The organism is Pseudomonas brassicacearum subsp. neoaurantiaca (genome assembly GCF_013608025.1).
In the GTDB taxonomy this organism is placed as follows: domain Bacteria; phylum Pseudomonadota; class Gammaproteobacteria; order Pseudomonadales; family Pseudomonadaceae; genus Aquipseudomonas.
This window is the reverse complement of sequence record NZ_VDLV01000006.1, coordinates 89907-147577: the sequence shown is the minus strand read 5'-3', so window position 1 is coordinate 147577 and position 57671 is coordinate 89907. Positions and strand designations below refer to the sequence as shown.

Here is a 57671-nt window from a genome sequence, read left to right as displayed (position 1 = left end):
TGCACCAGGACCAGGCCGAGCAGGGTATAGGCGAGCACCTTGTGCAGCCACTGGAAGACCACGAACCAATCGTCATTCTTGCCTAGAAGCTCTGGAAGGTTCACGCCAAAAAAGAACACCCCATCGCTCATCGTGTAGGTGCTCGACATCGAATAGCCCATCAACGGCACGATCACCAGCAGGGCATACAGGGTGCGGTGCGCCAGCCTTGATGAAACTCTCTCATACCGCGCCAATGTCTCCGGCGGTTGCGGCAGCCTGGGCGTGCTTATGCGCAGGGCGATCTGGATCAGGACCACCAGGAACACCAACACCCCAAAGGATTTGTGCCACGGGTAGTACAGCTCATATTTGCTCGCTACTTCGTCATTCAGCCCGGTCATGTGCCAGCCGGCCCAGAGGAGGCCTGCGACGAGCAAGGCGCGCACCCAGTGCAAAATACGCAGGGACGTCGGATACCGATCAATTATTGTTTGATTTGCCGGATTCATCGCGGTCTCTCCAAGGATCATCAACGCATCGAAATGCACCTCGAACGGCCCCTGCCAGCTCGCATTGCAGGGCCGTTCGGTCAGTGCGGGTTTTGTTCTCAGCCGGGCAGCAACACGGTGATGACCTTCTCTTCGGTGTAGGCCTGTGCGCCGCTGAACCCACCTTCACGCCCGATGCCGCTGGACTTGACGCCGCCCCAAGGCAGGTTGGCGTCCAGCGGGCTCCAGCAATTGACGCCGACGGCACCGGCCTTCACCGCGGCGGCCACGCGATGGGCTCGCACCAGGTCGGCCGTCCAGACCGTGGCCGCGAGGCCGTAAGTGGAGTCGTTGGCCAGCGCGATCGCCTCTTCTTCGCTGTCGAACGTGATCACCGTGCCGACGGGACCGAAGATCTCGTCCCGGGCGATTGCCATGTCGTTGCGGGCATTGGCGAAAATCGTCGGCTGGACGAACCAGCCCTGGCCAGGGTTCGATACGCCGCCCGCCAAGAGCGAGGCGCCTTGTTCGATGCCCAGTTGGATGTAGCGGTTGACGCGGTCGAATTGCGCCTTCTTGGCCACCGGCCCCATCTGCACGCCAGGCTGGCGCGGGTCACCGACCTTGACGGCGCGCGCGGCGTCGGCGAGCGCGGCGGCGAAACGTTCGGCGATGCCGCGTTGGACCAGGATGCGCGAGCCGGCCGCGCAGATTTGTCCCTGGTTGGCGAACAGGCCGAGGGAGCAGCCGAAGAGCGCGTCGTCGAAGGAGGCATCGTCGAAGACAATCTGGGGACTCTTGCCGCCCAGCTCCAATGCCACGCGCTTGAACAACACGCCGGCGGTGCGCTGGATCTCGCGTCCGGCCTCGGGGCTGCCGGTGAAGCTGATCTTGGCCACGTGCGGGTGTTCGCACAGGGCGCGGCCCACCTCGTTGCCGTAGCCTGTGACCACGTTGATCACGCCATCGGGAAAGCCCGCTTCCTGTGCCAGCGCCGCCAGGTGCAGGGCCGATTGCGGTGTCTCTTCCGACGGCTTGACGACCACCGTGCAGCCCGCCGCCAGCAACGCGGCGAGCTTCCAGACGGTGATCATCAGTGGCGAGTTCCAGGGAACGATGGCGCCGACCACGCCCACCGGTTCCCGCACCGTGTAGGACAGGGTCTTGGTGCCGAAGTAGCCGCCGCTCGGAATGGTGCGCCCTTCGAGCTGATTCGCCCAGCCGGCGGCGGCGCGCAGGTTGGCGATCGCGTTGGGGATGTCCAGCCGGCGTGGCTCGACCGGTGAGCGGCCAATGGCGTTGGCGTCCAGGTCGGCCAGCAATTCGGTGTCGCGCTCGACCAGGTCAGCCAGTTTCGACAGCAGCCGACCGCGCTGGGCTCCGTCGAGTTGGCTCCAGGCGCCATGCTCGAGTTGCTGGCGGGCCGCGCTCACGGCGCGGTCCACATCCTCGGCGGTGCCGCGGGCGGTGCTGCCGTAAGTCTGTTCTGTCACCGGATCGACGAGCGCAATACGACGGCCGTCCGAAGCTTCGAAGGACGCGCCTTCGATGAAGTGATTGAAGTGCTGGGTCATTTTTGCGATCCGTAATGAGGTGGGATGAACGGTCAAGCCTTCAGGGAGGCCAGGGCGTCACCAAAAATGTCCAGGGCCTTGAAGAACAGCGAGCGGGGGATCGTCAGCGAGGGCATGACCCGCATCACGTTGCTATAGCGGCCGCAGGGAATCATCAGCACGCCGTGATTCAGCAAGTAGCCCATGATCTGGCCGATCTTCGCCGGCGCCAGTGGCGCCTTGGTGATTGGGTCCTCCACCAGCTCGATTCCGATCATCAAGCCGCGACCGCGCACTTCGCCGATGAAGGGGCTGTCGAAGCCACGGATGCGTTCCTGGGCTTCGAGCCCGAGCACGTGGGCGCGGTTGAGCAGGTCGAGCTCAGGGTCCTGGAGAATGCTGATGTTGGTCAGCGCCACGGCGGCGGACAGCGAGTTGGCGGCAAAGGTGTTGGGCACCGATCCATCGGGAATCGCGGCCGCCAGGTCCGAACGCATGATCAGGCCGGCCATGGGCAGGTCGCTGCCGATGCCTTTGCCGAAGGTGAGCATGTCGGGCTTGACGCCGGAGTGCTCGACCGCCCACATCTTCCCGGTGCGCCCGGCGCCGGACTGCACTTCGTCGACGATCAGCAACGCACCGCTGCGGTCGCAGGCCTTGCGCAACAATTGCAGGAATTCCGCTGAAGGCGGCACGTAGCCGCCTTCGCCCTGCACCGGTTCCACGATCACCGCGGCTACGTCATCGGCGGCGGTGTAGGGCGTGTTGAGCAGGTAGTCCACGTATTCGCCGGCAATCTGCTCGGCGCTTTTGTGCGTGGTGTCGAACGGGAAACGATAGGCATAAGGGTAGGGCGCATGAATGACGCCACCCATCTGGGCACCGTAGCCCTTGCGGTAGGCCGTGCCCGTGGTCAGCGCGCCCGATGCGTTCCAGACGCCGTGGTAGCCGCCATGGAAAGCGATGATCTGGTGGCGTCCGGTGATGCGCTTGGCGAACTTGATCGCGGCTTCCAGGGCATCGCTGCCGCTTTGCGTGAAGAAGGTGATGCAGTCGCCGCGCAGTCCATCGGGGGCGATTTCGGCGATCTTGGCGGCCAGTTCGGTGCGCCGGGTGCTGTTGACTTCCAGGGCGTGCATCAATACTTCGGACTGCTCACGGATGGCCTGTACCACTTTCGGGTGGCAGCGGCCTACGCTGCTGACGCCTACGCCAGCGGACAGATCGATGTAGGTATTGCCATCCGGGTCCTTGAAGGTTGCCCCAAAGGCACGGTCCATGGCGACCGGCATGCGTCCGCCGCCGCGCGCCATCGACTCGGTACGCGCCGATAACGCCAGGGCCTCGGTGGTCTTGGGGCCGGGGATGGTGGAAGTTATCCGCGGGGCATCCGCGAAATGGAGGGATTCAAGTTTGGCTTCGCTCATGACGGTCTCTCGGGATGTCGATTTTCAGTGTCTCGATCATCCCCGCCGCCCGTTCGCAGCCGTTAGCCCGAATCGGCACATTGCCAGCGGCGTTAGAACATTAAAGTGAGCGTCGTCGCTGATGGCTGATCCCCGTGGCGAGGGAGCTTGCTCCCGCTCGGTGGCGCAGCCGCCGCAAAAGCGAGTGATGCCGTGTGTTGGCGTTATAGTTTTGGGGCTGCTCCGCTGCCCAGCGGGAGCAAGCTCCCTCGCCACAGGAATAGGTTGCGACAGGAACCGGTTGATAGCAGTCTTGATGCTTCCCGGGGAAAGCTGCATCGATCAAACAAAATTTGCGAAATTCTCTTATTGTGAGAATATCGGCCAGGAAGGCGCTCAAACAACAAGAACATTGGCCGAGGCGTTCGTCATCATGAAGCATCTCAACATCAGCCGGTTCCATGACATTCATGTGCATGCCGCGACCGTCCAGGAATGGAGCCAGGATTACAACCAGTTGACCGCCGGCTCGGCCGAGAGCTCGCTCATTCAGTTGACGACGGCGCGTTGCCATGTTTTCCGCGAACAGATCAACCAGCGTGTCGTGCAGCACGGCGTGGCCCCACGGGGCAAGATGTGTTTTGCCGTGCCCATCACCGTCCCGGGTTCGGTCCGGATGCAGGGTAGGGAAGTGGACGACAGCAGCCTTTTCTTTCTCCACGGTGGCGAGGAGTTCATGTTCCATATGCCGATGGGCATGGAGCTGCTGGCCATTACGTTCGAGCGTGAGCTGTTCGAACAAGCATTGGCGCAAACCGAATCGGCCAAGGACATCAGCCAATTGCTGCGGCAACCGGTGATCAGGGTACCGACCCAGCGCTATGCAGGGGCTCGCCGTCGGATGCTGGCGGCATTCTCCCAGGCGCTCTTGAGCGAAGAAGATGACATTGCTGCCCAGGACCGGGAGTTGCAGCTGGAACAGACCATGCTCGGCGAATTGCTGCAACTGATGACCGACCCCGCCTGCGACAAACAGCAGCGCACGCCAAGTTCCACACGCAGTTACATCGTCGAAAAGTGCCATCGCCTGGCGACCGCGCAGTTGAACAACGTGCCCAGCGTCGATGAGTTGTGCCAGCGACTCCAGGTGAGCCGGCGCACCGTGCAGAACAGCTTTCGCGCGGTAGCCGAGACGACGCCGATCCATTACCTGCGCTCCGTCAGGCTCAATGGTGTACGCCGGACGCTGATGTCGACCCAGGCGGCCCAGCTGTCGATCGGCGATGTCGCTGCCCAGTGGGGCTTCTTTCACCTGAGTCATTTTGCGGCCGAGTACCAGGCCTTGTTCGCAGAGTTGCCATCCCATACCACCCGCGCCGCCATTGCCGATTGCGCGCGTGCCGATTTGGGTTAGTGAGGCATTGAGGGAGAGGCATAGGATCGAATCCGGCGCGGCAACCACGGTGACGCTATCCCGCCGTGGCCCGCGCCGATCCTGCAGCGAATACCTCATCCCATAAGGTCAACAAGACATGAGCGTACCTCTCCCGGTCAACAGCTCCACCGAGCTCAAGCGTGGCGCCCTGGGTGTCGGCTTCATCATCTTTTTCGTGGTCTCGGCGGCGAGCCCGCTGAGCGTCATTGCTGGCGGATTCCCCATCGGCATCATGCTGGGCAACGGCGCGGGTACCCCCGCATTGCTGATCCTGGCCTTGCTCGTGTTACTGGCGTTTTCGGTGGGCTACACCACCCTGGCCCGGCATCTCACCCACGCGGGCGGTTTCTATGCCTTCACGTCCGTGGGCCTGGGAGGAATGGCGGGTGGCGCGGCGGGGGTACTGGCGATGTTCGCCTACAACATCCTCCAGGTCGGGTTGTACGGCATGTTCGGCGGTGTCGTCAGTGGCACGATGCAGAGTGTGTTTGGCCTGCTGTTGCCCTGGTGGGCGTACTCGTTGATGGCCATGGCCAGCGTCGCGTTCCTTGGGTACCGCAAGATCGATCTGTCTGCCCGGGTGCTGTCGGTCATCGTGATTGCTGAATACCTGGCCATCCTGATCCTGGATTTCGCCATCCTGAAATCCGGGGGCGACAGCGGCATCAACCTGGACGCATTCGATCGCAGCCATGTATTCAGTGGCACACCGTCCATTGGCTTGTTGTTCTGCTTCGCGGCGTTCATTGGTTTCGAAGCCACCACGATCTATGGAGAGGAGGCGAAGAATCCCCAGCGAACCATTCCGATTGCCACCTATTGCTCGGTGTTGCTGATCGGCGGCTTCTACGCGCTATCGGTCTGGTCGATGGTGGTGGGCGTAGGCGCGGACAAGATTGTCGCCACGCTCCAGGCCCTGCAGGATCCGACGACGTTTATCTACGGGATGTCCGACCACTTCGTCGGCCCCGGGTTGACCCAGGTCATTCGCGTGCTGTTCATGGTCAGTATCTATGCCGGGTTGCTCGCCTTTCATAACGCAGCAGCCCGCTATTTTTTCGCCATTGGCCGTGATGGCTTGCTACCGAGCCGGTTGGGCACGACCCATCGTGTCCACCAGAGCCCTCACATGGGCTCGGCGTTGCAGAGCTTGATCTCCGCCGTGGTCGTGCTGGTTTTCGCCGCGATGGATGCCGATCCGATCCTGCAACTGTTCGCCTGGCTGTCCAACCTGGCGACGCTGTGCGTGATCCTGCTGATGGCGCTTACCTCCGCTGCGGTCGTGGTTTTCTCCTTGCGTCATCCGGAGCTCAAGTTGGGGCTCTGGCGAGGAGTCCTCTTTCCCGGTTTTTCATGCATGGTGTTGTTGGTGGTGCTGGTGATCGCCGTGGTGCACTTCGATGTGCTGACGGGTGCCAGCAAGGCGCTGTCCTACAGTCTTTGCGCGATCATTCCGGCTGCCTTGCTGGTGGGCGTGTTCCTCGCTGCTCGCCTGCGAGAGTCGTCGCCGCAGCGGTACCTGGCATTGGGATGCCGCAAGCTCTGACGGTTTCGATGAGATCAGCAAGCAAAATTAATGAACATTTTCAGCCGCGGGATATCGACTCTGTAACTGAACATTTCCGTCAAGGCGTTCGGCCTCACGCTTCGTTGGGCCGCCGCCATGGCGGTCAGTCGGCCAACGGGGCGAGTTTCCATGAACGGCAACAACCAGTGCAGCATCGAGTACAACGGTCGTACCCTCAGTGGCAAAGCTGACCAGCCGCTGATCGATTTCCTCGCAGAGCAGGGCATCGACCTGCCTCACGTCTGCTATCACCGCGCCCTCGGGCCGATCCAGACCTGCGATGTCTGTTGGATCGAACACGATGGCGAGCTGGTCCGCGGCTGCACGCTGCGCTCTGCCGACGGTATGAAGCTGGCGAGCGAAACGCCTCGCGTGAGGGCGGCGCAGGAAGAAGGCATGGACCGGATTCTTGCCAAGCATGAGCTGTATTGCACGGTCTGCGAGCACAACACCGGCGACTGCGCACTTCACAACACCGTTGCCGACATGAACCCCGTGATCCAGCGCTACAAATACCAGCGCAAGCCCTACAGCAAGGACCACTCGAACCCTTTTTATACGTACGATCCCGATCAGTGCATCCTGTGTGGGCGTTGCGTGGAGGCGTGCCAGAACGTCGAGGTCAACGAAACGCTGAGCATCGATTTCACCATGGACCATCCGCGTGTGTTGTGGGATGGCGGAACCGAAATCGAGGGTTCCAGTTGTGTGAGCTGCGGTCATTGCGTCACGGTGTGTCCGTGCAACGCGTTGCTGGAAAAAACCATGCAGCCCGATGCCGGACCGCTGACGTCGATGCCCGAGGATATCAAGCGGCCGCTCATCGATGCGGTGAAGACGATCGAAAACACCATTGGTGCGCCGCCTATCACCGCTGTTTCCGTCATGGACATGCATTGGCGGCAGCCCGAAATCAAACGCACCAAAACCGTATGCACCTATTGTGGCGTGGGTTGTTCGTTCGAAATGTGGACCCGTGACCGCACGCTGCTCAAGGTGCAGCCTGTGGTGGATGCTCCGGCGAACGGCATATCGACTTGTATCAAAGGCAAGTTCGCCTGGGATTTCGTGAACAGCGAAAAGCGCCTGACGACGCCGCTGATCCGGGAAAACGGTCAGTTCCGTGAAGCGAGCTGGGATGAGGCGCTGACGTTGGTCGCGGGCCGCCTCCTGGCCATAAAACGTGAGCACGGCGCCGATGCCATCGGTTTCATTGGTTCCAGCAAGGCCAGCAATGAAGAAGCTTACCTGACGCAGAAAATCGCCCGGTTGATCATCGGCACCAACAGCGTCGACAACTCTTCGCGATACTGCCAGAACCCTGCGACACAAGGGCTGTTCCGCACGGTCGGGTATGGCGGCGACGCCGGTACGATCGCAGACCTTGAGCAGGCGGACCTGATCGTCCTGGTGGGCAGCAACCTGGCGGAAAACCACCCGGTCATCGCGTCGAAAATCAAGGCCGCGCGCAAGCATCGTGGGCAAAAACTGCTGGTGGTCGATCCGCGCAAACATGAGATGGCGGAGCGCGCCGATCTGTTCCTGCAGATCCGATCCAGCACAGACATCGTCTGGGCCAGCGCGATGTCGCGTTACCTGTTCGATCACGGCATGGCGGACACGGCGTTCCTGGAAGAACGTGTGAACCAGGTGGACGAGTACCGCCGCTCGCTGGAACCGTTCACCCTGCAATTCGCGTCGCAGGTCACCGGGTTGTCGGAGGCGGATCTGGTCAGTGCCGCGAACATGATTGGCGGGGCCAAGCGGGTCTGCCTGCTTTGGGCAATGGGCATCACCCAGCACAGCCATGGCGCCGACACCAGCACTGCGCTGTCCAATCTCCTTCTGGTCACTGGTAACTACGGCCGTCCCGGCACCGGCGGTTATCCGATGCGCGGCCACAACAACGTCCAAGGGGCCAGCGACTTCGGCTGTTTGAAAAACGTCTATCCCGGTTATGAAAAAGTCACTGACGAGGCGGTTCGAGCCAAGTGGGCAAAGGCCTGGGGCGTGGCGCCCGAACGACTGTCCAGCAAGGTCGGTGAAGACAATTTCCTGATGGTCCAGCATGCGGCAGAGCAGAAAGTCAGAGCCATGTATGTGATTGGTGAAGAGACGGCGTTTTCCGATGCCGACACTGAAAACGTCCATGAGGCGTTCAAGAAACTCGATTTCATGGTCGTGCAAGACATCTTCTTCAGCCGCACCGCGCAGTTCGCCGATGTCGTGCTGCCAGGCTGTCCAAGCGTTGAAAAGGACGGCACCTTCGTCAACACCGAGCGACGCATCCAGCGCTTTCATGAGGTGTTCCCGCCGCTGGGCAACAGCCTGCCGGACTGGCGCATCCTCACCGATCTGGCCAAGCGAATGGGACATGACTGGGGGTACGAACACCCCTCGCAGATCTTTGCGGAGGTGGCCGGCATCGCCACCTTGTTCGCCGGCGCCAGTTACGAACGCCTGGACGGTTGGAAATCCCTGCTCTGGCCGATGAAGCCGGATGGCACCGATACGCCGTTGCTCTATACCGACCGGTTCCACACCGATGACGGCAAAGCCGTGCTGTACCCGCTCGAGTGGAAACCCCCGGCGGAAGCGCCCGACAGCGAATTCGACCTGATGCTGGACAACGGACGCATGCTGGAGCATTTCCAGGGCAACAACCAGACGGGACGTGGCGACCGCATCGATTCGTTGTCCCCGGATTGGTACGTCGAAATCAGTCCCGAGCTTGCCGCTGAGCGTGGCATCGAGGAGGGCACCCGGGTGCGGATCACTTCTCGCCGCGGCTCGGTCACGGTGCCGGTCCTGATCACTGACCGAGTGCGCGGGAAGGTGTTGTTCCTACCGATTCACCAAGGCAAGCCCGGCATTAATGAGCTCACCGGGGAACATCATGATCCCGACGTCAATACGCCGGCCTACAAGGAAACCGCTGTGAAGATGACGGTGCTGAGGGACTCTCCCCAGCGGACGGCACTGCCACGGGGCAATTTCCGGAACGGCCACAGGACGCCGAACGATGGCGTGGCCGTGGCGGTGAAGTGGGCCAGAGACGACTACGCGCCGATCGACGCACCGGCGCCCCATCCGGAGAGGTTTTGATGGCCGAGCCAATTGATTACGACGTAAAACCGAGCAAGACCGAGCCTGATGCCAAGGATGAACTCGATCGCCTGGTCGAGAACCTGCACAAACATGGAGTGCTGCGCATGGCCAATGACCTGGTCTGTGCCAACACAGCGATCACCAAAGTGCTGGTTGATGGCCTGAACAAGGAAGGCACGCTTAACGTCATCCAGAACCTGTCGGTCCTGGCGATGGCGCTGTCCCGCGTCCCGCCCGATGAGTTCTACCGATTGGTCTTCGCGCTGAAGGATGCCGGCGCTGCGGTCAGTCAGTGGACTGCGCCGGACAGCAACGACGTCGCGCCAGGCGTGCGGGGATCCTACCGTTTGCTGCATGACGAATCGCTTTGGCGCGCGATCATGCCGCTCGTGGAAGGCTTGAAAGCGCTAGGTGAGGGCATGAAAAGGCCGGTCGATAAACCGATCAACCAGTTCTCCGGCAAACCCAGCGGCGCTTGAGCGGGGCCTGCCCATGGAATCGGTGGATTCGGCACTGATGCTGGCGCGGTACCAGTTCGCGTTCACCATCAGCTTTCATATCGTGCTTGCCGCATTCACCATCGGCCTGGCCAATTACCTGATGGTGCTGGAAGCCCTCTGGCTGTGGCGCAAGCGCCAGGTCTATATGGACGTTTACCGGTTCTGGCTGAAGATATTCGCCTTGACGGTCGCCGTGGGCACAGCGTCCGGGCTGGTCATGGAGTTCGAGTTCGGGACCAACTGGAGCGCGCTGGCCAGCCGTGCCGGGGGCATTCTCGGCCCCCTGATGTTCTACGAAGTCATGGTCGCGTTTTTCCTGGAGGCAGGCTTCATCGGGGTCATGCTGTTTGGCATGAACAAAGTCGGGCCGCGCCTGCATTTCCTGTCCACGTGTGCGGTGGCCATCGGCTCGTTGTTCAGTGCATTCTGGATCTTGTCAGCCAACTCCTGGATGCACACCCCTGCGGGTTTCAGCATTGCCAGCGACGGCCGGTTCGTGCCCGAGGACTGGCTGCAGATCATATTCAATCCCTCGTTTCCCTATCGCATGGTGCACATGAGCATCGCCGCGTTTCTCGGCACGGCGATGCTGGTGGGCGGCGCGGGCGCTTGGCATCTGCTGCGCGATAACACCCATGCGTCTGCGCGGGTGATGTTTTCAATGGCATTGTGGATGGCGGCGGTGGTTGGGCCTATCCAGCTCGTCGCGGGGGACCTGCACGGCGAAAATACCCGGGACCATCAACCGCAGAAGCTGGCCGCGATGGAAGGTTCCTGGCAGCGCCCGGAAGCGGGGCAGGGAGAACCCCTCAGGCTGTTTGCGATACCTGACCAAGCCAACCGCAGAAATGATTTCGAACTGGCGATTCCCCACCTCGGCTCGCTTTATCTTCGCCACGACTGGACCGGCACCATACAGAGCCTTGATGAATTCGCGCCCGAAGACATCCCGCCGGTGGCCGTGGTCTTTTTCGCGTTTCGTATCATGGTGGGCATCGGCTTGCTGATCGTGGCGATGGGTATCGCCAGTCTCTATCTGCGTTGGCGCGGCGACCTGTTCGAGTGCCGATGGTTGATGCGCTGCGCGGTGCTCATGGCCCCGGCCGGGTTCATAGCCATGGTTTGCGGGTGGGTTGTCACCGAAGTCGGGCGCCAGCCATTTACGGTTTACGGCTTGATGCGCACCGTTCACAGCCACTCGCAACAACCGCTCTCATTCGTCGCTGGCAGCACGCTTGCCATCGTGGTCATGTACCTGCTGGTGTTCGGCCTGGGGCTGTTTTATCTGATGCGTGCGATCAACCGGCTGCCGGCGAAATCAACGGATGCCAACGATCAAGACAGTGCAACGCAGGGGCAATCGTGATGCTCATATCTGAAGCGCTGCTACCCGATCTGTCGGCCGCTGCGATTGCCTTTACCATCATCACTTATGTAATCCTGGACGGCACCGATCTGGGCGTCGGAATTCTCTTCGCGACCCGCCATGACCCTGATGAAAAGCAAGTCATGGTCAACTCCATCCTGCCGATCTGGGACGGCAATGAAACCTGGCTGGTGCTGGGCGGTGGCGGTTTGCTCGCGCTTTTTCCCGTGGTCTACAGCGTCTTGTTTTCCGCGCTCTATATCCCGGTCATTGCGATGCTGCTGGCATTGATTGTCAGGGCAGTCGCGCTGGAATTCCGGGCCGACGCGTCTGCATGCATGAAACGCTGGCTCGACATCAGCCTCGTGACCGGCTCATTGATCGCAACGTTTTGCCAAGGTGTCATCATGGGCTCTGTGGTGCAGGGCATCGATCAACAGGGGGGTAAGTTCGCGGGGGACGGTTGGGAATGGCTGGGCGCATTTCCACTGATGTGTGGCGTGGTGCTGGTGATTGGCTACGCGCTGTTGGGCAGCTGCTGGTTGTACTGGCGTACCGAGGGCGCGCTACAAGCGGTGGCCAGGAGGCAGGCGCGCATGTTCGGCTGGCTGGCACTGACAGGTATTGCAATCATTGTGGTGTGGACCGGTTTGTTAGCGCCGTCCTATCGAGAGCATCTTCTTCAATCGAACCTGAGCCTGGCGCTTCTATTCATTCAGTGCGCGTTGCTGGTCGGATTTTACCGGGCTTTTTCCAGCCGCTTTCATTTCCTTCCGCTATTTGCGGTGTTGGGATGGTTTGGCATGGCGTTCGTTGCCGCGATCATCGCGCTTTACCCACTGATCCTGCCGCCTTCACTGGCGATCAGCCAAGCGTCGGCTCCAGCCTCGAGCCAGGGTTTCATGCTGGTGGGGTTCGCGGTTCTGGTGCCGGTGACGCTGGCCTACAACACGTGGGGGTTTTGGGTGTTTCGGGGGAAGGTCAAGGCTGATTCACTGCGGGGGTAGTTGTTGTTATTGGTTTGAGGTTCAGAGAGCATTCAGCAGCCCCGGTTGGTGGCTGCTGTCGATGATGAGATCTTTTTCAGGGCTTGGTCTTGCCGAGTTGCTTGCCCGTCTCAGTGACGATAGCTTTGAGACCCAGCTCGTTAATCTTCTTCCAGTCGCTGTCTGTCGCCAATTGCATGCTGTCACGAATGTTGGTTGTCACTTCCAGCGGCACGGTGCCCGGCGCTTCGATTTTCAGATGGGCTTTGTTGTTCACCGCCACGGTGAACGCGCCAGGAGAGAACCACGACCAGTATTCGATGATGTGCACATTGACCGGCGTAGCACTCGGCGTTGGTGTGGTGACGATTTGATAGCCGGCCTGCTGATAAGCTGTGGCCACCGCATTGCCTACCAGTTGTGACACGGTCCGGCCCGATGGAAGCACCACATCACCAAGGCCTTTGCCAAAACCGTTGCGTTTGCGGCCGATGGCTCGCTCGGTGACGCTGGTGTCGTTCACTTCATCGTTTTTCAGGGAAGGGATATCAGCGCTGCGTGGCTTGATTTCGAATACCCGTTCATCCAATGCATTGATGTAAATCTGCTGGCCTTGGCCTGAGGCGGCCGCTTGCGGTACCGGGCCGGTTACATCCACCTCGGAACGGTTGGTCACGCATCCTGCGAGTGAAGCGAGAACGATAGCGGCGGCGGTGGTCTTGAAATACGACATGAATGCTCCTGTGCAGTGAGGGTCTTCCTTGGGTCCTGGCCGTTTTCGGGCGCCAGGGCATAAGAGTCTTGCGGTTTGCGAAATAGTTGAGAGCGCAGTGCTAAAGGCTATCTGGATCCCCGAAAAACATCTGAATCCGCGAACGCAGCCAGCGCTCCCCCGGGTCGTTGTCCTGTGACCCGCGCCAGGCCATGTGCAGTTCGAAGCTGCGCACCGGAATGGGTGGGTCTTCGGCACGCACGCCGCCGGCGGCGGTCAGTGCGTCGGCGGTGTAGTCGGGCACGATGGCGATGATATCGGTGCCTGACAGCAGTGTGCTCAGGCCGTTGAACTGCGGCACGGCCAGCACCACATGGCGCTTGCGGTCGAGTTTTTCCAGCTCTTCATCGATGAACCCGCTCAAGTCACCTGCGAAGGACACCAGGGCGTGGGGGCGGGCGCAGAATTCATCCAGGGTCAGCCGTCCCGGCGCGGTGTCGGCCCGCAGCACTTTGGGCATGCTGCGCCGCAGGACCTTGCGCTTGGCATTGGCCGGCAAGTCCTCGGTGTAGCTGACGCCGATGGAAATCTCGCCGGACGCCAGCAAGCCCGGCATCAGAATGTAATTGACCCGGCGCACCACCAGCACGATGCCTGGCGCTTCGGCTCGCAGGCGCTTGAGCAGCATTGGCAGCAGGGCGAACTCGGCATCGTCCGACAGACCGATGCGAAACACCGAGGTGCTGGTGGCTGGGTCGAATTCCGCCGCCCGGCTGACGGCCGTCGAAATCGAATCCAGGGCAGGAGAGAGCAGGGCGAAGATCTCGACCGCCCGGGCCGTGGGTTCCATGCTGCGCCCGGTGCGCACGAACAAGGGGTCATCGAACAGGCTGCGCAGGCGCGACAGCGCGGCGCTGATGGCCGGCTGCCCGAGGAACAGTTTCTCGGCGGCGCGGGTCACACTGCGTTCATGCATCAATGTTTCGAACACGATCAACAGGTTCAGGTCGACACGACGCAGGTCATTACGATTCATCTGGGGTCCTGGCAGATTCGGCAAGCTTGACGTGGACGGCCATATGGGAACAATGGCCGGCATGAATCTTACGGGGAAAGGCTGGTACTCTGCATCGGGTAAATGCATTTTCTTAAGGATAAGGCTTACAGGACTGGTTCGGTTTTCTTGCTGCGGAATCAATGACAGGCATGTCGACTATTAATAGCCACTGATGGTCTTGGGTACAAAGCCCGGATAGAGTTCATGGCATTAGAGGTTACTTTGACGAGGTTTGCGATGTCCCGCACGATCCGTTTTCACAAGTTTGGTGGTGCCGAGGTGCTCAAATGCGAAGAGCATGCGGCGGCTCTTCCTGCGCCAGGAGAAGTGCAGGTCCGTGTCGAAGCGATCGGCATCAGCTGGTATGACACCCTTTGGCGCCAGAACCTGGCGTCTTCCCAGGCCCGCCTGCCATCAGGGCTGGGGCATGAAATGGCCGGCGTGGTAACGGCCGTCGGTGAGGGTGTCGACGATCTGGCCGTGGGCGACAAAGTCGCCAGCTTCCCCGCCGAAAGCCCGAACGATTACCCGGTGTACGGCGAGGTCATCGTATTGCCGCGCACCGCCCTGACCCGTTATCCCGACGTGCTCAGCCCGATCGAAGCCGCCGTGCATTACACGCCGCTGCTGATCGCCTATTTCGCCTACATGGACCTGGCAAGGGTCAAGCCTGGGCAATTTGCCCTGGTGACCGACGCCAGCCATTGCGCCGGCCCATCCTTCGTACAGCTGGGCAAAGCCCTGGGTGTGCGGGTGATCGCAGCCACCAAGACGGCCGACGAGCGTGAATACCTGCTGTCGCTGGGTGCTGAAAAGGTCATTGTCACCGAAGAGCAGGACTTGCTGATGCAGATCAACAAGCTCACTGACAGCCGTGGCGTCGATGTTGTGTTCGACGGCCTTGGCGGGCCGCAGATGTCGCTGCTCGGTGATGTGTTGGCGCCCCGCGGCAGCCTCGTGCTGTATGGCCTGCAAGGCGGAAACCAGACGCCATTCCCGGCCTGTGCGGCGTTCCAGAAGAACATCCAGTTCTTCGTGCACTGCATCGGCAACTTCACTGGCAAGCCGGAACTGGGCATTGTCCAGGACCAGGTGGCGTTGCAACGAGCGCTGCGCGACATCAATCAACTGACCGCCGACCGCGTGCTGCTGCCGCTCAAGACTCGGGTGTTCCCATTCTCCGAGTTCGTCGAGGCTCATCGCTACATGGGCGAGTGCCCTTGCCGTGAACGCGTTGCCCTTCAGATCGTCGATCCCGCCTGATCTGTCCCTTTGCGCAAGAGTCATTGTCTACGGCTCTTGCGCGGTCTCCGGCCGATTCGGCCCCGATCTCTCCTTATCATCGCGCCCGCTCGACGCCAAGCGTAGCTGCGCCTGGACGCGTGCTGTCGAGGCTGCTGCCCAATCGCCCAGGATCAACGACCCGCAAACCCAACTGAACTGGTTTTTGCCGTCAATCTGTATCTTCTAATCATTATTTAAGTCTTGATAATTGAACGCTTGTTTCTATCAAGGAAGAAAGCATGGCGCGATATCAATATCTAAAGTTCATTCCCGCTAGTGCATGGCCTGGTCGCATTTGCCTGCTTTAAACCTATCTATCAACATTTGGAGGGCATGACCCGGCGCACATGGAGTTGGCGCTAGGTTTGTTCTTTATTTTACGTATCCATTGTCTGTGGGACGCTGTAAGAAATTTCCTAGGACGCTTCATGAATATGGCGATGCTCAATAAAACAGGGGGGTTGAGGAGCGGTGTATCCAGCAGGTACGACGACTTTTATATGTGTGACAAATAATTACCAGAGGCAAGGTGTGAGCGGACTGCTAATACTGTTTGCAATAACAAAGTCTTTCATCCAGGCCAGCTCGCCCTGCAATCAAGTCGGCGCGGGTATGGCGCCGATAATCGAATTTCCAGGTAAATGGCTATGAGTGCAATTCATGAGCAGGCAATGACCTACGTATACCAACAGATGTTGCAACGCTTGCTGGATTTCTATTCCCGCGCGGAACGCACCGCAATACAGCTTTTGGTTCAGCGTCTGATCGTGGCAGCTGGCGGCGTTGAGCGAGTCGGCGATTATCGTGTGCTGATGGTCCAGACTGGCAGCCGGGAAAGCTTTTACGTCCTGACGGCCTTACGGGCGGCGCAGTTGACCATTGCGGGCCGGTATCCGGCGACGTTCAGCCTGCGCGTCGTGACCCCACGCATGGGCGATATCTCACAAGCCACCCTGGAAAACATTCATCGCTGCTACAGCGCGCTGTTCGTCTACGACGACACTCGCGTGGAGCTGTTGATGGCCGACAACCGTGAGGTGACCCCCTTCAATCATAGCAAGCCGTTATCGACGGCAGCGCGGGATGCCAACCGTACGGACTTGTTGATGTTCGGCCACCTTCGCTCGCCTGATAGCCTCTTGGGCCTGGGCGATGAGGGCTACCTGGCGATGGCTGAGTTCTACAGGAACATGGCGCGCTGGGGAACGGGGGTGGACTCATGGGTCAGTAGCGACACGCCACGGCAGCAGAAGCAGTTCATGACCGGGCTTCAGCGCGCGTCCAGGAGGTTCGGCCTGGTCATTGAGCCGAGCGGTGGTTTCGATGGCCTTTTTGCACAACTCGATGCCATGGGAGGCGAGCTTTTCCGACAGTTCTACGGCCAGGAAAACATCGAGCCATGGCGTCCCGAAGGGCGTTTCGAGGCGTGTCGGCGGTTGGGGCGCGTCAGTATCGATGATCTGATCGTCGATCGGCTGGAAGAGAGCAACTGGTCATTGTTCGGCGAGTTCCTGGGAGTGCGCCCCGATGGGCTCGTTGCTCCGACGCTGGATCACGAATATCTCAGTCCGTACCTGTCGGCCCATTTGTATGGCTTGCAAGCCTGTTACCTGCAAGGGCGAAGCTATGAGCACGGGTATGGTGATTACGTCCAGCGCACGATCATGATCATGCATCGCAAGCAACTGCCCATGCATATCTGCCAGCAGGTCCAGGAACTGTTCGGTTCGCCCTCGGCCATGCCTGAGCGCCGCGCCCAGGCCGCCGTCGAAGCACAGGAAACCCTGGGGCTTAGCGAAACGCAATTGGTGTGCATGTTGTATGCGCCCTTTATTGGGAGCGGCGCGGGCCTGGAAAATTACTTGCGTTGCTGCCATCCCGACATGCTGTTCGCCCTGCCGGAGTTGCGCAACGCAATAGAGGGTGGGCCCGCCACTGAGGAGGCGAAGCAATGGTTGTACGAGTTCAGCGGCCTGCCCGTCGCCTTGCTCAAAAAGGTGTACCAGTCCCCCATTGCTGTCTCGGAACAGCCAATCGTGACTGTGTCCGCCCGCCGGTCTGTGCCTGAGGCGCCCGATTCGAGCGAGGACGAGCAACGCGCCCGTGAATTTTACGAACGCTGGGCACGCTGAGGAACGAGGCTTGAGGGATTTCGTTTTCAGCTCCAAGGTAGGGCTGGCAGTGGCACGTTTCATGGGGCTTGCCTCATGAAGGGAAGTCGTGAACCCGATTTTGCCTACCAGGCGGTCTACAGGTACCTGACAAACCTGATCAATGAACTGGGCGCTGATCCTCGGGTGCGCTTACCATCGTTACGCCAACTGGCCGAGCGGTTGAGCGTGTCCATATCCACCATCCAGTACGCATATTCCCTGCTGGAGAAGGAAGGGCGCGTTTATTCGATCGCCAAATCCGGCTATTACGCGTTGCCGGTGCCTTGTGTGACCGTCCTGGGCGACGGTGACGACTTGCTCGAAACCATGTACGTCAATGCGCGTCGGCCAGGCATGCTGGTGCTGGGTGCTGATGAGCCGGCGTCATTGCAGTCGCTGGACAGTCCACTCCTGTTGCTTGAGCGCGAGTTGTTGCGCCAGTACCCGCGTGCATCCCAGATGCCTTCGCAACCCTGGGGCGAGCAGGAGCTGCGCATGGCGCTGGCGGCTCGCTACACCTCTTCGCCCGCCCGATGCTGGAGCGCCGATGACGTCTATATAGGCGCTGACCTGCGTGGGGTGCTGGAGATCCTTATTGCCGTGCTGACGTTGAAAGGGGCGACTGTCCTGGTTGAGTCGCCTGGTGACTGGACTGTCCTGCGTTTGCTCCAGGCTGCTGACGTCCAGGTTATCGAGCTGCCATTGATGGCGAGCGGGGACATCGATGTCGAACAACTGGAACTGTTGCTGACAAGCGAGACGGTACGGCTCGTGGTGCTGTCTTCGGTCCTGAGCATGCCGATGGGCACGTTGAAAAGTGAAGCCAACCGTCGAGAGGTCGCGCATCTGCTGGAGCGGTGCGGTACGTGGGTGCTGGAGAACGACAGTTACACCGACCTGGTATTCGAGCCAGGCAGCCCTCCGTTCCGGGATTTGGTCGATCCGGACCGGCTGATTGTCTACTCCACGTTTGAAAAGACCATTGGTCCCGAGGCGCCCTATGGTTATGTGCTGTCACGGCAATTGACATTGGTTTTGCAACGACAATTCCTTTTGCGTGCGTTTCGCCTGTCGCCGATCCGCCAGAAAGCGATCGCGCGCTTGTATGGCAATGGTCGGATCGACCAGCACCTGCTGGTATTGCGGCGCCTGCTGCGGGAAAACGCTGCTTCGACAATACAATTGATGCGTGATCGGTTGGGCGACTGCCTGCACTGGGTCGAACCCGAAGGTGGCGCAACGGTGTGGGCTCGATCATCGAGGCAGGCCGATATGCGTGGGGTATTCCAGCGATTGCTTGGCAGGCGCATTGTCATTGCGCCAGGGGAGCTGTTCAGTGTTCAGGGCCTCTACAGCCAGCATCTGCGCCTGACTCATGCATTCCAGGGCGCGGATGATCCGGACGCGGCGTTCTATGCGTTGGCCGAAGCATTGAGGCATGGACAATCATGATCGCAGGGCGATGGATCGAACCCATCGCGTCATGGTCGAACTGTCAGTAAACTGCACCCATTTTCGAGCCACTCCATTCCGAGGTTTTGCATGACAGTCAGTCCATTTGCGGGCAAGCCGGCACCGGCAGAGTTGTTGATCGATATCCCGCGACTGGTGACGGCCTATTACACCGGCCGGCCCGACGCCTCGGTGGCGACCCAGCGCGTGGCTTTTGGTACTTCGGGGCATCGCGGCAGTTCTTTCGACCTGGGCTTCAACGAGTGGCACGTACTCGCCATCAGCCAGGCAATCTGCCTGTTCCGGGAAGCCCATGGCATCGACGGCCCGCTGTTCGTCGGTATCGACACCCACGCACTCTCCACGCCTGCGGGCGCCAGCGCGTTGGAAGTGCTGGCCGCCAATGGCGTGACCGTGATGATCGCCGAAGGTGATGAGTACACCCCCACGCCAGCGGTTTCCCATGCCATCCTGTGCTACAACCGCGGCCGCACCACTGGCCTGGCCGACGGTATCGTCATTACGCCGTCCCATAATCCACCGCAGAGCGGCGGCTATAAATACAACCCCACCAATGGTGGCCCGGCAGATACCCATATCACCAAGTGGATCGAAGCCAAGGCCAATGAGCTGCTGACCAACCAGTTGGCGGGTGTCAAACGCATCAGCTACGAGCAGGCGCTCAAGGCCGAGACCACCCACCGCCACGATTTCCTCAATACCTACGTGGCTGACCTGGTCAACGTCATTGATTTCGATGCCATCCGCGAAGCTGGCTTGCGCTTGGGCGTGGATCCCTTGGGCGGAGCAGGGGTGCGCTACTGGCCTGCGATTGCCGAGCACTACCGCCTGGATCTGGAAGTGGTCAACACACAGGTGGACTCGACCTTCCGCTTCATGACCGTCGACTGGGACGGGCAGATCCGCATGGACCCGTCGTCCAGCCACGCCATGCAAGGGTTGATCGGCCTGAAAGAACGTTTCGACGTGGCCTTTGCCTGCGACCCGGATCACGACCGTCACGGCATCGTGACGCCAAGCGGCGGCCTGTTGGCGCCGAACAATTACCTGGCGGTGTCCATCGATTACTTGTTCCAGAATCGTCCCCAGTGGCGGGCTGACGCCGCAGTCGGCAAGACGGTAGTCAGTAGCGGCCTGATCGATCGGGTTGCCAAGCGCCTTGGCCGACGCCTGTATGAGGTGCCGGTGGGCTTCAAATGGTTCGCCGATGGGCTGTTCGATGGCTCCCTTGGCTTCGGCGGCGAAGAAAGTGCCGGGGCCTCGTTCCTGCGCAAGGACGGCGGGGTGTGGAGTACCGACAAGGACGGCCTGATCCCGGCATTGTTGGCTGCTGAGATGACGGCTCGCACCGGTCGTGATCCAAGCCAGGCCTACCGCGCCCTGACGGATGAATTGGGTGAACCGTTCTCGGTGCGTGTCGATGCCAAGGCGAGTCCTCAACAGAAGGCGTTGCTGAGCAAGCTATCGCCGGATCAGGTCCAGTCCACCGAGTTGGCGGGCGAGACGATCCAGAGCATCCTCAGCCATGCGCCAGGCAATGACCAGGCTATCGGCGGATTGAAAGTCATGACCGAAAATGGCTGGTTTGCGGCGCGTCCGTCCGGTACCGAGGACATTTACAAAATCTACGCCGAAAGCTTCATTAGCGACGATCACCTGAAACAATTGGTGGTCGAAGCCCAGGCGTTGGTGGACGGTGCCATTTCCGGGCAGTGACTAATCGCCGTATCGCGAGCAAGCTCGCTCTCACAAGCAATGCATATCCTTGTGGGAGCGAGCCTGCTCGCGAAAGCGTCACCACTAAGCGCCGCGATACCAACCTGCCATATCACTTTCAGTTCATCGCCTAAATCCCTGAGACAAAAGCTTTTGGCTGGAAACCGGTAGCGAATCCAGACACCATAGTCGCCATGGTTCTGAACACCGGAGTCCCCAGCGTGTCGCTACACAGTCCCGATCTTCCCCCTGATCTCCTGCCCTTGGCCCAGATGTCCTGGTTCAAACGCCTGGCTGCGCGTTTTTTCGGCCACGGCCTGACGCGCCTGCGCGCCCAACACCGCGCATCATGGTTGCACGGGCAAGCCGACGGCTTTCGCAGCGGTCATACCGCCGGTTTTGAGTATGGCTACAAGGAAGGCAGGGCCGACGGGCTGGAAGCGGGACGTCAGGTCCTGTTAATTCGCGACTCACGTAGTACCCAGCACCCGGCCCCGCAAGTCGATGACCTGTTGTTCGATGATTGGCGATTGCCGCTGACCGCCGAGCTGAAGAAACGCATCAAGGCGGACGTGGCGCGATTGCTACCAGCCCATGCACAGCCCAGTAGCGGGCAATGGAAGATGATTTTCAGCGACACGCCAGCCACTTCAGTGGTGGCGGGCGCAGGCGCGGGCAAGTCAACAACCCTGGTGCTGCGTATTGTGCTGCTGTCGCATTATCTAGGGTTCGAACTGGACTCTATGACTGTGGTGACGTTCACCCGGGAATCGCGGAAGGACTTTATCCAGAAACTCATCGAAACGTTTGCCCTGTGGGGGCGCAAAGTCAGCCAGAAGGACGCCCGGGATCTGGTGCGCACCTTCCACTCGCGTATCTTGCCCATGGTCCGCAGCCTGCCGGGGTTCGAGCGGCTCCAGGCCTTCGAGACCTTGAGCCTCCGCGCCGGAGCGGATGACGATGACGCCCAGGGCAACCCGTTCGACTTGCGCATCAACGATGCCCAGCGCCAGCAGCTCAATGCCTGTTATTACAACCTCTATCAGCGTGACGAGCGTTTCCGCGAGCTGATCCAGCCGCTTTCCCGTCATGCCCTGCAGCTCAAGGAACTGGAGCGCGACCATCCGGACGTGCAGAAACGCGTGGCTGTGACGGAATTGGCCGCACAGCGCGATGAGGCACTGTGCGACGCCATCGAAGACCTGTGGTTTCGTGCGGGGGCTTGGCCGATCAAAGGCATAGAACCGAAACGCCAGGTGTTCGAAATCAACGGGGCGAGATTTTATTGCCATGGCTACATCAAATCCCTTGATACCTGGGTGATGCTGGGATTCGATCCGCAGGAGAACCCGCAGCTCAGCCGTCCCGGTGCCAAGCTGAGTGTGCGTGCGGAATGGGCCGTAAAGCGCACCCTGTTTCAAGCTTTCTGTCGCAAGCCTTTGATATGGCTTGATAAGTATGAGGATTCAAAACGCCTTCTGTCCGCCGTGGCTGGGGATGCCAGCGCGGGCCCCGGGTTCGACTACAAGGTCAAGGGCGAGCTGACATCGGCCCCTTTGCTGGACTGCTTTGTCGCAGCGGCGGGGTTTATCGAGAATCTTGGCCTGGATGTACCTGAAGCCGTCGGCAATATGAGTTTTTCCAGCAACGACCCGGATCGGTATTTCTTCGAAGCGTTGAGTCGTTTCTGGCGTGCGTTCGAAGATCATCTGCTGGATCAATCGCCTCCGGTCATGACCTATAACCGGATGTTTGCGTTGTTCAGCGAACACTCCCCGGAAAACTTCAAGCTGCTTGATGACGCCCTGTTGAGGCCGTTGTCGCATTTGATGATCGACGAATTCCAGGACGTTTCGCCCCAGATCGTGTCTTGGCTGAGGGCGAGCCTGCGTGAAGTGCGCAGGCGTGGCGCTGCCCTGCATACCGGGCGCGGCGCCCAGCGTTCTTCCTTGTTGTGCGTGGGTGATGACTGGCAGTCGATCTATGGCTGGCGCGGCAGCTCGCCGAGTTTTTTCATGGATTTCAACAAGCAGTTCCCGTCACCGGCCAACACTCGGGTGATGCTCACCGACAACTACCGCAGTCACCAGCACATCATTGACGCGGCTGAGCACATCGTACGCGGAGCGGCAGCCGTCCCCGGCAAGAAAGCCAAGGCCAGCGGCACGCCTCGTTCGCCAAGCCCGGTGACGGTGTTGGACAGGGACGATGAAGGCTTGGCGCGGCGGCTCGATGAGCACTACCGCAACGGCGATTCGATCTTGATGCTATATCGAAAAAGTAGCGATAAGTTGCTGATAAATAAGCATATTAATCCGATAGTTAATGTAGATTCTAGCTTGCCCTATCCGCAACGCCGCCTCAGGCAAATGACTTATCACAGCGCCAAGGGGCTTCAGGCTGATGCGGTATTCCTGCTGGGGGATTGCCAGCACCTGACCAGTTCACCCTACAAGAATCAGGTCTACCGGATGGCCGGGTTGGGACAGGACGGTGACGCCGAACCCTATGATGCAGCGCAAAAGGATGAAATCCTGCGCCTGGCGTATGTAGGCATCACCCGGGCGGTCCAGCATTGCTATTGGTACGTCGATGGCCAGGATAGCCAGGCGGCCAATGCACCCAAGGCGTCGGACCGGATCGGAGTGGGCAAGCCGTTTTTCAACGATCATCGCCGTGCTCGCGGCTGATACGCTGACGACCGTTTGGTGACCCACAAAAAAGCCCACATGAAAATGTGGGCTTTTTTGTCAGGAAGCGAATCGTCGCAAGCCGACCGGTGGCACAAAGGCTTCAAGCTCGGCTTCCACCGCTTCGATGATTCGCTCCACGTCAGGGGCGTTCATCACCGTCGCGCAGGGGATGCCGGCGATTGCGATCATGGTTTCGCCGCTGGCACGGTCAAACAGCCGGGCGACCATACTGCCTGGCGCGTCCATGCTGGCCTCGAAGCCCATGGGATGGAAATGCCAGCGCATCAACTGGCAGGCGTTGGGGAACGTAACCTTGCTGAAAGATCCTTTATTCATCTGTAGCCCGCCTTCTTCATCAAGCGCTTCCGTTTGCTCATGTCAGGAAGGAAGAGCCCTCATGGCTCTACCAGTGAGAACTAAAAATAGCACCTGAAAATGAACGCCACGTGGATTTTTTCAGTCCGTTTGGCGATTGGTTCATTTTATTTGATCTGCATCATGACCTAAGTACAAATGCTCAGAGTGCCATCATGGTCGTCCCACAGTGTCCTGAAAAGCCGCCAATGGCTCTGGCTCGCGGTATTTGAAGGCGATGAAGCCTGCCAGCACCACCAGGGAAAGGGCGACGATGAAGGTGACGTGCAGCCCGTCGGCAACAGCCTCGGGAGTGGCGGAGGGAGTACCGTTGGTCGGCAACATGGCCGCGAAGACCGCGCCCAGCATCGCTGCGCCACTGAAGAAGCCGAGGTTGCGCGACAAATTGAGCAATCCGGCAATCACGCCGCGTTGGTTGGCGGGGATCTCGGCCATGACCGCCGCATTGTTTGCTGTCTGGAACATCGCGTAGCCCAAGGTCGTTACCATGATCGCCGTGACGTAACCGGCGATGCCAAGCGTCGGGGGAACCAGCGACAGCAGCAGGCAACCGCTCGCCATGGTCGCCAGCCCCAGGAGCCGCATGGGACGCACCCCGAACCGATCGGCGAGGCGCCCAGCAGGCATGCCGGCGAGGGCGGCGACGCATGGCCCGACGGCCAGTACCAGGCCGACAATGGCCGACGGGAGCCCCAGCGCGATCGACAAGTAGAATGGCCCCACGAGCAAGGTCGCCATCATGACCGTTGCCACCAGCGCGCTCGTCGCCAGGCCCGATACCAGCAAGCGATCGCTGAACATGGTCAGCGGGATCAGCGGCGATGGGCGCCGGCGCTGCGTCTGGATGAATAATCCACCGCTCAGAATGGCAGTCGCCAGCAGGCTGACATTCAACCCACCGAAATGCCCGCCACCCAGCGTCATGGCCAAGGCGTAGGCGCCAAGGGCTGCCGCGAGCAACAGCGTGCCCGTGACGTCGAAACGCACCTTCTCGACATCGACGGCTCGCCCGGCGGGCAGGGACCGCCAGGCCAGCAGTAAGGTCAGCAGTCCCAGCGGTACGTTGACCAGGAACAACGCCTGCCAGCCAAATCCGGTCATCAACAAACCACCCAAGGAAGGGCCCAGTGCGGTGCCTACCGCGGATAGCGTGGCGAGCAGTCCCATGGCGCTGCCCACCCTTGCCTTATTGACCGTTTCGCCGACTAGGGCCAGCGTCAGCGTCATCATGATGGCGGCACCCAACCCTTGCAGGGCTCGGGCGGCGATCAACAGCCACAGCGACGGCGCGAGGCCGCACAAGGCTGACGCAAGCGTAAACAGCGCGATTCCCGCCAGTAACAGCTTGCGTCGGCCAATCAGGTCGCCCAAGCGTCCGAGGCTGACGATCAGTGTGGTGATCGCCAGCAGATAGGCAAGCACCACCCACTGAACGTGCTGGAACGAGGCGTCGAACGCTTGGGCCAACACAGGCAACCCCACGGCGGTGACGCTGGCACCCAGCGACGCCAATAACGTTGACAGCGCGAGGCTGGCCAAGGCCTCGCGCGCGGAAGCAAGCGGTTGCGAGCCGCTCGTGGGTGACAGGCTTGGTTTCATATTGGCTGGTTTCATCATGTTTCCTCGCGATCCGGTTCGCCTATAAAGCGCTGCGAGAACGGTACGCGGTGGCATAACATGGCGGAAGACGCACGAGTTGCATGTTATAGCTGCATGAAACGCTATCCATCCTATCCAAGGGCCCGATGATGTCCACAACCGATCTCAACTTGCTGGTCACGCTGGACGCGCTCTTGTCTGAAGGCAGTGTGGCCGGAGCCGCCCGGCGGCTGCGGCTCAGCCCTTCGGCCATGAGCCGGGCCTTGGCGCGGTTGCGCCAGGTCATCGGTGATCCGTTGTTGGTGCGGGCGGGGCGCGGACTGGTTCCGACACCGCGAGCGCTCGAGTTACGCGAGCAGGTCAGCCAATTGGTGCAGGGCGCTCAGACCGCGCTGCGTCCGGTGCAGGCCCCTGACCTGCAGAGCGTGAAGCGAACCTTCACGCTGCGCACCCGGCAAGGCTTCGTGGAAAATTTCGCGATCGAGCTGATCGAGCGGATTGCCAGGCAGGCTCCGGGAATAAGGTTGCGGTTTGTCGAAAAGACCGACAGGGACAGCACGGCGCTGCGCGAGGGCATCGTGGACCTGGAGACCGCCGTAGTAGACGAAGACACCAGTCCGGAACTGCTGACGCAAGGGTTGTTCGGTGACCGTATCGTTGGCGTCGTGCGGGCAGGACATCCGCTGAGCCTTATCGATGTAAGCGCCGCTGATTATGCGGCGGGCGAGCACATTGGCATTTCCCTGCGTGGCTTGGAGCACGGCTCCATCGACCAGGCCCTTGGCGCCTTGGGTTTGTCCCGAAACCTCATCACCACCGTGCCGGGCTTTTCCACCGCGCTGGGGCTGGCGCGGTCCAGTGACATGATCGCCAGCGTGCCGGAACGCTACAGCACCCGTTTGCGCCTTGGCATGCACACGTTCGCATTGCCGTTCGTGCTCCCCGGGTTTACGGTAGCCATGCTCTGGCATCCGCGCATGGACGCTGACCCCGTGCACCGCTGGATAAGGAGCTGCCTGCGAGAAGTGTGCGCGGGCACGATCGAATTGTTGTCAGAGGGAACGTATTAGGTGAATAAAAAGAATATTGTCGCCGCGCTGGTGTGCATCCTGGCTTCCACAAGCGCGATGGCGGAACTACCGGATCAGTCCATCCTCAGCCGCTACGGCATAGCCTCGGATCAGTTGCCGACCGGCCAGGCCGATGAAACCGTTGACGCGTCTTCCGGGAAATCTCACTTCAAGGTGCCCCTGATCGGGCCGTGGGGCGTCGTGGTCCCGAGCGATGCGATGAAGCCGCCCATGACCGGAAATATAAGCATCGATCAGTCAGTCCAGCAGGATCAGGAGCGCTGCCGACGCATGCAGAACGAGGCGTTGCGCCGAAATGGCGGCTGGGGAGGATGGGCAGGGTGCCCGAGCATCAGTATCGAGCCGCAAATCACCACCGGTTTTACCCGGTGAACCAGGCCAGCCCTCCCGTCGAGAGGGCGCGGATTCCATCAGTCTCCCTTGCGTATCGTTGCCACTTCGTCGGCGCGGACCCGGACTTTCTTGCCCGATATGTCTTCGAACTCGTAGAAGCCATCGGCGGTACGGGTATTGGGCGTGTCCTCGGTCAAATACTGGGTACCGTTTTGCAGCGTCACCACGGTGGGTGTCGCGCAGCCGGCCAGAGCCAGGAACGCCATGGCGGCCAGGGGCAGGCCCAGAAACCTGATGTTCATAATCCGTAACCTCTTGATCAGAAGGGTGCAGCCCGTCTGATTCGACCGGGCCATCACTGAGTTAACCGCCATTTGTCCCGCTTGCCGTAGGAAAGTTCATCGCCGCTTTAGGGATTTCACCTTTAATAGTAGGAGACCGCTCATCTTTTGCAGTTGCCTGGGCCCTCGGTAGCTGATATCTGTACGCATAACCAGTATCCAGCATTTGTGGCGCCCGCTTCCGTGACAGCCAATCCCCTCGACGATCCCTTCTACTACCTGAACAACTTCCAGCGTGTGCTCGTCTGGCTGAGCCAGCGTTACGCGGATGTGCTCAGCGCTGACGAACAGCAATTCATCGATGCTTTCGCAGCACTGCCGCGTTCGTCCCAAGGCCTGCTGGTGCGGCTTGTGATGCGCAAGGGCCTACATTTTCGCCACAGCAAGCTTCACTACGCGGAAATCGGCGAGATCAGCGCCGCCGTAGCGCCGTTGTTGGCGCTGGGCTGGGTCGAGGAGCAGGCCAACCTGAGCCTGGTCGAGCTGTTCGATGTGCTGCTCAAGCCGGAAATTCTCCTGTGCCTGGGGCATTTGATCGAGCAGCCCAAGGCAAAAAAGGCCGAGTGGCTGCTGGCCCTGGCCGATCGCTTCAGTCAACCCCAGCCGTTTCGCGTCTGGTGCCCCCAGCTTGAAGATCGGCTGTTCAGTATCACGGTCATGAACCTGTGCGATCGCCTGCGACTGATGTTTTTTGGCAACCTCTACCAGGACTGGTCGGAGTTCGTGCTGGCGGACCTCGGCATCTTCACCTATGAACTCGTCGAGTTCAGCGCCGAGTCCCGGGGGCTGCGCAGCCGCGAGGACATCGATGCCTGCCTGTTCTTGCATGACTGCCAGCAACGTTTCGAAACCGGCGAACCACTCGAAACGATCGTCGATCACGTCAGCGCATTGGCCCTGGACAATCCTTGGCTGGAGCGACGCCGAGGCAAATTGCTGTTCCAGATGGGCCAGCATGGCGAGCGCATCGGCGATTTTGCCTTGGCGTTGTGTATTTATCGCGACTGTACTTATCCCGGCGCGCGGCTGCGGATGATTCGTGTGCTGGAGCGCATTGGCGAGCACACGTTGGCCCTCGAACTGGCCGAGACGGCCGCGCAATCGCCGCAAAGCGCGGCGGAGTGCCAGGCCTTGCTGCGGATCGTGCCCCGGCTGCGGCGCAAGCTGGGTGGCCCGCCGGTACCGCGAGCCGTCGCCCGGGAAGTGGAACGGCTGGATCTGCATTTGCCTCGCGTCGATCCCATGTTGTCGGTGGAGTATTGCGTCCAGGCCCACCTGCATGAAGAAGCCGCTCCGGTGCATTACGTCGAGAACAGCCTGGTCAATTCGCTGTTCGGCCTGCTGTGCTGGCCGGCAATTTTCGCGCCGCTGCCGGGGGCTTTTTTCCATCCGTTCCAACGTGGGCCGGTGGACCTGCTCAACGAGGATTTCCATGAGCGCCGCGCCGAGCTGTTCGCGGCGTGCTTCGCCGAGTTGGATGACGGCCGCTACCGGGACACCATCCGCCGCCGTTACGTGCAGAAGTGGGGCGTACAGTCACCGTTCGTGTTCTGGGGCTCGCTGTCCGAGACGCTGCTGGACCAGGCCCTCGAGTGCCTGCCGGCGGAACACCTCAAGCACTGGTTCAACCGCCTGTTGCTGGACATCAAGGCCAACCGCGCCGGCATGCCCGACCTTATCCAGTTCTGGCCGCAGCACAAGACCTATCGGATGATCGAAGTCAAAGGCCCCGGCGATCGCTTGCAGGACAACCAACTGCGCTGGCTGGAGTTTTGCCATGAGCACCGGATGCCCGTTGCCGTCTGTTACGTGCAATGGGCGGAGCAGGGTGCATGAGCGAGGTGCCGAGCTACAGCATTGCCGTGCGGGCGTTGTGTGAATTCACCGCCAAGGTCGGCGACCTGGATCTGCGCTTCACGCCGTCTCCCACCGCGCTGGAGGGGATTGTCGGCCACCGCACCGTGGCATCGCGGCGCAGCGAGGGCTATCAGGCCGAGGTCAGCCTCGAGGGCACCTACCAGACCTTGCGGGTCAAGGGCCGGGCAGACGGCTACGATCCTGGCCGCAACTGCCTTGAGGAGGTCAAGACTTACCGGGGCGACCTGGGCAAGCAGCCGGACAATCACCGCCAATTGCATTGGGCCCAGGCGAAGATCTACGGCTGGCTGATGTGCCAGAAATTGCAGTTGCCGCAGATTGATGTCGCGTTGGTGTATTTCGACATCGTCAGCGAAAAGGAAACCTGCCTGACCCATCACTTCGAGGCGTCGCAGCTCCAGGCATTCTTCGAGCAGCAGTGCGCCCTGTTCCTGGCCTGGGCCGAGCAGGAAATGCATCACCGCCAGGCGCGCAACCGAGGCGCGCAGGCCCTGGTATTTCCCCATGCCGGCTTCAGGCCCGGGCAACGGCACCTGGCCGAGTCGGTGTTCAAGGCCGTCAGCACCGGTCGTTGCCTGATGGCCCAGGCGCCGACCGGGATTGGCAAGACCGTCGGCACGGTATTCCCGATGCTCAAGGCTCTGGCGCCCCAGCGATTGGACAAGGTGTTCTTCCTCACGGCGAAAACCCCAGGACGCAAACTGGCCCTGGACGCGGCCCGGCTGATCACCGACAACGCCCCGGCTATGCCGTTGCGGGTATTGGAAATGATCGCCCGGGACAAGGCCTGTGAGCATCCGGACAAAGCCTGCCATGGCGAATCGTGTCCACTGGCCCGCGGTTTTTATGATCGCCTGCCGCAAGCGCGAGCGGCGGCGAGCCAGGTAACGCTGCTTGATCAGGCGGCCTTGCGCGACATTGCCTTGGATCACGACATCTGCCCGTACTACCTGAGTCAGGAAATGGCCCGTTGGGCCGACGTGGTGGTGGCTGACTACAATTATTACTTCGACTTCAGCGCCTTGTTATTCGGTCTTGCCCAGGCCAATGGCTGGACTGTCGCCACCCTGGTGGACGAAGCCCACAACCTGGTGGAGCGCGGACGGCAGATGTACAGCGCGACCCTCGACCAGGCGGCGTTGGCGGCGCTGTTGAAGACGGCTCCCGAACCATTGAAGAAAGCCCTGCAGAAGGTCAATCGCCAGTGGAACGCCCTGCATGCGCCGCAGGTTGCGGCTTACCAGGCCTATGAAAAACCACCGGACAACTTCCTCCACGCGTTGGGGGCGTGCACGACCGCCATCGGTGATTACCTCAACGACCATCCGCAGGGCCTGGACAGCGGCCTGCAAGCCTTCTATTTCGACGCCTTGCAGTTCGGCCGGGTCGCCGAGTCGTTCGATGAACACTTCCTGTTCGACATCCACAAGCGCGAATCCACGCGCCAACGCAGCTTCTCCGCGCTGTGCCTGCGCAACGTGGTGCCGGCCGGTTTCCTGCGGCCCCGGTTCACGGCGTCGCGCAGCAGCGTGCTGTTTTCCGCGACCCTGAGCCCCCGACGGTACTACGCGGACTTGTTGGGTACGCCAGCGGACACGGTGTGGATCGATGTCGAATCGCCGTTCCAGGCCGAACAATTGGATGTCCAGGTGATCAGCCGGATTTCCACCCGGTTTGCCCATCGCCATGCGTCCCTCGAACCGATCGTCACGTTGATGGCCCGCCAGTTTGACGCGCGTCCCGGTAATTACCTGGCGTTCTTCAGCAGCTTCGATTACCTGCAGCAGGTGGCGGGATTGTTTGCCGAGCGGTTCCCGCACATCGCCACCTGGAGCCAATCGCGTGGGATGGGGGAAGGGCCCCGGCAGGCTTTTGTCGACCGGTTCATGGAGCACAGCCAGGGCATCGGCTTCGCGGTGCTGGGCGGCGCGTTCGGCGAAGGGATCGACCTGCCGGGCTCACGCCTGATCGGCGCATTTATCGCGACCCTGGGGCTGGCCCAATTCAACCCGGTCAACGAACAGATCAAGCAGCGCATGGCGGCCATTTTTGGCGATGGCTACGACTACACCTACTTGTATCCCGGTTTGCAGAAAGTCGTGCAGGCGGCTGGCCGCGTCATTCGCACCCAGCAGGATCGCGGAGTGGTGATGTTGATCGATGACCGGTTCGCAGAGACCAAGGTGCAGCGTTTGCTGCCGCTGTGGTGGTCAGTCAAATCGGAACAACGCCCCCCAACCTGTGGGAGCAAGCTCGCTCCCACAGGGGTAGCGTGTGTGCATGAGCTTTGCATTCAGCGCAGGACCATTTGTGGAAGCGTGTAGCCATACATAAATCAGGTTTTTCCTGGCGCGACACTTGTTCCATACTTCACGCAAATTCCCTCGGATGCCTCGGCCGACATGCTTGAGAACGACCCCAAGACCCCTCGCGTCAACGAAGAACAACGCTTTCGCCTGTTGATCGATGCGGTGGTCGACTATGCCATCTACATGACCGATCCGTCGGGCATCATCACCAGTTGGAACTCCGGCGCCCGGCGCTTCAAGGGCTACAAAGAGTCGGAAATCCTGGGGCAGCATTTTTCTCGTTTCTATACCGACCAAGACCGTGCCGACGGCCTTCCGCAGCGCGCGCTGGACACGGCCGTGCGTGAAGGGCGCTTCGAAGGCGAGGGCTGGCGCGTGCGCAAGGACGGCACGTTGTTCTGGTCCCATGTGGTGATCGATCCGATCATCGACAGCCAGAGCGGCACGTTGCTCGGCTTCGCCAAGATCACCCGCGACCTGACCGATCGCAAGATGGCCGAGGAAACCCTCAGGCAAAGCGAACAGCAGTTTCGTCTGCTGGTGCAAAGCGTCACCGACTACGCCATCTACATGCTTGACCCTGATGGTCGCGTGACCAACTGGAACCAAGGCGCGCAGCGCATCAAGGGGTACCTGCCGGCTCAGGCCATCGGCCAGCATTTCTCGATGTTCTATACGCCCGAGGACCGCGAAGCGGGTGAGCCGCAGCGCGCCCTGAGCGTCGCCGCCACCGAGGGGCGTTTCGAAAAGAAGGGCTGGCGGGTGCGTAAGGACGGCACGCGGTTCATGGCCCACGTGGTCATCGATGCGATCCGCAGCGACACCGGTACATTGCTCGGATTTGCCAAGATCACCCGCGATATCACCGACGCCACCAAGGCCCAGGAGGCACTGGAACAAGCCCGCGAGGCCCTGTTCCAATCGCAGAAACTACAAGCCATCGGACAACTCACCGGGGGCATTGCCCACGACTTCAACAACCTGCTGACGGTGATCCTCGGCAACCTGGAGATCGTGCGCAAGCGCATGCCCAACGAGCCGAAGCTCGCCCAGTTGCTGGATAACGCAACCCAGGGCGCGCTGCGTGGTGTTTCGCTGACCCAGCGCATGCTGGCCTTTGCCCGCCGGCAGAAACTGACCTCCGAACCGGTGGAACTGGTCGCGCTGGTGCAAGGCATCAGCGGCTTGCTACAAAGCTCATTGGGTCCGTCGATCCATATCCAGGCCGAATTTGCCGAGGCGCTGTCGCCGGTGCTGGCCGACGTCAACCAGTTGGAACTGGCGATCCTCAACCTGGCGACAAACGCCCGGGATGCCATGCCACAAGGTGGCCGGATACTGATCCAGGCGCAGGAACGGTTGGGTGACGAGCTCGCGGTACCGGACAGGCAACTGGCGCCTGGACGCTATGTCTGCCTGGCGATTACCGACGCAGGCGAGGGGATGGATGAGGCGACACTGGCCTTGGCCGTCGATCCGTTTTTCACCACCAAAGGCGTCGGCAAGGGAACCGGCCTGGGGTTATCCATGGTTCACGGCCTGGCCGAGCAGTTGGGCGGTAGGCTGATACTCAAGAGCGAAAAAGGCGTCGGTACCACCGCTGAGCTATGGCTGCCGGTGGCTGGCGACGCGTTAGCGGACAAGCCATCGGTCGTGGAATCCACGGTGCCGCCCGTCAATGGATTGAAGGTTCTCGTAGTGGATGATGACAGCCTGGTCCTGACCAGCACCCGGTTGCTGATCGAAGACCTTGGCCATCAGGTCCTTTGCGCGTCGTCGGGCGTCCAGGCGCTGGAGCTGTACGAGCGTATCGAGGATTTCGATCTGGTGATCACGGACATGGCCATGCCGCAGATGGACGGGGCGCAGTTGGCGAAATTACTGCGCGACCGTCAGCCGACCCTGCCGATCATCCTCGCTACCGGTTACGCCGAACGGCTGGAGGGCTTCGCCACGCAACTGCCACGATTGATCAAGCCGTTCAAGCAGATTGATCTGGTGCAAATCATTGGGCAGACGATGAAATAAGTTTTCGTCAGCGGTTACTGGGTATTTTTCCTGAAGCCCCGCAGATTCATCGCGCACAGGCAGAACTGCAGGACGATCAGTGCATAGGCGTCTGTGTGCAGGCCCCAGATGACCCAAAGAATGTTGCTGACGATAAAACAACTGAACCCCGCGACGCGCCGGCGGGGCTGGCGCGAGCCGATCAGCCAGGCGGCCAGCACCGTGACGGCCATCGCTGGCCATTGGACCCATCCCAGATAATCCACGCTCTTTTCCTCTTGCCCTCGATGTCCTACAGACCTTGGCGGTGGCGCGGAATGCATTTTTTTCGAGGGCTTTCAAAACGGTCCCAGTTTCAGCGGGTATTGGATGACGATGTATAACCTGTCGATGTCATCGCCGGCCTGGGCGCTGTTGGCGCGGTGGGTGACGTGGGAGAGTTGCAGCGACAGGTCCTTGGCCGGGCCTGACGGCACGATGTAGCGCAAGTCGAGATCGCGTTCCCAATGGCGACCGCCGTCGCCCTGTTGCGGGCTGAAGGTTGCGGAGTCGCTGTCGAACGGATTGTAGGCGCCGCCCTGGGGCGCATGGCTGCCATCGATCCCGCTTCCCGTTACGTAGCGGGCCATGAAATTCAGGCCCGGGATTCCGAGGGCGCCGAGATCGAGGTCGTAGCGCGCTTGCCAGGAACGCTCGCCCGGGCCATTGAAATCGGCGTACTTGATCGAGTTGGCGAGGTAGATGGAATCGCCGCCGACGAAATCGAAAGGCGTGTCGCCGTGGATTTTCTGGTAGGCCAGGGTGAAGGCCTGGGCGTCGAGCCGGTATTTGCCGCTGAGGCTCAAAGCGGTGTTGTCGATGGCTCCGGCTCTGGCCCGACCGTGATCGCGGGTGTAATACAGATTGCCGTCGAGGAACAGGTCACCCACCGTTGAATGCAGATTGCCGTAGTACTGGCGCCAGGTGTCGCTCAGTTCAGAGGCGTAGAGGGAACCGCCCACCGTGCGGTCATTGAACAGATCGGCGCCGATGAAGTCGATGCTGGCGTGGCGGGTGGTAGCCCCGTAGCCGGAAAAATCGCCCCTGGCGGTGGACGCGTCCTGATTCTTGAACGCGGTGAAATGACCGGCCTGCAAACTGACCTCATCCAATTCCCGACTGGTCAGCAGCGCCCCGCTGGCATATTCCGGTTGCAGGCGTTTGTCCGCCGTATCGAATACGGGCGTCGCCACGGTCATTTCACCGAGTGCCAGAGTGGTGCGCGATACGTTGAATTTCAGCGCGCCGCCGGCACTGGAATATTCATCCTCGTTGCGACCGTCATCGTCCAACGGCAACAACCCGGTGCCGGAATGGCCCTTGCCACCATCCAGCTTCAAACCCAGGAAACCATGGGCGTCGACGCCTACGCCGACGGTACCCGGAGTGAAGCCGGACTCGAACGTGGCGATGAATCCTTGGGCCCATTCCTGCTTGTAGCTCTTGCCCGACGGGCTCGGGGAACGGTAGTCATTGTTGAGGTAGAAGTTGCGGCTGAGGACTTCCAGCGATGCCCCGTCCAGAAATCCCGGCGTTGTTTGTGCGGCCATTGCCGGAGCGTGTCCGGCGAGCAAGGCGAGGAGCCAGAGTGGCTTCAAGGCGGTTGTCGTTTGCCTGGCAGTGACGGTGTTCTGTGACGCGGGCGGCATGGGGCGTTTCCGTGTGAAAGCGTGTGGCGAAAAGCAGGACTAGACGCGCCGGTACCGCGCGGTCTGGAATCCGCCTCCCGCTTTGAAGAGTCTGAACAGAGCGTTCCATTCTTGGGGAGGTCGCGTGGACCTGCGAGTTAAACGTTGTTAATTGCGTTTACCTCGGCGTCGCCGGGCAGCAAGTCAGCCCATGGCTGCAATTTTCCGCGAGCAGGCGCGGGCTTGATCGACCTTGTCTGGCTGCGGGAAGGGTGGCCGCTTTCTGAAGAAGGTCTGATTTGCGACAGCGGTCACACGATCAACGGGCCTGACAGCACTCCAGAAAGCGGGGCCCGTGCCGACTCAAGGAGTATTGCCTATAGTTTCTGCTTCACAGGGACGCCCGCTGCCGCGACGGAACATGAACATGACCCCACCTTCATCCTCTCCAACCTTCCGGTCCCTTGGTTGCGCTGAATGCCGCGACCATGAGGCGCTGGGGTTCGACTTCACCATGGCTTTCCAGCCCATCTTCAATGTCCGCACACGGTCCGCGTTTGCCTATGAGGCGCTGGTCCGGGGCGTGAATGGGGAATCGGCGGCTTATATCCTGGGGCTCGTGAATGACGGCAACCGTTATCGATTCGACCAGGCGTGCCGTGTGAAAGCGATCGAGGAGGCCGCGCGGCTGGGGATCCTCGACATTCCCGACTGCCTGCTCAGCATCAATTTCCTGCCCAACGCCGTGTACCGGGCCGAGACCTGCATACGGGCGACACTGGAGGCGGCGCGTCAAAGCAATTTCCCGTCGAACCGGCTCATGTTCGAAGTCACGGAAGGCGAGCGGGTCGATGATCCTGACCACCTCAAGTCGATTTTCCAGGAGTACGAACGCCAGGGCTTTACCACGGCCATCGACGACTTCGGTTCCGGCTACTCGGGGCTCAACCTGCTGGCGCTATTCCAACCGCAAGTGCTGAAAATCGACATGGCGTTGACCCGAGGCATCGATCAGGACCCCGTCAAACGGGCCATTGTCGACGGGATCCTCCTGGTTGCGAATCGGTTGGGGATTACCGTCATCGCCGAGGGCGTCGAGACGCGGGAGGAAAGCGCCGCGCTGCTGGATCTGGGCATCGAATTGATGCAGGGGTTTCTGTATGCGCGGCCTGAGATCGGCCGGTTGGCGGAGGGGCGGTTCGATTGATTGGTTGCCAGCCAACACCGGCGGCGCAGCCTTGGCGTTGTTGGCTGGCTGATGCCCTGTAGGAGCTGCCGAGCGAAGCGAGGCTGCGATCTTTAGATCAAAAGATCGTCCGAACGCGGCCCGAGGCTTCGCCAGCTCCTACAGGGTGTGGTTTAAAGTCGGGATCAGGCTGACAACGGCGGCGTCCGTGGCGGAATCATCCGTTTCGATCCCAGCGACTCGAAGGCAGAAGCCAGTTGCAGCAGCTTCGAGTCGTCATAGGCCTTGCCGGCGAACGTCAAGCCAACGGGCATGCCGATGTCTGCCATGACGCCCATCGGCACGGTGACGGTGGGTACGCCCAGGTGGCGGATGGCGAGGTTGCCGTTGGCGACCCAGACGCCGTTGCTCCAGGCGATGTCGGCGGACGCTGGGTTGACGTCCGCGTCCGCTGGCCCGACGTCTGCCACGGTGGGGAAGATCACCGCATCCAGGCCCAGCCGTGCCATCCAGTCTTCCAGATCGATCCGGCGGGTTTCTTCGAGGCCGCGCAAACCCTCGGGCAAGGTGGGAATCTGGTCCCACGGCGTGATGCCACGCTGGGCCATCTTCACGTACTCGTCCATGCCGGCGGCCAGGTCGTCCTCGCGGTTGGGCAGGGTGCCAGGGTCGTGGGGAAAAATCAGCGGTCCGTCGACGTCGGCCAGGCGATTGAGTTTCGGATCGCCGTTGGCCCGCAGGAAATCATCGAACGCCCAGGCCGACAGGTCCCACAACTCATGGTGCAGGAACTCCTTGGACACCAGGCCACGGGTGAACACGGTCGGCGCGCCGGGACGGTCGCCCTCGCAGTTGGACACCAGCGGGAAATCCACTTCGATCACTTCGGCGCCTCGGGCCTCCAGCGCCTTGCGGGCGGCTTCCCACAGGGCAATCACCGAGGGGCGAGTGATGATGCGCTGTCCCGTCGGGCCACCGATTCCGGGTTTCTCAGCGGTGCCCGCTTCGGGGTCGGCGTTGATGTACATGCGCGGAACGCCCAGGCGCACGCCCGCCAGCGTTTCCGGTTTGGCGGCAAGGCTTGAATAGGAAGCAGGGCGAACCGAGTCGACTGAAGGAATCGGTACCCAGGGTTGCAGGCGCCACAGATCGCCTCGGGTGTCAGGGTCGTTTGCCACCACCACGTCCAGCACTTCAAGCAAGTCGGCCATGGTCCTGGCGTAGGGCACGACGACGTCCATGGTCGGCGTCAGCGGCCAGTTGCCGCGCACCGAGATCACCCCGCGCGACGGCGTATAGGCACACAAACCATTGTTCGAGGCCGGGCCGCGTCCGCTGGACCAGGTTTCTTCTGCCAGGCCGAAGGCCGCGAAACTGGCGGCGGTGGCGGTGCCCGCACCGTTCGAAGAGCCCGAGGCGAACGGCGCCGTGAGGTAGGCCGCGTTGTACGGGCTTTCGGCACGGCCATACACACCACGCTGCATGCCGCCGTTCGCCATGGGCGGCATGTTGGTCTTGCCCAGGCAGATGGCCCCGGCGGCGCGCAGCCGCTCGATGGTAAAGGCGTCGCGATAGGCGATCAGGTCCTTGAAGGCTGGGCTACCCGAGGCGGCGGTCAGCCCCTTTACCAGATAGCTGTCCTTGGCCGTATAGGGGATGCCGTCGAGCGGACCCAAGGTCTGGCCCTTGGCTCGACGGGCATCGGACGCCTTTGCTTCTTCCAACGCATCGGGGTTACGAACCACCACGGCATTGAGTGCGATGGGTGTTTCGGGCCCGTCGTAGGCATCGATCCTGGCCAGGTAGGCCTGGACCAACTCCACCGCCGTGGTCTGGCCGGATTCGAGCGCAGCCCGGAGCTGGGCGATGGAGACTTCGGTGATTTCAATCATGCTGTGACCGCTGCGGCTGGTGAATGACGTGAGGCGAGGCTCGGTTTGAACGGAGTTATGGTGGCTTCACGTCTTTCGAAATGGGTTCTGACATCGGGTGGAGACTGTACTACGAGCGTGACTTGAGGGCACGCCATCGAACGAGAATAACCGCGCAACGTGGCGAGGGAGCTTGCTGTCGCTGGGCTGCGAAGTGGCCCCGAAATCGTCAGCAAGATTCAGATTTTTTACGACTGCTGCGCAGCCGAGCGGGAGCAAGCTCCCTCGCCACGGGGTTCGCGTTGCCAGCGATTAGTGTGCAGCTGGTCTTTCGCTCGTGTGCGGAAAAACCTATATTCGCGCCACCTCCTATGAGCCCCAACCATGACAATCAAAATCGGCATCAACGGTTTCGGCCGCATCGGGCGCCTTGCCCTGCGTGCGGCCTGGGGCTGGCCTGAGTTCGAGTTCGTGCAGATCAACGATCCGGCAGGCGACGCGGCGACTCACGCCCATCTGCTCAACTTCGATTCGGTGCACGGCCGTTGGCACCGCCAGGCCGACGCCGAGGGCGACAAGCTGGTCATAGACGGCCAGCGCATTAACGTCACCGCCAACAAAGCGATCGCTGACACCGACTGGTCGGGTTGCGACGTAGTGATCGAGGCCAGCGGCAAGATGAAAACCGTCGCGGTGCTCCAGGCTTATCTCGATCAAGGCGTGAAACGCGTGGTGGTCAGCGCTCCGGTGAAAGAGCAGGGCGCGTTGAATATCGTCATGGGCGTCAACCACCAACTGTTCAAGCCAGAACAGCATCGCATCGTGACCGCGGCTTCGTGCACCACCAATTGCCTGGCACCCGTGGTGAAGGTGATCCACGAAAAACTCGGCATTCGCCACGGCTCGATCACGACCATTCATGACCTGACCAATACCCAGAGCATTCTTGACCAGCCGCACCAGGACCTGCGCCGCGCCCGGGCCTCGGGCATGAGCCTGATTCCCACCAGCACCGGCTCGGCCACCGCCATTGCCGAAATCTTCCCGGAGCTGCGCGGACGCCTCAACGGCCATGCGGTGCGGGTGCCGTTGGCCAATGCGTCGCTGACCGATTGCGTCTTCGAGGTCGAGCGCGCTACCACGGTCGAGGAAGTGAACCGCTTGCTCAAGGATGCCGCCGGCACCGAGCTCAAGGGCATTCTCGGTTTCGAAGAGCGACCACTGGTGTCCATCGACTACCGCACCGATCCGCGTTCCTCGATCATCGATGCGCTGTCGACCTTGGTCATCAACGGCACCCAGGTCAAACTCTATGCCTGGTACGACAACGAATGGGGCTACGCCAACCGTACCGTCGAACTGGCCCGGATGGTCGGCCTGGCGGGCTGAGGAGCCGCGATGAAAGTCTTGTCGGCCCTTGCGCCAGAAGTGCGGCAGTACCTGCTCGTCACCGGCAATTACTGGGCGTTCACCTTGACCGATGGCGCCCTGCGCATGCTGGTCGTGCTGCACTTTCACGCGCTGGGCTACAGCCCTTTGCAGATTGCCGCGCTGTTCCTGTTCTACGAGTTCTTTGGCGTGATCACCAACCTGCTAGGCGGCTACCTGGGCGCTCGCCTGGGCCTGAACCGGACGATGAACATCGGCTTGGGCCTGCAGGTCGTCGCGCTGCTGATGCTGACGGTGCCTTCCGCGCTGCTGAGCATCGCCTGGGTGATGAGCGCCCAGGCATTGTCCGGCATCGCCAAGGACCTGAACAAGATGAGCGCCAAGAGCTCGATCAAGTTGCTGGTGCCGGATGGGCAGCAGGGCACGCTTTATCGATGGATCGCGATCCTCACCGGCTCGAAGAACGCGCTCAAGGGCGTTGGTTTTTTCCTCGGTGGGGTGCTGCTCGCCGTGCTCGGTTTCCAAGGTGCGTTGCTGGCGATGGCGGCAGTGCTGGCGCTGATCTGGGTCGGTAGCCTGATCCTCCTGAAAAAAGACCTGGGCAGGGCGAAAGCCAAGCCGAAGTTTCGCGACATCCTATCCAAGAGTCGCGCGATAAATGTGCTGTCAGCCGCGCGGATGTTCCTGTTCGGCGCCCGGGACGTGTGGTTCGTGGTGGCCTTGCCGGTTTACCTGAGCAGCGTCTATGGCTGGGATTTCTGGACAGTCGGCGGTTTTCTCGCCGCCTGGGTCATCGGTTACGGCATCGTGCAGTCCCTGGCGCCGAACATCACTGGAAAGAAGCGCGGGCAGGTGCCGGATGGACGTGCCGCATGCCTCTGGGCGCTTGCGCTGGCAGGTCTTCCGGCGGTGATCGCGCTGGGGCTGTCTCATCCAGCGGTGCTGTTGGGCGGGCTCCTGGTCTTTGGTGCGCTGTTCGCGGTGAATTCGTCGCTGCACAGCTATTTGATCGTGGCGTATGCCAAGGAAGACGGCGTGTCGCTGGACGTGGGTTTCTACTACATGTCCAACGCTCTCGGGCGGCTGGCCGGGACGGTGCTGTCCGGCTGGGTTTATCAAGGATACGGGTTGGCTGCATGCCTCTGGGTCTCCAGCGCATCCGTGCTGCTGGCTGCGCTGATTTCGCTGGCATTGCCTCGGCATGTGCGTCCCATGTCGGCGAATCAACAAAGCTGACCGCGGTATGAGGCTGAATATCCTTGCCCTGTGAGTGTCTCTCGCTATGCGGCTTGTCCGTTTTACGAGGAGACCCGAACATGAACCCAATGACTTTTTCTTCGCCGCCCTATGCCGATCGGGCAGCGGCCGGCCAACGCTTGATAGAACCACTTGCCCACTACCGTGGGCGGGACGAGGTGATCGTCCTGGCATTGCCCCGGGGCGGCGTGCCGGTCGCTTGGGAGGTCGCAAAGGCCCTGGCGCTGCGTCTGGACCTGATGCTGGTGCGCAAGCTGGGTGTGCCGTCTCATCCAGAAGTGGCGATGGGCGCGATTGCCAGCGGCGGCATCCTGATCCGCAATGACGATGCGTTGCGTGCCAATCACGTCGACCAGGCCGCGTTCGATGCGGTGCTCCAGCAGGAAACGCGAGAACTGTCGCGACGCGAAGCGCGCTACCGCCCAAACCGTTCGCCACTTGATCTGAAAGGCCAAGTGGTGCTGCTTATCGATGATGGCCTGGCCACGGGCGCCTCGATGATGGCGGCAATCCGTGCGGCACGCCTGCACAAACCCAACGCCATCGTCGTCGCGGTTCCGGTGGCGCCGGTCGAGACGGCTGAAGCACTGCGCAGTGAAGTCGATGAGTGGGTGTGCCCGCTGATGCCGGAGTGGATGCGCTCGGTCGGTGATTGGTACGAAGACTTCAGCCAGACCTCGGACGAACAAGTGATCGAGCTGATGCAGGAGGCTTGGAGCAGGGATCGTCATCACTCATTGCACGCTTGATGGCTGCGAGGCTGTTCCGACGCGCGGCGTGCGGTAGGTTCTTGACAGCATGGTGGCAACGGCAAATACTGCCGCCTAAATTCATATAGATGACTAGATAACAAGGCGAATAAAATCTTATGAACCCACTGCCCAGCGATACCCGCCTGCCGCTCTACCAACGTTTGCGCGACCAGTTGGCCGAGCAGATCGCCAACAATCGCTGGCGCCCGGGAGAGGCGATTCCCACTGAGGCGGCGCTTTCAGCCGAATACGGGCTGTCCACCGGGACGGTGCGCAAGGCGATCGATGCGTTGGTCGCCGAGGGCATCCTGGAGCGCCAGCAAGGGCGCGGTACGTTCATTCGCCGGCCGCAGTTCCAATCGTCACTGTTCCGTTTCTTCCGTTTTCAATCCGCCTCCGGTGAACGCCGGGTTCCGGAGAGCCGGATCTTGTCCGTAGAACCTGTGGCCGCGCCGTCGGCGGTGGCTCAGGCGTTGGGGCTGCCGGTGGACGCGCCGGTCATCCGCATTGTCCGGCTGCGTCTGCTGGAGGTGGCGCCGGTGCTCGCCGAGGAGATCTGGCTGCCGCGCAGTCGGTTCCAGGCGCTGCTGGAGATCGACCTGAGCCAGAAAGGCCCGCTGCTTTATCCGATCTATGAAGAAACCTGCGGGCAGGTCGTGGCCTACGCGCAAGAAACGCTCACTGCCGAGTCGGTCAACGAGGTGCACGCTCGTTTGCTGCAGGTCCCGGTGAACAGCCCGGTGGTGGTGATCGAGCGCCTGGCGCGGGACTACGCCGGCAACCCGCTGGAGTGGCGTCGTTCCCGCGGGCATGCCGAGCATTTCCGCTACAGCGTCGAGATCCGCTGACCTTGCCGGGCTAGCGGACTCTGCGGCGGCCAGTCGGTCGCCGCTGCCCTTGTCGTTTTGTTGTTCCTGACTGGCCTTGCAGCGGCACGGTTCGCGCTCGGCTGCCTTTCGTTCCACTTATAAGGATAAGAATCATGTTCAGCTGGTATCGCCAAATCACTTCGCGGGAGCGTAAAACGTTTTGGGCGTGTTTCGGCGGATGGTCGCTCGACGCGCTGGAAGTCCAGATGTTCGGCCTGGCGATACCGGCGCTGATTGCCGCGTTCGCCTTGTCCAAGGGCGATGCGGGACTGATCAGCGGCGTCACGCTGGTCACCTCGGCCTTGGGCGGTTGGGTCGGCGGCACGTTGTCTGATCGCTATGGTCGGGTGCGCACGCTGCAATGGATGATCTTGTGGTTTTCCTGCTTCACCTTCCTGTCGGCGTTCGTCACAGACTTCCATCAACTGTTGATCGTCAAGGCCTTGCAGGGCTTCGGCATCGGTGGCGAGTGGGCCGCTGGCGCGGTGTTGATGGCCGAGACGATCAATCCGAAATACCGCGGCAAGGTCATGGGCACGGTCCAGAGTGCCTGGGCGGTGGGCTGGGGACTGGCGGTCGGGGTCTTTACGCTGATCTATTCGTTCGTCCCGCAAGACATGGCCTGGCGGGTGATGTTCATCGTCGGCCTGCTGCCGTCGTTCCTGATCATCTGGGTGCGCCGCAACGTCGAAGAGCCAGACAGCTTCCAGCGCCTGCAAAAAGAACAGGCCATCCCGCAGAGTTTCTTCAAGTCGTTGGCCGGCATCTTTCGTCCCGAGTTGATTCGCGTCACGTTGTTCGGCGGATTGCTCGGGCTGGGCGCCCACGGCGGCTATCACGCGGTGATGACCTGGCTGCCGACCTTCCTCAAGACCGAGCGCAACCTGTCGGTGCTCAACTCGGGCGGCTACCTGGCGGTGATCATCTTTGCCTTCTGGTGCGGCTGCGTGGTCAGTGGTCTGTTGATCGATCGCATCGGCCGACGCAAGAACATCCTCCTGTTCGCGCTGTGCTGTGTAGTCACGGTGCAGTGCTACGTGTTCATGCCGCTGAGCAATACCCAGATGCTCTTCCTGGGCTTTCCGCTTGGGTTCTTCGCCGCGGGCATCCCGGCGAGTCTCGGGGCGTTTTTCAACGAGCTGTACCCGGCGGACGTACGCGGGGCTGGCGTCGGTTTCTGCTACAACTTCGGCCGTGTGTTGTCGGCGGTGTTCCCGTTCCTGGTCGGCCACATGAGCGATTCGATGTCCCTGGGATCGGCCATTGGCATTGACGCCGGCATTGCCTACGGCGTGGCTGTGCTCGCGGCGCTGTGCCTGCCGGAAACCCGTGGCCGGAGCCTGGAGGCCACCGCGCCGGCGCCATCCGACCAGGCACCCGGCGGCGAGAACGCCCGGGCCTGATTATTTCTTATTTACGCTAGATGAAGACTCATGGTTGATCTCACCAAGACGCCGATCACCGGCATCGACTGCCACGCTCACGTGTTCAGCCGGAAGCTGGAGTGGGTGGCGGCGCGGCGCTACACGCCGGATTACGACGCGACGCTCGGGCAATACCTGGACCACTTGCAAACCCACGGTCTCAGCCACGGCGTGTTGGTCCAGCCGAGCTTTCTCGGCACGGATAACCGCTACCTATTGGCCGCCCTGCGGCAGGCGCCGGAGCAATTGCGCGGGGTTGTGGTGGTGGAGCCGGGTATTGGCCGCGCTACGCTGGAACACATGGCTCGGCTGGGGGTGGTTGGCGTTCGCTTGAACCTGATGGGCAAGGCCTTGCCTGATTTTCGCGAAACCGCCTGGAAGGACTTGCTCGGCCACCTCGCGACATTGGGCTGGCATGTGGAATTGCACGCTCCAGTAGCGGACCTGCCGGGATTGATTCGTCAGTTGGTTCCGTTTGGCGTCCCGTTGGTCATCGACCATTTCGGCCGCCCGGATGCCCGCCTGGGCGCCGATCAACCTGGTTTTGCCGAATTGATGACGCTGGGGCTGGGCGGACAAGTATGGGTGAAGGTCTCGGGCATCTATCGGCTGGCGGGGACGGACCGGCAGAACCTGGAATTTGCCCGGGCCGCGCTGGCCTTGCTCGAACAGAGTTTCGGTCGCGATCGTCTGGTCTGGGGCAGTGACTGGCCGCATACACAACACGAGGCCAGCGTCGGCTTCGATACCGTGATGCAACAGCTGCAGGCGCTGAAAAGTTCGGAGTCGCTCATGCGCGCGCTGATGGTCGAAACACCGTGTTCATTGTTCGGATTTTGATAACGGTGCAGGTGCCGTCGAATTTTCCTGAACTCGCGGGTTGGATAGGGATCTAGAATCCATTGCTGCTGCATGAAAAAATCCGCGCCGGCGCATGAAGGGATTTATCCGGGCCTGGATCGCGCCTCGGGTTTTGACCGCGAGCGCCGTGTAGCGGGCATTCAGCCAGGCGGATTGAGGATCAGTAATGTCGAATATTGAAGCGTTTCCCCTGGAGACGCGCACGCCGAGCGAGTACGAAAGCCTTGTATCGATGAGCGCCAACGCGCTCGATGCGATTCCCGGCGCGGTGTATCTCTGCGACCGCCAAGGCTGGCTGGTCCGCTACAACAGCGAGGCGGAGGCGCTGTGGGGACGCACGCCGATATTGGGGGAGGGCGGAGACCGGTTTTGCGGCTCCTATCGCCTTTTCCTGCCCGACGGTACGCCGCTGGCGTTCGAAGACTGCCCCATGGCCTCGGCGCTCGAAGACGGCGCTGCGACGCGTAACCAGGAAGTGCTCATCGAACGTCCGGACGGGACGCGGATCGTGGCCCTGGTCAACACCCGCGCCTTGAAAGATGTTCATGGAATCATTCAAGGGGCGATCAACTGCTTCCAGGATGTCTCCGCACATCACGCCTTGGAACAAGAGCTTCGGCGCAAGAATGCCGACCTGGAAGACTTTTTCGAAAACAGCGCCGTGGGCCTGCACATCGTCAGTGGCGACGGCATCATCCTGCGCGCCAACAAAGCCGAACTGGCCCTGCTGGGGTATTCGGCGGACGAATACATTGGCCGGCCCATCGCTGACTTTCACGTCGATGAGCCGGTCATCGGCGACATCCTGGGCAAATTGAGCAGTGGCGAGTGCCTGGAAAGCTACCCGGCGCGCTTGAAGGCCAGGGACGGTTCTATCAAGTACGTGACCATCACCTCCAATGGCCGGTTCGAGGACGGCAAGCTGTTCAATACGCGCTGCTTCACGGTTGACATGACCTGTGTCCACACGGCCGAGACGGCGCGCAAGGAGAGCGATGATCGGTTGTCCGCGACGTACGAAGCGGCAACGATCGGGATCGCCGAGTCGGGGGCGGACGGCCGGCTGCTGCGGGTGAACGACGCGCTCTGCAACATGCTCGGTCGTTCGCGGGAAGAACTGCTTGAAATGACATTCCTGGACTACACCCACACCGACAGCCTCGATCAGGACGCGGCCTTGTATGCACGTCAGGTGGCGGGTGAGCTGGACCATTACGTGCTGCGCAAGCGTGCCTTCAAGCCTGATGGCGAGACCGTCTATCTGGACATTCACAGCTCCTCCGTCCGGGATACGCATGGCGGCTTTCGCTATGGCGTGCGGGTACTCCAGGACGTCACGCTGGCGCGGCGGATGGAAAACCAGGTCCGTGAAAGCGAACGGCACATGCGCAATCTGCTCGAGGCATTGCCGGCGGCGGTCTACACCACCGACGCCCAAGGACGCATCACTTTTTTCAACCGGGCGGCTATCGAGTTGTCGGGGCGCACGCCTCAATTGGGCGACCTGTGGTGCGTGACCTGGAAATTGTTCAACACCGACGGAAGCTTCCTGCCCCACGACCAATGCCCGATGGCCGTCGCCCTGAAGGAAAACCGACCGATACGCGGGGTCGAGGCCATCGCGGAGCGTCCCGACGGCAGTCGCGTGCCGTTCACACCATACCCGACGCCGCTGCACGATGCCGAGGGCAACCTGGTGGGCGCGATCAACATGTTGGTGGACATCACCGAGCGCAAGCAGGCCGAAGACCGGCAGAAAACCCTGATCGACGAGCTTAACCATCGGGTCAAGAATACCCTCGCCACCGTGCAATCCCTGGCCGCCCAAACCTCACGCAACGCAGAAAGCGCCAAGGAGGGCTACAACCGCTTCGAGGCACGGCTGCTCGCCTTGTCGCGCGCCCACGATCTCCTGACGAGGCGGCATTGGGGACAGACGCCCCTGGCGTCGCTGGCCCAGGAAGTACTGCTGCCGATCTTCGGTGCCGAGCCCGGCCGTGTCACGATCGAAGGCGATGCCGTCGATGTCGATACCCGCGTAGCGCTCAGCCTCACGATGACCCTCAACGAACTGGCAATCAACGCCCTCAAGTACGGCGCGATGTCCGTCGAGACAGGCAGGCTTTCGGTGAATTGGAACGTCCAGGCGCAATCGAACGGAAACTTGTTGACCTTGGATTGGCGTGAGCAGGGCGGGCCTCTGGTGTCACCACCGGAACGCGAAGGGCTGGGATCGCGTTTGATGAAGCGCTGCATCGAGCGCGACCTGGGTGGGATATTCGTGCTGACCTATGCCCCAGAGGGCGTTCTCTGTCGCTTCTCGTTCATGGTCACTGAGCATTCGGCATGACCCTTTTTGCTGGTATCAGGGTCCTGCTCGTGGAGGACGAAGGCACGGTCGCGATGTTGATCGAGGAAATGCTTGAAGACCTCGGATGCACGGTGGTGGCGTCCGTGCCACGGCTCGCCCTGGCCCGGGAAAAGGCGGGTACGGCGCAGGTCGACCTGGCGATCCTGGACGTCAACCTCGCCGGCGAACGGGTGTTCCCGGTGGCTGAAATCCTTCGTGGTCGCGGGGTTCCGTTCCTGTTCAGCACCGGCTACGGCGCGAGCGGCCTGCCCGAGGAATTCGCCCAAAGTCCGGTGTTGCACAAACCGTTTTCAGAAAGTGAATTACAGCAGAAGATAGCGCTGACATTAAAAAAGCAGGCACCCTCCAAGGAGCAACCATGAGTTTGTACGGCCAATACGATGCGCAGAATATCTTCGCGATGATTCTTCGCGGCGAAGCACCTGCCTACAAAATCCACGAGGACGCCGATGTATTGGCCTTCCTGGATATCTTTCCCCAGTCGCGCGGCCATGTGCTGGTGATTCCCAAAGCATCCCAGGCTCGCAACATTCTCGAAGTGGAGCCCGAGGTCCTCGGCAAACTGATGTCAGCCGTCCAACGTCTCACCCGCGTCATCGTCGACGAATTGCAGCCGGACGGCGTGCAAATCGCCCAGTTCAACGGCGCGCCGGCCGGGCAGACGGTCTATCACATCCATGTGCACATCATTCCGCGCTGGGAAGGGCAGGCGCCCGGCGTTCACGGGCAAGGGAAGGCGGATCCGCAGGCGCTTGAGGCGTTGCAGGCGCGGTTGGTGGAGCGTATTCGTTCGGCGGGTTGATGCCGTAGCGCTTGTCCGGTTTGGACGCTAACATCCGCGCTGACCTCCCAACACCGCGGACCCCACTCGATGAAATTGCGCCTGCTCACCGCTGCCTTGTTTTTCGCCTGCACCCTGACCCACGCCGCCGAGCCGAAAATCCCCAAAGCTCTTGAGCAGCAGGTCGGGCACTTGGTGGCGCTGCTCAAGGACAGCTATGCCACTGGCTATCCCGAAGCGACGCTGGTGCAGACCCTCGATACCGGTGAGGACAGCCAGGTCACGCTCGCGGTCTTTACCCTCGAGGGTTTCGGGATGGGTAACAACTACAGCCAGTACCTGGCGGTTTTCAATCCCGAGGAGAACGAAGAAGGCGTGCCGTATTACAGCCTGCTGGACGTGATGCGTATCGGCGGTGACAGTTGGCGGGCGATCGATAAGCTGGACGCCAAGCTGGTCAGCGACCCGGCGGGTGAGCAGACCCTGATCGACATTCCGGTCATGGAAAACACCGACGACGACGCGCCGAATTTCCCCAGCCGAGCGGCAGTCATTCACCTTTCCCTCGATGGCTCTCCGTCCCTGCGGTTGGTGGAGATCAAATAGGACGGTTTTGTAATACCGCTATTGCAGCGGAACGTACACGTCGGTTTGCCACTGATCCTGTGGCGTCTCTGGATACACGCTCAGGTAATGGAAAAACAGCGGCTGGTCCCGAAGCTCCTCGCCGCTTGCGGGAAGCCAGTCGCGGTAGATCGGGTAAATCGTTTCGCCGATGTGATCCGGTGATCCCGCGTGGCGAACCACGACATAGCGCCCGCCGGGTATGACAAGCGGCTGGACGCCGAACTCGTTCGGCGCCACATCCTCGTCAATCTCGCCACAGATCGCGAAGCGGAAAGCGTGTGGCGGTGTGGTATCGGGATTGCCGTAAGGGATGCCGAACGTGCGGCTTGTCGCCACCGGCGATTGTCCGCTGCGCATGCGCCACTCGATGAACTGGCGCACGCTTTCATTGACGAGCCCCGGAGGTCCGCGGTGCTCAAGCGTCGCTACCTGGATTTCAGGGCATTCAACGATTCGAACGTGCATGAGGATATTCCTTGAGAAATGGGGGATGGCAAACACCGTATTCCAGACCTGCCAGTTCGGGTTCTTCCTGAACACACTCGGCGCCATGCCGAACGCTCGTCCGAACGCCCGGCTAAAGGCCTCGGGACTCTGAAAACCTGCATCCAGTGCCGCGTCCAATACCGAGTAATCTGCGTTTGCGATCAGGCGATGTGCCGCGCGTCGCAGTCGCATCAGTTGCACATAACGTGAAACGGGCACGCCCGTGTACGCAGTAAATTGTCGATGGAAGTGAAACACCGAGAAGTTCGCCACATCACTCAGCGCCTTTACCGACAGATCCCCTTCGAGATGGGTATCGATGTAGGCCAGGACGGCGGCGAAGCGTTTTGTGTAAGCGAAATCGCTCGGTTGTTCAGGCACGGGTAAAGGCTCTTGGAAGTGCGGTCGGCGTAGAGTCTTCGATTGGCCATGGGCCTGCCTAGCCGCGTTTGCTCAAAGAGCAAGCCTCAGCAACGAAAGGCCAGGGTTACCCGCGTCCAACATGCACGCGATACCGGATACACCGGTCAAACCGGTCTTCCGGGTTTTCGTAAGCTTCCAACTTTTCCAGAAAACCCGTGCGCTCAAGAACGGCCAAGTCCTTGAGCGTCCAGTCAAAAGGAAAGTCGCCGGAGAACGTCTTGCCTTGATGTTCAACCCAGTGATCGACCGGGAAGGGCATGTAGCCGAGCCATTCGGATTGATAGGTGATTTGGTCGCAGTCGCCTGCGATCACAACGGCGCGGATCCGATGCTTGATGAAGGCTACACGTTCATCCATGGTTTTTCCGATCCTGGTTGATGCTCGAATTCATTTCAGGTTGTTCTGGAAGAAACTCGTCAACTTGTCAAACGGAATCAGATCGACCCGATCATAAAGATCAACATGCCCGGCCCCAGGAATGATCACCAGTTCCTTGGGCTGGCCGGCGAGCTTGTAAGCCTCTTCGCTGAACTCCCTGGAATGCGCATCGGCGCCGGCAATAAACAGCATGGGGTGAGGCGAAATGGTCTCGATGTCATTGAGTGGATAGAAGTTCATGAACTTGATGTTGCTGGTCAGCGTCGGGTGCGTGGTCAGGTCTTTCGACGAGCTGGCCGGCGTGAACTCGCCGCGCGGGGTGCGGTAGAAGTCGTAGAACTCCCGTTGGATCGGGTGGGTATTTTCATCCAACTGATGCACCGTACCGCTGGTGTACAGCGTTTCGCCGCCGACGAACTCCACATTACGCTGCTGTGTCGCCTGAGCGATGACGGCCCGGCGCTGATCGAGCGTCTGGGAATGCTTCAACCCGTTGCGATTGACGCCGCCCATGTCATACATGCTCACAGTCGCAATGGCTTTCATGCGCGGGTCGATCTTGGCGGCGCTGATGACGAAGCTGCCGCTGCCACAAATACCGATGGCACCAATGCGCTCCTTGTCGACGAAGGGCTGGGCGCTGAGAAAATCCACGGCGGCGCTGAAGTCCTCGGCGTAGATATCCGGCGAGACCGCATTGCGCGGCTGGCCCGCGCTTTCGCCCCAGAATGAAAGATCCAGGGAGAGGGCCACGAAGCCTTTTTCCGCCATCTTGGTGGCATAAAGATTAGCGCTTTGCTCCTTCACCGCGCCCATTGGATGGCCCACGACAATCGCCGGATTGCTTTTCTTGCCATTGAGTTTTTTTGGGATGAACAGGTTTCCCGCGACGTTCATTTGATACTGATTCTTGAAATTGACCTTTTGCACGGTGACTTCGTCGCTGGTGTAGAAGTTGTCTGCGCCGTTGGACATATCGGCTCCTATCGCTGAAAGGGATGTGACGAAAAGCGTTAATAAGACGAGGATTTTTTTCATGGGTGGACCTGTCGATGCGGGTTATCAATCGTGGGTAAACGTCACTTGCGCGGATCCCGGGCCGAGGGCTTGGGCGAGACCTGAGGGGTCGTTGATGTGGCCCAGGCGCGTGTACGCGTAGGCTGAATCGAAGTCCTTATAGAAAACGACCAAGGTATCCGTGCCGTACAGCATCAGGTCACCTTTGCGGATCGTTGCCGGCCTGCTCGCCTTGGCGGGTAGCGTTTGGGGCAGGGTGGCGTACTTTTCGTTGCGATTGAGATCGCTCATTTCCAGTGTCAGTGGCAATAACCCGGAAAGTGCCTGGGCGGCAGCGCTGTCGGTCAAGGTGATGGCGAAGCGTTGTTCACCGACAGTCATCCACATAGCCGTTTTCTCCGTGATGGAAGATGCCGACGCGGCACCGTTGATCGTTGCGTAGCTGCCAAGCGCGACCATGGCTAGCAGCAAGACAAGCTGGGCCGATCTCATCGCAGTTGTGCATGGGTTCTTGTTCATGGGGTTCATGGTGACTGGTGGGCAGTGGTGCGACTAGCTAATGAATACTTAACAAGGTTATAAGCGAAGCTAATCAATTAGCCTGAAGTGCCTTCATCATGGTCAAAAGAAATCTCAACGATCTGCTTTCTTTCGTCACCGTGGCGAGGGAGGGCAGCTTCACCCGGGCGGCCGGCACACTGGGCGTCACCCAGTCGGCGCTGAGCCAGGCGATCAGTGGCCTGGAAGCACGCCTGCAGATCCGCTTGCTAACGCGGACCACCCGCAGCGTTTCGCCAACCATTGCGGGCGAACGCCTGCTGCACGCCATCGGCAATCGTTTCGATGAGATCGAAGCCGAGCTGGATATGCTCACGGAAATGCGCGACAAGCCCGCCGGCATCGTTCGCATTACCTGCGGTGATCATGTCTTGCGCACCACTTTGTTGCCGAAACTGACCGGGTTGCTGCACGAGTACCCGGACATCAATGTCGAGTTTGATGTCAGCTACGGATTTCGCGACATCGTCGCGGACCGTTTCGACGCGGGTGTGCGCCTGGGCGACACCATCGACAAGGACATGGTGGCGGTGCCGATCGGCCCACCCTTGCGGATGGCCGCGGTGGCTTCGCCAGCGTACTTCGCCAGCCGCGCCATCCCCGGGCATCCTCGCGACCTGATGAGCCATCGTTGTATCAACCAGCGCATGCCCACCTCCGGCGGGCTTTATGTCTGGGATTTCGAGCAGCGAGGCAAGCAAGTGAACGTGCGCGTGGACGGCCAACTCATCTTCAACACGTCGACGCACATCGTGCAGGCGGCAGTGGCCGGGCTGGGTATTGCCTACCTGCCGGAAGAAGAATTTGAACCGTACCTTCAGGACGGCCGGTTGGTGCGGGTGTTGGAAGCGTGGTGCCCACCGTTCTCAGGCTACTATTTGTACTATCCGAGCCGGCGCCAACCGTCACCTGCGTTTACACTGGTTGCCAATGCGTTGCGCAAGGACATCCAAGGGGATGCCTCGAAACCTCTGCCTGTTGGCCCATAAGACCGAAAAGCACCAGCCGTCGCTTTCAGAACACGTTTAGTCGTCCATATGCAATCGCCAGTCCCCCGGAGTGGCAAGCTGTGAAGATGCCCCGGACCCAGTGCGCCAAAGACACTTGGCCGGAGAGCGAGAATGGCGATCGGTATGCCACGCTACCGTGACGTGGGCCGGACGCCGCCGCCAAGACTCCGAACGACCAGCGCCACGCGGCGCTGTCGTTCGAGATGCCGAGGTACGTTTATGCCTGATGAGACGCTTCACCTGCCTCTGATCCACAGCGTGCTGGCGCGCGAGAAGGACACCCCCGGTGCCTTGTTGCCGATCCTCCATGCCATCCAGGAAGGTTGCGGGTACGTTCCCGACGCCGCCGTCCCTGAAATCGCCCATGCCCTCAACCTCAGCCAGGCTGAAGTGCGCGGTGTGATCAGCTTCTACCACGATTTTCGCACCACGCCACCGGCGCGCCACACCCTGCGCCTGTGCCGGGCCGAGTCGTGCCAGAGCATGGGGGCCGAGGGCCTGGCGGCGCAGTTGCGTGAACAGCTTTCGCTGGACGATCACGGTACTAGCGCCGATGGGGCCATCAGCCTGCGACCAGTCTATTGCCTTGGTGCCTGTGTCTGTTCGCCGGCCCTGGAACTGGATGGGGAACTGCACGCCCGGCTGACCCCGGAACGCCTGCGTCAATTGGTGAATGGTTGCCTGGAGGATGGTCCATGCTGACCCTCTGCATTCCCCGTGATTCAGTGGCCCGCGCCGTTGGTGCGGACAAGGTGGCCGATGCGCTGGTCCGCGAGGCCGAGCGGCGTCAATTGCCACTGGAGGTGTTGCGCACCAGTTCCCGCGGGCTCTATTGGCTGGAACCCTTGGTGGAGCTGGAGACGCCGGAAGGGCGCCTGGGTTTTGGTCCGGTCACGGCACAAGACGTACCGGGCCTGCTCGACGCGCTGGCGGGTGATCCTGGCAGCCATCCATCGGCGTTGGGGTTGGTTGAGAACATCCCTTATCTCAAAAGCCAGCAACGGCTGTTGTTCGCCCGTGCTGGCATCACCCAGCCGTTGTCCCTCGATGACTACCGCGCCCAGGGCGGGTTCCTCGGCCTGGCCCGGGCGATCCAGACGGATGGCGCCGAGGTGGTCGCCCAAGTGCTCGACTCCGGCCTGCGTGGCCGGGGCGGGGCGGCGTTTCCGGCAGGCATCAAGTGGCGCACCGTGCGCGACGCCCCGGGGCCGCAGAAATACGTAGTCTGCAATGCCGACGAAGGCGACTCAGGTACCTTCGCCGACCGCATGCTGATGGAAGGCGACCCGTTCCTGCTGATCGAAGGCATGATCATCGCCGGCATCGCGGTGGGCGCGACGATGGGCTACATCTACGTGCGTTCGGAATACCCGGACGCGGTCAGCACCCTGAACCAGGCACTGCGCATCGCCCGCGAAGCCGGTTACCTGGGCGCGGATGTGGGCGGCAGTGGTCGTGCTTTCGAAATCGAAGTTCGGGTGGGCGCCGGCGCCTACATCTGTGGCGAGGAAACGGCGCTGCTGGAATCCCTCGAAGGCAAGCGCGGCACAGTGCGCGCCAAGCCGCCGCTGCCGGCGTTGCAGGGCCTGTTCGGTTTGCCGACGCTGGTGCATAACGTGGTGACGCTGGCCTCGGTGCCGGTGATCCTGGAAAAGGGCGCGCAGTTCTATCGTGATTTCGGCATGGGCCGTTCCCTGGGCACCATGCCGTTCCAATTGGCCGGCAACGTCCTTCGCGGCGGCCTGGTGGAGCGGGCGTTCGGCCTGAGCCTGCGCGAATTGGTGGAAGAGTACGGTGGCGGCACCGCCACGGGGCGTCCGCTGAAGGCCGCGCAAGTCGGCGGGCCGTTGGGCGCCTGGGTGCCGCCGGCACAGTTCGACACGCCGCTGGACTACGAAGCGTTTGCCGCCATAGGCGCGATGCTCGGCCACGGTGGCGTGGTGGTCGCCGATGACAGCCTGGACATGGCCAAGATGGCCCGGTTCGCCTTGCAGTTCTGCGCCGAGGAATCCTGCGGCAAATGCACGCCATGCCGCATCGGTTCGACCCGCGGCGTTGAAGTGGTGGATCGTTTGCTCGCCAGCACCGATGCCAATGCCCGCCAGGAACAGGCGTTGCTGCTGCATGATCTCTGCGACACGCTGCAGTACGGCTCGCTCTGTGCCCTCGGTGGGATGACGTCCTACCCCGTCGCCAGTGCCCTCAAGCATTTCCCCGCCGACTTCGGTCTGGCGACCTCGGAGGCCGACCAATGATCACCATTTTCGATCCAGCCAGCGACATCGACCTGGGCACCCCGGCCCGCGAAAGCGACGTGCAGGTCAGCCTGACCATCGACGGACGCGAAATCAGCGTCCCCTCCGGCACCTCGGTGATGCGCGCGGCGGCCTTGCTCGGCACCACCATCCCCAAACTGTGCGCCACCGACAGCATGGAAGCCTTCGGCTCCTGCCGCATGTGCCTCGTGGAAATCGACGGCATGCGCGGCTATCCGGCCTCGTGCACCACGCCGGTGACGGCCGGCATGGTGGTTCGCACGCAAACATCCAAGCTCGCCACGCTGCGGCGCAACGTGATGGAGCTGTACATTTCCGATCACCCACTGGACTGCCTGACGTGCCCGGCCAACGGCAACTGCGAATTGCAGACCGTGGCGGGGCAGGTGGGCTTGCGCGAGGTGCGTTATGGCTACGAAGGCGCCAATCACCTCGCCGAAGCCAAGGACGTGTCCAACCCTTATTTCGATTACGACCCGAGCAAGTGCATCGTCTGCAGTCGCTGCGTGCGCGCTTGCGAAGAAATCCAGGGCACCTTCGCCCTGACCATCAGCGGGCGCGGCTTTGACTCCCGTGTGGAAGCGGCTGGCGGTGACAATTTCCTTGATTCCGAATGCGTGTCCTGCGGCGCCTGCGTCCAGGCCTGTCCGACAGCCACGTTGATCGACAAAAGCGTGGTGGAGATCGGCCAGCCGGAGCGCAGCGTCATCACCACCTGCGCCTACTGCGGCGTAGGTTGCTCGTTCCGCGCCGAGATGAAAGGCGAACAGCTGGTGCGCATGGTCCCGGACAAGAACGGCCAGGCCAACCACGGCCATTCCTGCGTCAAGGGCCGCTTCGCCTGGGGTTACGCGACGCACCCGGATCGCATCACCAAGCCGATGATCCGCAAGCACATCAACGACCCGTGGCAGGAAGTCAGCTGGGAGGAGGCGGTCACCTACGCCGCCAGTGAACTGCGGCGCATCCAGCTCAAGTACGGACGCGACTCCATCGGTGGGATCACCTCCAGCCGTTGCACCAACGAAGAAACCTACCTGGTGCAGAAACTGGTGCGCACGGCGTTCGGCAACAACAACGTGGACACCTGCGCGCGGGTCTGCCATTCGCCGACTGGCTACGGCCTCAAGCAAACCTTGGGCGAGTCCGCCGGTACCCAGAATTTCGATTCGGTGATGAAAGCCGACGTGATCTTGGTGATGGGCGCCAACCCTACCGATGCGCATCCGGTGTTCGGCTCGCAACTCAAGCGCCGCCTGCGCCAGGGTGCGCGGCTGATCGTCATCGACCCACGGCGCATCGACCTGGTGGATTCTCCCCACGCCCGCGCCGAACTGCACTTGCAACTGCGTCCGGGCACCAACGTGGCGATGCTCAACGCGTTGGCCCATGTGATCGTCACTGAAGGCCTAGTTGACGAACCTTTCGTCAAGGCGCGTTGCGAGGCGACGGACTTTGCCCGTTGGCGCGACTTTGTCAGCCTGCCGGAAAACTCGCCCGAGGAGCTCGGCCCGGTCTGCGGCGTGCCTGCCGAACAGATCCGTGCCGCTGCGCGCCTCTACGCCACCGGCGGCAACGCGGCCATCTACTATGGCCTCGGCGTCACCGAACACAGCCAGGGCAGCACCTCGGTGATGGGCATCGCCAACCTCGCCATGGCCACCGGCAACATCGGTCGCGAAGGCGTTGGCGTGAACCCGTTGCGTGGGCAGAACAACGTCCAAGGCTCGTGCGACATGGGTTCGTTCCCCCATGAACTGCCCGGCTACCGGCACATCTCCAACGAAGCGGTGCGCGCCCAGTTCGAGCAGGCCTGGAACGTGACCTTGCAACCCGACCCGGGCCTGCGCATCCCGAACATGTTCGAGGCGGCGCTGGACGGCACCTTCAAAGCGCTTTACTGCCAAGGCGAAGACATCGCCCAGAGCGATCCGAACACCCAGCATGTGACCGCCGCGCTGTCCGCGTTGGAATGCGTGATCGTCCAGGACATCTTTCTCAACGAAACGGCCAAATTCGCCCACGTGTTCCTGCCGGGCAGTTCGTTCCTGGAGAAGGACGGCACCTTCACCAACGCCGAGCGCCGCATCTCCCGTGTGCGCAAGGTGATGGACCCGTTGGCCGGCAAGGCCGATTGGGAAGCCACCATCGCCCTGGCCGAGGCCTTGGGCTACAAGATGGACTACCGCCATCCTTCGGAAATCATGGATGAAATCGCCCGTTTGACGCCGACCTTCAGCCGCGTCAGCTATGCGGAACTGGAGCGCCACGGCAGCCTGCAATGGCCGTGCAACGACGCCGCGCCGGACGGCACGCCGACCATGCACATCGAGGAGTTCGTGCGTGGCAAAGGGCGCTTCATGCTCACCGGCTACGTGCCCACCGAAGAGAAGGTCAACAGCCGCTATCCGCTGTTGCTGACCACCGGGCGCATCCTCAGCCAGTACAACGTCGGCGCCCAGACCCGGCGCACCGACAACGTTGCCTGGCACGAGGAAGATCGCCTGGAAATCCATCCGACCGACGCCGAGAACCGCGGGATTGTCGACGAAGACTGGGTCGGCATCGGCAGCCGCGCCGGGCAGACCGTGCTGCGGGCCAAGGTGACCGAGCGGGTGGCGCCGGGCGTGGTCTACACCACGTTCCACTTCCCGGAATCCGGCGCCAACGTGATCACCACCGACAACTCCGACTGGGCCACCAACTGCCCGGAATACAAGGTGACGGCGGTGGAAATCGTACGGGTCAGCCAGCCTTCGGAATGGCAGAAGCGTTACCAGGCCTTCAGCGATGAACAAAGCCGCTTGCTCAGGGAACGTCGCCACGCCGAAAAAGCCGAGGTGCGCCGATGAGCTCGCAGAACCTGATCAAGATGGCCAACGAAATCGCTCGGTACTTCGCCACCGAGCCTGACCAGGCCCTGGCGGTGAGCGGCATTCGGCAGCACATCAAAAGCTTCTGGACGCCAGGGATGCGCAAGGATTTGCAGAACTGGGAAGAAAAGCATCCGGATGCGGTTCTGCATCCGCTGGTGTTGGCGGCGTTGAAGGAACCC

Annotated in this window: 47 protein-coding genes (1 of these 47 only partly in view); 32 read left to right on the top strand and 15 right to left on the bottom strand. The window is 61.2% G+C overall.

Annotated elements, in window-relative coordinates:
* From FHK92_RS05015 to FHK92_RS05005, 3 genes are all read right to left on the bottom strand, one after another.
* On the bottom strand, nucleotides 1-491 hold the 5' portion of the coding sequence (locus FHK92_RS05015; protein WP_181287101.1) for a cytochrome b. 73 nt of this gene lie to the left of the window's left edge; only the first 491 of its 564 coding nucleotides appear in the window; the start codon lies at nucleotides 489-491; its stop codon lies beyond the left edge, outside the window.
* A gap of 98 nt (nucleotides 492-589) precedes the next feature.
* Complete coding sequence (locus FHK92_RS05010) at nucleotides 590-2044, bottom strand: aldehyde dehydrogenase family protein (RefSeq protein ID WP_181287100.1); 1455 nt, start codon at nucleotides 2042-2044, stop codon at nucleotides 590-592.
* Between the two features lie 32 nt (nucleotides 2045-2076).
* Nucleotides 2077-3450: an aspartate aminotransferase family protein gene (locus FHK92_RS05005; RefSeq protein ID WP_181287099.1), complete on the bottom strand. Its 1374-nt coding sequence runs from the start codon at nucleotides 3448-3450 to the stop codon at nucleotides 2077-2079.
* A 412-nt stretch (nucleotides 3451-3862) separates the two neighbouring features.
* On the opposite strand from FHK92_RS05005, the gene FHK92_RS05000 reads away from it, so the two are divergent.
* The 6 genes from FHK92_RS05000 (at nucleotide 3863) to cydB (ending at nucleotide 12412) form a co-directional block, all read left to right on the top strand.
* The gene (locus FHK92_RS05000) at nucleotides 3863-4843 is read left to right on the top strand and encodes a helix-turn-helix domain-containing protein (protein WP_181287098.1); all 981 of its coding nucleotides are present in this window, start codon (nucleotides 3863-3865) and stop codon (nucleotides 4841-4843) included.
* A gap of 118 nt (nucleotides 4844-4961) precedes the next feature.
* On the top strand, nucleotides 4962-6410 hold the full coding sequence (locus tag FHK92_RS04995; protein ID WP_181287097.1) for an APC family permease: 1449 nt from the start codon (nucleotides 4962-4964) through the stop codon (nucleotides 6408-6410).
* A gap of 150 nt (nucleotides 6411-6560) precedes the next feature.
* Nucleotides 6561-9536, top strand: a complete 2976-nt coding sequence (gene fdhF, locus FHK92_RS04990) for a formate dehydrogenase subunit alpha (RefSeq protein WP_181287096.1) — start codon at nucleotides 6561-6563, stop codon at nucleotides 9534-9536.
* Complete coding sequence (locus tag FHK92_RS04985) at nucleotides 9536-10018, top strand: DUF1641 domain-containing protein (RefSeq protein WP_181287095.1); 483 nt, start codon at nucleotides 9536-9538, stop codon at nucleotides 10016-10018. The genes fdhF (FHK92_RS04990) and FHK92_RS04985 overlap by 1 nt, the downstream gene beginning before the upstream one ends.
* Before the next feature lie 13 nt (nucleotides 10019-10031).
* Entirely contained in the window at nucleotides 10032-11405 is a 1374-nt protein-coding gene (locus FHK92_RS04980; protein ID WP_181287094.1) for a cytochrome ubiquinol oxidase subunit I, read from the top strand.
* Nucleotides 11405-12412 carry a cytochrome d ubiquinol oxidase subunit II gene (gene cydB, locus FHK92_RS04975; RefSeq protein ID WP_181287093.1) on the top strand — a complete coding sequence of 336 codons (1008 nt, stop codon included), beginning with the start codon at nucleotides 11405-11407 and terminating at the stop codon, nucleotides 12410-12412. The genes FHK92_RS04980 and cydB overlap by 1 nt, the downstream gene beginning before the upstream one ends.
* Nucleotides 12413-12488: 76 nt before the next feature.
* On the opposite strand, the gene FHK92_RS04970 is transcribed toward cydB, so the two are convergent.
* Nucleotides 12489-13124, bottom strand: a complete 636-nt coding sequence (locus tag FHK92_RS04970) for a flagellar biosynthesis protein (RefSeq protein WP_181287092.1) — start codon at nucleotides 13122-13124, stop codon at nucleotides 12489-12491.
* A gap of 100 nt (nucleotides 13125-13224) precedes the next feature.
* Nucleotides 13225-14139, bottom strand: a complete 915-nt coding sequence (locus FHK92_RS04965) for a LysR family transcriptional regulator (RefSeq protein WP_030138713.1) — start codon at nucleotides 14137-14139, stop codon at nucleotides 13225-13227.
* A 258-nt stretch (nucleotides 14140-14397) separates the two neighbouring features.
* Between FHK92_RS04965 and FHK92_RS04960 the strand changes: the two genes are divergently transcribed.
* From FHK92_RS04960 to FHK92_RS04940, 5 genes are all read left to right on the top strand, one after another.
* A complete protein-coding gene (locus FHK92_RS04960; RefSeq protein ID WP_030138714.1) occupies nucleotides 14398-15423 on the top strand; it encodes a zinc-dependent alcohol dehydrogenase family protein in 1026 nt (341 codons plus the stop codon).
* A 668-nt stretch (nucleotides 15424-16091) separates the two neighbouring features.
* Entirely contained in the window at nucleotides 16092-17576 is a 1485-nt protein-coding gene (locus FHK92_RS04955) for a hypothetical protein (protein ID WP_181287091.1), read from the top strand.
* A gap of 75 nt (nucleotides 17577-17651) precedes the next feature.
* Nucleotides 17652-19049 carry an aminotransferase-like domain-containing protein gene (locus tag FHK92_RS04950; RefSeq protein ID WP_181287090.1) on the top strand — a complete coding sequence of 466 codons (1398 nt, stop codon included), beginning with the start codon at nucleotides 17652-17654 and terminating at the stop codon, nucleotides 19047-19049.
* Nucleotides 19050-19139: 90 nt separating this feature from the next.
* The gene (pgm, locus tag FHK92_RS04945; protein WP_181287089.1) at nucleotides 19140-20786 is read left to right on the top strand and encodes a phosphoglucomutase (alpha-D-glucose-1,6-bisphosphate-dependent); all 1647 of its coding nucleotides are present in this window, start codon (nucleotides 19140-19142) and stop codon (nucleotides 20784-20786) included.
* A gap of 221 nt (nucleotides 20787-21007) precedes the next feature.
* Complete coding sequence (locus FHK92_RS04940) at nucleotides 21008-23476, top strand: UvrD-helicase domain-containing protein (protein WP_181287088.1); 2469 nt, start codon at nucleotides 21008-21010, stop codon at nucleotides 23474-23476.
* Nucleotides 23477-23536: 60 nt separating this feature from the next.
* On the opposite strand, the gene FHK92_RS04935 is transcribed toward FHK92_RS04940, so the two are convergent.
* Nucleotides 23537-23815, bottom strand: a complete 279-nt coding sequence (locus tag FHK92_RS04935; protein ID WP_003201764.1) for a DUF1652 domain-containing protein — start codon at nucleotides 23813-23815, stop codon at nucleotides 23537-23539.
* A 192-nt stretch (nucleotides 23816-24007) separates the two neighbouring features.
* Nucleotides 24008-25468, bottom strand: a complete 1461-nt coding sequence (locus FHK92_RS04930; protein ID WP_181287087.1) for an MFS transporter — start codon at nucleotides 25466-25468, stop codon at nucleotides 24008-24010.
* 134 nt (nucleotides 25469-25602) lie between these two features.
* Between FHK92_RS04930 and FHK92_RS04925 the strand changes: the two genes are divergently transcribed.
* Both FHK92_RS04925 and FHK92_RS04920 read left to right on the top strand, forming a co-directional pair.
* On the top strand, nucleotides 25603-26523 hold the full coding sequence (locus FHK92_RS04925; protein WP_181287086.1) for a LysR family transcriptional regulator: 921 nt from the start codon (nucleotides 25603-25605) through the stop codon (nucleotides 26521-26523).
* On the top strand, nucleotides 26524-26916 hold the full coding sequence (locus FHK92_RS04920; RefSeq protein ID WP_181287085.1) for a hypothetical protein: 393 nt from the start codon (nucleotides 26524-26526) through the stop codon (nucleotides 26914-26916).
* 38 nt (nucleotides 26917-26954) lie between these two features.
* Here the strand turns inward: FHK92_RS04920 and FHK92_RS04915 are convergent, their stop codons facing one another.
* Nucleotides 26955-27179, bottom strand: a complete 225-nt coding sequence (locus FHK92_RS04915) for a YgdI/YgdR family lipoprotein (protein ID WP_030138722.1) — start codon at nucleotides 27177-27179, stop codon at nucleotides 26955-26957.
* A 222-nt stretch (nucleotides 27180-27401) separates the two neighbouring features.
* Between FHK92_RS04915 and FHK92_RS04910 the strand changes: the two genes are divergently transcribed.
* The 3 genes from FHK92_RS04910 (at nucleotide 27402) to FHK92_RS04900 (ending at nucleotide 33433) form a co-directional block, all read left to right on the top strand.
* Entirely contained in the window at nucleotides 27402-29054 is a 1653-nt protein-coding gene (locus tag FHK92_RS04910) for a VRR-NUC domain-containing protein (RefSeq protein WP_181287084.1), read from the top strand.
* Nucleotides 29051-31420: an ATP-dependent DNA helicase gene (locus tag FHK92_RS04905; RefSeq protein WP_181287083.1), complete on the top strand. Its 2370-nt coding sequence runs from the start codon at nucleotides 29051-29053 to the stop codon at nucleotides 31418-31420. Before FHK92_RS04910 ends, FHK92_RS04905 begins: the two co-directional genes overlap by 4 nt.
* Before the next feature lie 78 nt (nucleotides 31421-31498).
* A complete protein-coding gene (locus FHK92_RS04900) occupies nucleotides 31499-33433 on the top strand; it encodes a hybrid sensor histidine kinase/response regulator (RefSeq protein WP_181287082.1) in 1935 nt (644 codons plus the stop codon).
* 14 nt (nucleotides 33434-33447) lie between these two features.
* On the opposite strand, the gene FHK92_RS04895 is transcribed toward FHK92_RS04900, so the two are convergent.
* On the bottom strand, nucleotides 33448-33678 hold the full coding sequence (locus FHK92_RS04895) for a hypothetical protein (protein ID WP_181287081.1): 231 nt from the start codon (nucleotides 33676-33678) through the stop codon (nucleotides 33448-33450).
* A 72-nt stretch (nucleotides 33679-33750) separates the two neighbouring features.
* A complete protein-coding gene (locus FHK92_RS04890; RefSeq protein WP_258232582.1) occupies nucleotides 33751-35001 on the bottom strand; it encodes an OprD family porin in 1251 nt (416 codons plus the stop codon).
* Nucleotides 35002-35506: 505 nt separating this feature from the next.
* Here FHK92_RS04890 and FHK92_RS04885 point away from each other — a divergent pair.
* Nucleotides 35507-36286: an EAL domain-containing protein gene (locus FHK92_RS04885; RefSeq protein ID WP_181287079.1), complete on the top strand. Its 780-nt coding sequence runs from the start codon at nucleotides 35507-35509 to the stop codon at nucleotides 36284-36286.
* A gap of 164 nt (nucleotides 36287-36450) precedes the next feature.
* Here the strand turns inward: FHK92_RS04885 and FHK92_RS04880 are convergent, their stop codons facing one another.
* Nucleotides 36451-38157: an amidase gene (locus FHK92_RS04880; RefSeq protein ID WP_181287078.1), complete on the bottom strand. Its 1707-nt coding sequence runs from the start codon at nucleotides 38155-38157 to the stop codon at nucleotides 36451-36453.
* 363 nt (nucleotides 38158-38520) lie between these two features.
* Between FHK92_RS04880 and FHK92_RS04875 the strand changes: the two genes are divergently transcribed.
* The 10 genes from FHK92_RS04875 to FHK92_RS04830 all read left to right on the top strand — a co-directional run bounded on the left by FHK92_RS04875 (nucleotide 38521) and on the right by FHK92_RS04830 (nucleotide 48446).
* Nucleotides 38521-39525 carry an ArsJ-associated glyceraldehyde-3-phosphate dehydrogenase gene (locus tag FHK92_RS04875; protein WP_181287077.1) on the top strand — a complete coding sequence of 335 codons (1005 nt, stop codon included), beginning with the start codon at nucleotides 38521-38523 and terminating at the stop codon, nucleotides 39523-39525.
* 9 nt (nucleotides 39526-39534) lie between these two features.
* Nucleotides 39535-40761, top strand: coding sequence for an organoarsenical effux MFS transporter ArsJ (gene arsJ / locus FHK92_RS04870; protein WP_181287076.1), 1227 nt, complete (start codon nucleotides 39535-39537; stop codon nucleotides 40759-40761).
* A gap of 80 nt (nucleotides 40762-40841) precedes the next feature.
* A complete protein-coding gene (locus tag FHK92_RS04865; RefSeq protein ID WP_181287075.1) occupies nucleotides 40842-41531 on the top strand; it encodes a phosphoribosyltransferase in 690 nt (229 codons plus the stop codon).
* A 119-nt stretch (nucleotides 41532-41650) separates the two neighbouring features.
* The gene (locus tag FHK92_RS04860) at nucleotides 41651-42382 is read left to right on the top strand and encodes a GntR family transcriptional regulator (RefSeq protein WP_181287074.1); all 732 of its coding nucleotides are present in this window, start codon (nucleotides 41651-41653) and stop codon (nucleotides 42380-42382) included.
* Between the two features lie 134 nt (nucleotides 42383-42516).
* Entirely contained in the window at nucleotides 42517-43806 is a 1290-nt protein-coding gene (locus FHK92_RS04855; RefSeq protein WP_181287073.1) for an MFS transporter, read from the top strand.
* Nucleotides 43807-43836: 30 nt separating this feature from the next.
* Entirely contained in the window at nucleotides 43837-44667 is an 831-nt protein-coding gene (locus tag FHK92_RS04850; protein ID WP_181287072.1) for an amidohydrolase family protein, read from the top strand.
* A 187-nt stretch (nucleotides 44668-44854) separates the two neighbouring features.
* A complete protein-coding gene (locus FHK92_RS04845; protein WP_181287071.1) occupies nucleotides 44855-47038 on the top strand; it encodes a PAS domain-containing sensor histidine kinase in 2184 nt (727 codons plus the stop codon).
* Nucleotides 47035-47421, top strand: a complete 387-nt coding sequence (locus tag FHK92_RS04840; RefSeq protein WP_181287070.1) for a response regulator — start codon at nucleotides 47035-47037, stop codon at nucleotides 47419-47421. Before FHK92_RS04845 ends, FHK92_RS04840 begins: the two co-directional genes overlap by 4 nt.
* Nucleotides 47418-47861, top strand: coding sequence for an HIT family protein (locus tag FHK92_RS04835; protein WP_181287069.1), 444 nt, complete (start codon nucleotides 47418-47420; stop codon nucleotides 47859-47861). The genes FHK92_RS04840 and FHK92_RS04835 overlap by 4 nt, the downstream gene beginning before the upstream one ends.
* Nucleotides 47862-47930: 69 nt before the next feature.
* Nucleotides 47931-48446, top strand: coding sequence for a hypothetical protein (locus tag FHK92_RS04830; RefSeq protein WP_181287068.1), 516 nt, complete (start codon nucleotides 47931-47933; stop codon nucleotides 48444-48446).
* A gap of 18 nt (nucleotides 48447-48464) precedes the next feature.
* On the opposite strand, the gene FHK92_RS04825 is transcribed toward FHK92_RS04830, so the two are convergent.
* The 4 genes from FHK92_RS04825 to FHK92_RS04810 all read right to left on the bottom strand — a co-directional run bounded on the left by FHK92_RS04825 (nucleotide 48465) and on the right by FHK92_RS04810 (nucleotide 51159).
* Nucleotides 48465-49334 (bottom strand): AraC family transcriptional regulator, encoded by an 870-nt coding sequence (locus FHK92_RS04825; RefSeq protein ID WP_181287067.1) that lies wholly within the window; start codon nucleotides 49332-49334, stop codon nucleotides 48465-48467.
* Nucleotides 49335-49440: 106 nt separating this feature from the next.
* Nucleotides 49441-49734 (bottom strand): hypothetical protein, encoded by a 294-nt coding sequence (locus FHK92_RS04820; RefSeq protein WP_181287066.1) that lies wholly within the window; start codon nucleotides 49732-49734, stop codon nucleotides 49441-49443.
* Between the two features lie 30 nt (nucleotides 49735-49764).
* Nucleotides 49765-50793 (bottom strand): alpha/beta hydrolase, encoded by a 1029-nt coding sequence (locus FHK92_RS04815; RefSeq protein ID WP_181287065.1) that lies wholly within the window; start codon nucleotides 50791-50793, stop codon nucleotides 49765-49767.
* 24 nt (nucleotides 50794-50817) lie between these two features.
* Complete coding sequence (locus tag FHK92_RS04810; protein WP_309109594.1) at nucleotides 50818-51159, bottom strand: cyclophilin-like fold protein; 342 nt, start codon at nucleotides 51157-51159, stop codon at nucleotides 50818-50820.
* A 230-nt stretch (nucleotides 51160-51389) separates the two neighbouring features.
* On the opposite strand from FHK92_RS04810, the gene FHK92_RS04805 reads away from it, so the two are divergent.
* The 5 genes from FHK92_RS04805 to FHK92_RS04785 form a co-directional block, all read left to right on the top strand.
* Nucleotides 51390-52319: a LysR family transcriptional regulator gene (locus tag FHK92_RS04805; protein WP_181287064.1), complete on the top strand. Its 930-nt coding sequence runs from the start codon at nucleotides 51390-51392 to the stop codon at nucleotides 52317-52319.
* Between the two features lie 240 nt (nucleotides 52320-52559).
* Nucleotides 52560-53042 carry a formate dehydrogenase subunit gamma gene (locus tag FHK92_RS04800; RefSeq protein WP_030138762.1) on the top strand — a complete coding sequence of 161 codons (483 nt, stop codon included), beginning with the start codon at nucleotides 52560-52562 and terminating at the stop codon, nucleotides 53040-53042.
* The gene (locus FHK92_RS04795; protein ID WP_181287063.1) at nucleotides 53036-54595 is read left to right on the top strand and encodes a formate dehydrogenase beta subunit; all 1560 of its coding nucleotides are present in this window, start codon (nucleotides 53036-53038) and stop codon (nucleotides 54593-54595) included. The genes FHK92_RS04800 and FHK92_RS04795 overlap by 7 nt, the downstream gene beginning before the upstream one ends.
* Nucleotides 54592-57468 carry a formate dehydrogenase subunit alpha gene (fdhF, locus tag FHK92_RS04790; protein ID WP_181287062.1) on the top strand — a complete coding sequence of 959 codons (2877 nt, stop codon included), beginning with the start codon at nucleotides 54592-54594 and terminating at the stop codon, nucleotides 57466-57468. The genes FHK92_RS04795 and fdhF (FHK92_RS04790) overlap by 4 nt, the downstream gene beginning before the upstream one ends.
* On the top strand, nucleotides 57465-57671 hold a 207-nt coding region (locus FHK92_RS04785; protein WP_181287109.1), incomplete at its 3' end, for a formate dehydrogenase subunit delta. The genes fdhF (FHK92_RS04790) and FHK92_RS04785, both read left to right, overlap by 4 nt.

Coding starts and splice junctions, on each gene's coding strand:
- fdhF (WP_181287062.1), top strand. CDS start 54,592: ATGATCACCATTTTCGATCCAGCCAGCGACATCGACCTGGGCACCCCG.
- FHK92_RS04925 (WP_181287086.1), top strand. CDS start 25,603: ATGTCCACAACCGATCTCAACTTGCTGGTCACGCTGGACGCGCTCTTG.
- FHK92_RS04890 (WP_258232582.1), bottom strand. CDS start 35,001: ATGGCCGCACAAACAACGCCGGGATTTCTGGACGGGGCATCGCTGGAA.
- FHK92_RS04885 (WP_181287079.1), top strand. CDS start 35,507: ATGACCCCACCTTCATCCTCTCCAACCTTCCGGTCCCTTGGTTGCGCT.
- FHK92_RS04835 (WP_181287069.1), top strand. CDS start 47,418: ATGAGTTTGTACGGCCAATACGATGCGCAGAATATCTTCGCGATGATT.
- FHK92_RS04980 (WP_181287094.1), top strand. CDS start 10,032: ATGGAATCGGTGGATTCGGCACTGATGCTGGCGCGGTACCAGTTCGCG.
- FHK92_RS04970 (WP_181287092.1), bottom strand. CDS start 13,124: ATGTCGTATTTCAAGACCACCGCCGCCGCTATCGTTCTCGCTTCACTC.
- FHK92_RS04915 (WP_030138722.1), bottom strand. CDS start 27,179: ATGAACATCAGGTTTCTGGGCCTGCCCCTGGCCGCCATGGCGTTCCTG.
- FHK92_RS04845 (WP_181287071.1), top strand. CDS start 44,855: ATGTCGAATATTGAAGCGTTTCCCCTGGAGACGCGCACGCCGAGCGAG.
- arsJ (WP_181287076.1), top strand. CDS start 39,535: ATGAAAGTCTTGTCGGCCCTTGCGCCAGAAGTGCGGCAGTACCTGCTC.
- fdhF (WP_181287096.1), top strand. CDS start 6,561: ATGAACGGCAACAACCAGTGCAGCATCGAGTACAACGGTCGTACCCTC.
- FHK92_RS04985 (WP_181287095.1), top strand. CDS start 9,536: ATGGCCGAGCCAATTGATTACGACGTAAAACCGAGCAAGACCGAGCCT.
- FHK92_RS04935 (WP_003201764.1), bottom strand. CDS start 23,815: ATGAATAAAGGATCTTTCAGCAAGGTTACGTTCCCCAACGCCTGCCAG.
- FHK92_RS05005 (WP_181287099.1), bottom strand. CDS start 3,450: ATGAGCGAAGCCAAACTTGAATCCCTCCATTTCGCGGATGCCCCGCGG.
- pgm (WP_181287089.1), top strand. CDS start 19,140: ATGACAGTCAGTCCATTTGCGGGCAAGCCGGCACCGGCAGAGTTGTTG.
- FHK92_RS04930 (WP_181287087.1), bottom strand. CDS start 25,468: ATGAAACCAGCCAATATGAAACCAAGCCTGTCACCCACGAGCGGCTCG.
- FHK92_RS04875 (WP_181287077.1), top strand. CDS start 38,521: ATGACAATCAAAATCGGCATCAACGGTTTCGGCCGCATCGGGCGCCTT.
- FHK92_RS04960 (WP_030138714.1), top strand. CDS start 14,398: ATGTCCCGCACGATCCGTTTTCACAAGTTTGGTGGTGCCGAGGTGCTC.
- FHK92_RS04860 (WP_181287074.1), top strand. CDS start 41,651: ATGAACCCACTGCCCAGCGATACCCGCCTGCCGCTCTACCAACGTTTG.
- FHK92_RS04880 (WP_181287078.1), bottom strand. CDS start 38,157: ATGATTGAAATCACCGAAGTCTCCATCGCCCAGCTCCGGGCTGCGCTC.
- FHK92_RS04815 (WP_181287065.1), bottom strand. CDS start 50,793: ATGAAAAAAATCCTCGTCTTATTAACGCTTTTCGTCACATCCCTTTCA.
- FHK92_RS04950 (WP_181287090.1), top strand. CDS start 17,652: ATGAAGGGAAGTCGTGAACCCGATTTTGCCTACCAGGCGGTCTACAGG.
- FHK92_RS04955 (WP_181287091.1), top strand. CDS start 16,092: ATGAGTGCAATTCATGAGCAGGCAATGACCTACGTATACCAACAGATG.
- FHK92_RS04840 (WP_181287070.1), top strand. CDS start 47,035: ATGACCCTTTTTGCTGGTATCAGGGTCCTGCTCGTGGAGGACGAAGGC.
- cydB (WP_181287093.1), top strand. CDS start 11,405: ATGCTCATATCTGAAGCGCTGCTACCCGATCTGTCGGCCGCTGCGATT.
- FHK92_RS05000 (WP_181287098.1), top strand. CDS start 3,863: ATGAAGCATCTCAACATCAGCCGGTTCCATGACATTCATGTGCATGCC.
- FHK92_RS05010 (WP_181287100.1), bottom strand. CDS start 2,044: ATGACCCAGCACTTCAATCACTTCATCGAAGGCGCGTCCTTCGAAGCT.
- FHK92_RS04900 (WP_181287082.1), top strand. CDS start 31,499: ATGCTTGAGAACGACCCCAAGACCCCTCGCGTCAACGAAGAACAACGC.
- FHK92_RS04795 (WP_181287063.1), top strand. CDS start 53,036: ATGCTGACCCTCTGCATTCCCCGTGATTCAGTGGCCCGCGCCGTTGGT.
- FHK92_RS04830 (WP_181287068.1), top strand. CDS start 47,931: ATGAAATTGCGCCTGCTCACCGCTGCCTTGTTTTTCGCCTGCACCCTG.
- FHK92_RS04800 (WP_030138762.1), top strand. CDS start 52,560: ATGCCTGATGAGACGCTTCACCTGCCTCTGATCCACAGCGTGCTGGCG.
- FHK92_RS04850 (WP_181287072.1), top strand. CDS start 43,837: ATGGTTGATCTCACCAAGACGCCGATCACCGGCATCGACTGCCACGCT.
- FHK92_RS04820 (WP_181287066.1), bottom strand. CDS start 49,734: ATGGATGAACGTGTAGCCTTCATCAAGCATCGGATCCGCGCCGTTGTG.
- FHK92_RS04905 (WP_181287083.1), top strand. CDS start 29,051: ATGAGCGAGGTGCCGAGCTACAGCATTGCCGTGCGGGCGTTGTGTGAA.
- FHK92_RS04995 (WP_181287097.1), top strand. CDS start 4,962: ATGAGCGTACCTCTCCCGGTCAACAGCTCCACCGAGCTCAAGCGTGGC.
- FHK92_RS04855 (WP_181287073.1), top strand. CDS start 42,517: ATGTTCAGCTGGTATCGCCAAATCACTTCGCGGGAGCGTAAAACGTTT.
- FHK92_RS04810 (WP_309109594.1), bottom strand. CDS start 51,159: ATGTGGATGACTGTCGGTGAACAACGCTTCGCCATCACCTTGACCGAC.
- FHK92_RS04865 (WP_181287075.1), top strand. CDS start 40,842: ATGAACCCAATGACTTTTTCTTCGCCGCCCTATGCCGATCGGGCAGCG.
- FHK92_RS04965 (WP_030138713.1), bottom strand. CDS start 14,139: ATGAATCGTAATGACCTGCGTCGTGTCGACCTGAACCTGTTGATCGTG.
- FHK92_RS04805 (WP_181287064.1), top strand. CDS start 51,390: ATGGTCAAAAGAAATCTCAACGATCTGCTTTCTTTCGTCACCGTGGCG.